This window comes from Aurantimonas sp. Leaf443 (assembly GCF_001425575.1).
GTDB lineage: Bacteria > Pseudomonadota > Alphaproteobacteria > Rhizobiales > Rhizobiaceae > Leaf443.
Genome location: NZ_LMRD01000003.1, coordinates 1 through 56,164, shown reverse-complemented (window position 1 = coordinate 56,164; position 56,164 = coordinate 1). Strand labels below are relative to the sequence as shown.

The window sequence follows — 56,164 nt, the reverse complement described above, 5'->3', positions numbered from 1 at the left end:
GTTCTGCTTGCCGATGCTCTCGAGGCGGATCATGTCGGGGGGATTCCAGGTCGGCCGGAGGAGAAAGGGGCCTCAAACCATCCCGCCCGCCGCCGCGCAAGGGGCCGCGGCGCCGGGGCGGCCGTTTTGCCGATGTGCGGGCGCCGCCGCCCTTGCCCGTGGCGGCTCGGCCCTCGTCCCCCTTTGCGCCCCGGCGCCGGATAGGGGCAAGATGCGAAGGCGAACCGGCGCCGTCGAGGCGGGACGGCAGCGGCGAACCCGGCCGGTGGCCGCGATCCCTCTCGTGCCCTCCCGACGGGGAGGCCGACGGCCCCCGACTCGCTTGACTCTCGGCCTGCGGGCTCGCAACAGTGTCATCTACGCGGGAGCGGCGTGTCAGCGGCGGGAAGCGTAACTGGCGCGAGGTCGGCGCAAGTCCGGGTCTCTAGTCTTTCTGCGAGACGAAGGACAGGAGACGGCGCCGTGCTCGCAGGACAGGATGGGAACGCGACTTTGCAGGTGAGGGACAAGACGGCGCGCGGCACGCTGCCGGCCGACGAGCAGATCGCCGAGGACGCGCGGCTCCTGTCGAGCCAGCTCTCGGCCATGCGCCAGCGCCTGTTTCCGCCCTCCGCCTTCAAGACGCTGCGCTCCTTCACCTCCGGCGAGGCGGCCAAGCTGATCGGGGTCTCCGACGGCTATCTGCGCCAGCTCTCGATCTCGGGGGAGGGGCCGCAGCCCGAGATCAACGCCGCCGGGCGCAGATCCTACACGCTCGCCGACATCAACGCCCTGCGCCGGCACCTCGCCGCCCAGCACGAGCCGGGCAGCCCCAAGGCGCGCCAATATCTCAAATGGCGCGACGAGGCGGCGGGCGAGCACCTGCAGGTCATCGCCGTCACCAATTTCAAGGGCGGCTCGGGCAAGACGACGACGGCGGCCCATCTCGGCCAGCATTTCGCGCTGAAGGGCTATCGCACGCTCGCCATCGACCTCGACCCGCAGGCCTCCTTCTCCGCGCTTCTCGGCTACCAGCCCGAGCTCGACCTCACCGGCAACGACACGCTCTACGGCGCCATCCGCTACGACGAGCGGCGCGTGCCGATGGGCTCGATCATCCGCCCGACCTATTTCGACGGGCTCGACCTCGTGCCCGGCAATCTCGAACTCCAGGAGTTCGAGCACGCCACGCCCCGGCATCTGGCGGGCGCCGAGGGCACGGAGGGCACGCCCTTCTTCGCCCGCGTGCAGGAGGCGATCGCCGAGGTCGCCGAGCGCTACGACGTCGTCGTCCTCGACTGCCCGCCGCAGCTCGGCTTCCTCACGCTCGGGGCCCTGTGCGCGGCGACCTCCGTCCTCGTCACCGTGCATCCCCAGATGCTCGACGTCGCCTCGATGAGCCAGTTCCTGTTCATGACCTCCGACCTCCTCAGTGTGGTGCGCGAGGCGGGCGCGACGCTGAATTTCGATTTCCTGCGCTATCTCGTCACCCGCTACGAGCCCCATGACGGGCCGCAGGCCCAGATCGCCGGCTTCCTGCGCGCCCAGTTCGGCACGCGCGTCCTCACCAATCCGATGCTGAAATCCACCGCCGTCTCCGATGCCGGCCTCACCAAGCAGACGCTCTACGAGGTCGGGCGCGAAAACTTTTCCCGTCTCACCTACGACCGTGCCATGGAGGCGTTGACAGCTGTCAACGACGAGATCGAGGCCCTGGTCACGCAGGCCTGGGGGCGCGCGGCATGAGGACGGACCCTCGCGCGCTCCGCCGCGCGCCGGATTTTTCGCCGAGTTTTCCCCGCATCGTCGGGCCGGGCGAGACTGATGCCCGGTCGAGACGGCAGGGGGGCAGGGCATGAGCCGGCGCAAGGACGAGTTGAAGGCCCTCCTCATGGGCGGGGCGCCGGCACCGGAGACCGGATCCGCGCGGGCGGGCGAGGACGGGGCGCCGCCGCCGCCGGAGAGCGGCGAGGGCGGCACCGCGCCCGAGGGCACGGCCGCGCCGCGCGTCGCCGCGCCTGGCGCCGCGGCCGAACGCGCGACCTCGGGCGCGGTGAAGGCGATGGGCCTCGCCCTCGGCTCGCTGCGCGGCGGGGCGGAGGAGGCGCGGGGCCTGCGCGAGACGCTGGCGCGCGGCGAGCATGTGGTGGAGATCGACCCCGCCCTTATCGAGCCCGCCTTCGTCGCCGACCGGCTGAGCCGGGCGGGCGCGGGCGACGAGCGTTTCGAGACGCTGAAGGCCTCGATCGCCGAGGGCGGGCAGGAAGTGCCCGTGCTCGTGCGGCCCCATCCCGAGGCCGAGAAGGCGAAGGCCGGGCGCTACCAGGCGGCCTACGGGCACCGGCGCATCGCGGCCTGTGCCGCGCTCGGGCGGCCCGTGCGCGCCGTGGTGCGCCGGCTTACCGACGAGGAGCTGGTGCTCGCGCAGGGCAAGGAGAATTCCGAGCGGCGCGACCTCTCCTTCATCGAACGCGCGCTGTTCTGCCGGGCGCTCCTGGAGCGCGGCTTCGAGCGGCGCACGGTGGAGGCCGCGCTCGGCGTCCACAAGACGGAGATGACGCGCCTCCTGCAGGTGGCCGAGATGATCCCGCTGCATATCGCGCAGGCCATAGGCCCGGCGCCGCGCGCCGGGCGCCCGCGCTGGATGGCGCTGGCCGAACTCCTGAAGGGCGAGGCGAACATCGCGAAGGCGCAGGACGAGATGGGGCTCTCCCGCTTCCTGAACGCGCCGAGCGACGAGCGCTTCACGCGCCTCTTCACCCGCCTCTCGCCGCGCGGCGCGGACTCGCCCCAGGGCGCGCCCCTGACGCTGCCGGACGGGGCGCGCCTCGGCACGCTGCGCCGCTCCAAGAAGAGCGCGACGATCGAGCTGACCGCGACCGACTTCGCCGATTTCGTCGCCGCCGAACTGCCCGCGCTTCACGCCGCCTTCGAGGCGGCGCGCCGGGGCGGCGGCTGACACCCATCCCGGCCGCGACCCGGCCGGACCGCAGAACCCGTGCAACGAGCCAGGAAAGGAAGGAAATCGAGGACGAAAAAAAGGCCCCCTGAACGTTCCCGCCCGGAAGCCTCTTTCTCGATGTAGCAATCCGAAAGAATCATTTCCGGCTGCCCCTGTCAAGGTGCGGACGCGTTCCGGCCACGGCCCCGCTTTGCCTCGGTTCCGGGGTACGAACCATGACCGGGAACGATTGGAGCTCGCCCTTCGGCGCGAGGCTGATCTCGGCTGCCGCGATGGTGGCGGAGAAGCGGCTGCGCGAGCGGCAGGAGGCGATGGCGCGCGGCCGCAAGGCGGGCGCCGCGAACGGCAACGACGGACGCGTCGCCGACAAGTGGCAGCTGTTGCGCGCGCTGTCGCAGGCGCGCGAGCGCTTCGCCCTGTCCGATCGCACGATCTGCGTCCTGGAGGCGCTCCTCTCCTTCCAGCCGGGCAAGGAGATCGACGGCTCGGCTCCGGCCATCGTCTTTCCCTCCAACCGCGAACTCGCGCTGCGCACCCGCGCCATGGCCCCGGCGACGCTGCGCCGGCATCTGGCCGCCCTTGTCGGCGCCGGCCTCGTCCTTCGCCGCGACAGTCCCAATGGCAAGCGCTTCCGCCGCCGCGACGAGACCGGCGGGGAAGGGGAGGCCTTCGGCTTCGACCTCTCGCCGCTGGCGCTGGCCGCCGGTGCCATCTTCGAGGCGGCCGAGGCCGAGCGGCGCGTGGCCGCGGCCGCGCGGCGCCTGCGCTCGGCGATCTCCATCCACCGCCGCGACATCCGCAAGGTCGTGGAGGCCGCCCTGGCCGAGGATCGGCGGGGCGACTGGGCGGGCTATCTCGCGCGCCTGTCGCGCGCCGTTCTGGAGCGCTGCGCCAAGGCTTCGCTCGAGCGGCTGGAAGCCCTGGAAGCGGAGCTCGTGCGCCTGCGTGCCGAGGTGGAGACGGCCTATCTCGATGCGCTCGAAGAGAAGGAAATGAGCGCCAATGACGCTCGCAGCGAGCGCCACCATCAGAATTCAAAGCCAGACCCATCCACTGAATCCAACGGCCACAGACATGGAGAAGGGGCCGAGGCCGAGCCCGACGGGGTCGAGGTCGGGCGGGTGCCGGACGCGGCGCGAGGCGGTGGCGGAGGGGACGCCCCGCGTCTGCGCCGGGCGCCCGAGACGCGGGGCGCGGGTTTCGACCTTGCCACCGTCCTCAGGCTCTGCCCGGACATCACGGCCTATGCGCTGCAGCCGATGCGGGACTGGCGCGACCTCGTCACCGTCGCCCAGCTCGTGCGCGGCTTTCTCGGCATCTCGCAGGATGCCTGGGCGCGGGCCGTCGCGGCCATGGGCGAGGCGCAGGCCGCGACCGTCGTCGCCTGCATCCTGCAGCGCGCCGAGCGCATCACCTCGCCGGGCGGCTATCTGCGCAGCCTGACGCGCAAGGCCGCCGCCGGCGCCTTCCGCGTCGAGCCGATGCTGCGGGCGCTGGAATGAGCGGTCAGGCCGCGCGGCGGCGCGCGATCTCCTCCACGGGGGCGGGCAGGGCCGAGGGCGCCGCGCTTGCCGGCGCCGCCTCGGCGGCGGTGGCGGGGCGGGTCTCCAGCTTGAAGAAGTCGGCGCGCTCGCGCAGGGCGCTCGCCTCGCGGGCGAGCTCGTCGGCGGTCGCCGACATCGAGCCGGCGGCCGCCTCGTTGGAATGGGTCACCTGGTCGAGGCGCTGGATCGACTGGTTGATCTGCTCGATGCCGACCGCCTGCTCGCGGCAGGCCGCCGAGATCTCCGAGACGAGCTCGGCGGTGCGGCGCACGTTCGGGATCAGCCCCTCCAGCCGCTCGCCCGCCTTGCGCGAGGCGTCCAGCGTCCGGACCGACAGGGTGCCGATCTCGGCGGCGGCGAGCGCGGAGCGTTCGGCGAGCTTTCGCACCTCGGAGGCCACCACCGCGAAACCCTTGCCGTGGCTGCCGGCGCGCGCCGCCTCTATGGCCGCATTCAACGCCAGGAGGTCGGTCTGGCGGGCGATCTCCTGCACGATGGTGATCTTCTCGGCGATCTCGCGCATGGCCGAGACGGACTCGGCGACCGCCTCCCCGCTCTTCTGCGCGGCGGCGCTGAGATCGCCGGCGATCGTTTCGGTCTGGGCGGCGTTGTCGGCGTTCTGGCGCACATTCGCCGTCATCTCCTCGACGGCGGCCGAGGCCTGGCCGGTGGCGGTCGCCTGCTGGCCGGAGCCTTCCGAGAGCTGCTCGGCGGTGGTGGCCGAAAGGGCGGCACCCGAGGCAACCTCGCCGGAGGAGCGCAGGAGCCCGGCAACGATGTCGGCGAGCGTCGCGCGCATGGCGCCGAGCTGGTCGAGAAGGTCGCCGATCTCGTCGCGGCGCGTATGGGCGAGGGGGCTGGAGATGTCGCCCGTGCCGATCCGCGCGACATGGGTGCCGAGGAGCTTCAGGCCGCCGCCGATGGAGCGGGCGATCGAGGCCGCCGCCAGCGTGCCGAGAAGCGTCGCGGCCAGAACGATGCCGACGAGGCCGAGCCGGGTCCTGGAGAAGACGGCGTCCGCCGTCTCCTGCATGGCGCTGCCATGGGCGGCCTCGATCGCCACCAGCCGGTCGATCGACTGCGTCATGCCCATGACGAGCGGCTGCATCTCGGTCGTCTCGATGACGGAGGCGGCCGAGAGCGTGGAGCCGTCGCGCTCCAGGAAAGAGCGGACGGCCAGGCGCATCGTCTTCCAGCCGTCGGTGACGACGGCCGCCTCGCCGGCGGCGGTGCCGGGCGTTCCGGTCAGCGTCGCGGCGAAGGCGGCCGTCAGCTTGTCGAGTTCGGCGATGCGCTTGGCGAGCTTGGCCTTGGCCGTCGGCTCGCCGCTGCGCGAGAAGGCGCTGACCTGGAAGAGGAGCTGCGACAGGCGGGCCTGGACCGTGATCGAGGCGCGCGCGAGCGCCTCGTCGCCGGTTTGCGCGGCGCTCTTCTCGGCGGCGGCGAGGACCGCGCCGATCTTCTCGGCCGAGGGGTCGAGCTCGCGGCCGAAGAAGGCGCTCTCGCTGTTGCTCTTGGCCTTGGCGGCGAGGTTGAGGGCGAAGAGCGCCTTCTGGCGCCACATGGTCAGCGCCTTTTCCATCGCCTGGATCTCGGCCTGCTGGGCGGCGTCCTGCGCCTCGGAATTGGCCTGGAAGCGCTTGAGGTCGCCCCGGATCTTCTCCACCGCCGCGTCGAGCCTCTGGCGCCCTTCCGCCTGCCCGGCCGCGCCCGTGTCGTGGATGAGCCCGTTCATGAGGACGCGCAGGCCCTGCACGTCGGAATAGAAACCGCCGGACAGGCGCGTCTGCGCATAGGGCTTTTCGACGAAGGCCGAGAGCTGCGCGTTGACCGTGCCGAGGCTGACGACGCCGTAGACGCCCGCCGCCGCCGAAAGCGCCAGGACCGCGCCGAAACCGGCGGCAAGGCGCCTCTTGATCGTCATCCGCATGGCAACACCCTCTTCGTGAGCCCCCGGACCCTAGCGGGAAGTCCTTAAGGAAGCGGGATCACGCCACACGCAGGGCGGGAATTGCGGGGAAGGGTTGACCGATCCTGAAGGCCGGTCGCCAGGGGGTCCCATGGCGCCGAGCCAAGGGGACGCCCGCGATCAGGCGGCCTGCGCCATCGCCGCGTTCCGTGCGCCTCGCAGGCCCGGCGCCGCATCGGCGGACCGGGCCGGGGCGCCCGCGTCTCCCGAACCGAGGCGGAAGCCGCCGATCTGGTGGTTCAGGTGCCGCGCCTCCGTCGAGAGCTGCTCGGAGGTCGCGGCCATCTCGTTGGCGGCGCCCGCATTGGCCTGCGTCACCTGGTCGAGCTGCTGGATGGCCTGGTTGATCTGCTCGACCCCGACCGTCTGTTCGCGGCAGGCCGAGGAGATTTCCGAGACGAGTTCGGCCGTGCGCCTTATCTCGGGGACGAGGGCCGTCAGCATGCGGCCCGCCTCCTCGGAGGCGGCGAGCGTCGAGCCCGAAAGGTCGGCGATGTCCTGCGCGGCGCGGCGGGAGCGCTCGGCGAGCTTGCGGACCTCCGCCGCCACCACCGCGAAACCCTTGCCGTGACCGCCGGCGCGGGCCGCCTCGATGGCCGCGTTCAGCGCCAGGAGATCGGTCTGGCGGGCGATCTCCTCGACCACCCGGATGCGGTCCATGATGGTGCGCATGGCCTCGACCGCGCTCGTGACGGCGAGGCCGGACTTCTCCGCGCTGGCATTGGCGAGCTGCGCCATCGTCCGGGTCTGGGCGGCGTTGTCGGCGTTCTGGCGGATATTGGCGGTCATCTCCTCCATGGCGGCCGAGGCCTGTTCGGAGGCCGCGGCCTGCTCGGAGGAGCCCGACGACAGCTGCTCGGCCGTGTCGGCCGACTGGCCCGATCCGCCGCTCACCTGATCGGCGGAGCGCTTGATGACGGCGAGCGAGGCGGAGATCGTGGTGCGCATCCTCTCCATCGAGCGCGAGAGGCTGCCGATCTCGTCGGGCCGGTGAACGCCCAGCGTCTCCTGCCGGAAATCGCCGTTCGCCAGAGTCTCCATCTGCCGCACGGTGAGGCCGAGGGGGCGCACGGCCCGGCGGTGGAACCAGATCAGACCGGCGACGAGAAGGACGAAGGAGGCCAGTCCCGCCGCGAGGCACAGCCGGTTGAAGAGGGCGCTGCGCCGGGCGGCCTCGCGCTCCTGCGCCTGCAGGAAGGCGGCGGACCGCTCCACGAAGGCGCGCACGGCCGTGTCGTGCGCGTGGAACGCGTCCTGCAGCGCCGCCGTCTCGGCGCGCCTGCGTTCCTCGCTCTGCGTCCCGAGGCCGGAGAGAAGCGCGTCGAGGCGCGACCAGAACGCGGCACCGCTGCGCCCGACATCGTCCTCGAGCGCGGTTTTCAGTTCGGCGGGAAGGGTCGAGCGGGACCAGTGGGCGAGCCGCGCGGCATAGGCGGCGCGCAGGCCCTCGAGCTTCGTCGGGTCCACGTCCAGGGGCTCGCGGTTGCCCGTCGCCTCCAGTGCCAGGGCATAGGCCTCGACGACGTAGAGCGGGGGCGGCGCCGTGTCGGCGATCACGTCCTTGCCGGCGACGATCGTCTCGTAGGCGGGACCGTTGATGCGAAGGGCCTGCAGCGCAACCGCCTGAAGTGCGATCGCGCCGGCGAAACTGACCGCGACGACCACGCCGAACGCGGCGAGAGAGTGGGATATCTTCATGATTCGTCCCTCGGAAAATCCTGTGGCCGAACCTTTAGGCTGAATTGATAAGACGAACATTCAATATGGGACGTCAGATCATACCGTTGATATTGTCGTCTCGATAAGACCTTTGCCGGGGCGCCGATGCCGGGTTGTTGTCCCCCGCCGCCTCGCGCGCTTTCAGGGTTGAATCGGACGGCAAGGGCGCGGCCGTGCCGGGCTCGGCACGCAGAGCGTTCTGCGCTCGGCTTCGGGGCGCGGGAGCTTTTCGAGCGAACACCGCCGGGGGAACCCGTCGTCAGGCCGGGACCGGCATTCTCGCTTGCGCCTCGCGGCGCGTCGGCTCCGACCGGTGGAGGAAGACGGGGAACGTGTCCCGGGGGATCGCGGCCCCGATCTGCGACAGAATGCGACCCACTTCGCCGCGGTCAACGGCGCCATGGAGAACCACATGGGTGAGCATGGCGCCCGGTCGCCCCTCAGGCCCTGGTGCGCAGCCAGGCGTCGGCGAAGTCGCGGGCCGGGACGGGGCGGCCGAAGAGATAGCCCTGGCCTTCGGCGCAGCCCATGAGGCGCAGGCGCTCGAGCTGGTCCTGCGTCTCCACGCCCTCGGCGATCACCTCCAGCCCGAAGCCGGCGGCGAGCTGCAGGATGGCCCGCACCACCGGCACGTCCGGCGCCTTCGACAGTTTCTGCACGAAGGAGCGGTCGATCTTCACGCGGGTGAGGGGAAAGTCCTCCAGCAGGCTGAGCGAGGCGTAGCCGGTGCCGAAATCGTCGAAGGCGATGCCGACCCCGGCCTGGCGCAGCTGGCGCAGGGCCGCGAGCGAGGCCTCCTCGCGCGAGAGGACGGCGTCTTCGGTGATCTCCAGCTCGAGATTGCGCGCCGGCAGGCCGAGGCGGGCCAGAAGCTCCAGCGTCGTGTCGGCGATGTCGCCCGAGCGAAGGCGCGTCAGGCAGGCATTGACGCCCATGCGGAACTCGGGGCCCGCCCGCTCCAGCCAGGTCACGGCCTGGCGGCAGGCGGCGTCGAGCACCCAGTCGCTCATGGCCACCGCGTGGGGGCCGGACAGGAGCGCGGGCAGGAAGGCGCCGGGCGGCAGAAGGCCGAGCGTCGGGTGGTTCCAGCGGATCAGCGCCTCGGCGCCCACGAGCCGGCGGTCGCGCAGGCGCAGCTGCGGCTGGTAGTGGAGGACGAATTCCTCGTTCTCCAGAGCGCGATGGAACTCGTGCACGAAGCGCTGGCGCTCGGCCACGGGGATGCGCAGCGAGGGATCGTAGAGGCGGTAGCGGTGGCGCCCGCCGGTCTTGGCCTTGCGGACCGCCAGATCCGCGCAGCGCAGGATCTCGTCGGCGGCGCCGGCGTGGAGCGGCGCCAGCGCGAGGCCGACGCTCGCCCCGATATGCACCAGGCGCTCCCCGACCGAGAAGGGCATCTCCATCGCGGCCACCACGCGCGCGGCGACGGCGGCGCCGTGCTCGGCCTCGCAGCAGCCGGGCAGGAGCACGACGAACTCGTCGGCGCCGATGCGCGCGGCGCAGTCCTGCAGGCGCACGGCCCCGAGGAGGCGGGCGGCGGCCTCGCGCAGCACCGCGTCGCCCGCCGCATGGCCGAGCGTGTCGTTGACGAGCTTGAACCCGTCGAGATCGACGAGGAGAACGCCGACCTCGCCCTGCGCCAGCGCCTCCTCGAGCAGCCGGCGCATCGCCGCGCGGTCGGCGAGCCCCGTCAGCGCGTCGCGGGACAGCGCGAGGGGCGGCTCGGCGTCCGCGCTGCAGCAATGGGAGACCTCGCGGAAGATCGCGCCGTAGAGGGGCACCCCGTCCGCCTGCCAGCGCGCGAGCGACAGTTCGACAAGCCGGCGCTCGCCGCCGCGCGTCCGCGCCTCGGTCCTGCGCCAGGCGCCGGCGAGCCGGTCCATCACGGTCGCGAAGGGCTCGTCCGCCTCGCCCTCGCGCAGGTCGGCGAGATCGAGGAAATGCAGCGCGCGGGCCTCCTTGGTGCGATGGCCGAAAAGCGCTTCGGCGCCCGCGTTCCAGAACAGGACGCGCCCGGCCTTGTCGACGATGACCACGGCGTCGGGGAGGCTCTCGGCCAGACGGCGGAAGCGGAGACGGATCTGGGACTGGATCATGACCGGGTTCGCGTGGAAGCTGGCAGCGACACGGCGCGAAGCGGTGCCCGGACGCCGCTGCGGCCCGGCATTGCAAAGCAAAACCGATTAGTCGTCAAGCTTAGTTGTTGGGTCGTCATCGTCATGATGCCGGTCGGAAAAGGTCGTCCTGATACAAACTATGATTGAAACGAATTTCCATAGTATGAATGCGACATGACAACGCGGAAGACCCGCTCGAACGCCTTCAAAACGTGCAAAGAAGTCTTTCAGTTTCATCCGAAAGTTGCGGAATAAACGACAGTCCGGCAGACGATAAGTTTGAATTACTATGATCCGGCCGGGCCGCGGCGCGCAGGAGGTCCGAGGCGGCCATGGTCGCGCCGCGCCGATCCGGGGGCGGCTCGCCCTTCGCCCTTCCGCCCGCGGGCGTGAACAACCTGTGGTGGCTGGTTGGCCGCGTCCCGTCCCGCCGGAGCGGCGGCGCCCGGCCTGTCGCGGAGGGCGGCGGCCAGGGCACGCGTCCCGCGTGCGGCGCGCCGACCGGCCGCCCGCCCCTTATCCCGCCGTCATCGTGCGGATGCGGGCGGCGAGGGTGGTCATGTCGAACGGCTTGGTGACGACCTGCATGCCCGTGTCGAGGTCGCCCTCGGCGAGCACCGAGGTCTCGGCATAGCCGGTGACGAAGAGCACCTTCAGGCCGGGGCGCAGCTCGCGGGCGGCGTCGGCGACCTGGCGCCCGTTCATGCCGTTGGGCAGGCCGACATCGGTGACGAGGAGGTCGATCGCCTCCGGGCCGCGCAGGACGCCGAGCGCCTGCGGGCCGTCCCCGGCCTCGAGCGCGGCGTAGCCCAGCTCCTCCACCACGTCCACGACCAGCATGCGCACCAGCGGCTCGTCGTCGACGACGAGGACGGTGCGGCGCGTCGGCTCGCGCGTTACGCGGGCCGGCTCGGGCGCCGCCTCGGGCGCGGCCTCGCCATGGTGGCGCGGCAGGGTGAGGTTGACGCAGGTGCCGTTGCCCGGCGCCGATTCGATGCGCACCTGCCCGCCGGACTGGCGCGCGAAACCGTAGATCATCGAGAGGCCGAGCCCCGTGCCCATGCCGATCGGCTTGGTGGTGAAGAACGGGTCGAAGGCGCGCGCCATCACGTCCGGGGTCATGCCCGTGCCGGTGTCGCAGACGCGCAGCTTCACGTAGTCGCCGGCGGGCAGGTCGCGCGCGCGCGCCTCGCGCTCGCAAAGCGAGACATTGGCGGTCTCGATGGCGATGCGCCCGCCGTCCGGCATGGCGTCGCGGGCGTTGATGCAAAGGTTCAGGAGCGCGTTCTCCAGCTGGTTCGGGTCGACCAGCGTCGGCCAGAGGCCGGGCGTGACGGCCACGGAAACGCTCACCTGCGGGCCGACGGTGCGGCGCACGAGCTCCTCCATCCCCGCGACCAGCCGGTCGACGTCGGTGGGCTTGGGCTCCAGCGTCTGGCGGCGCGAGAAGGCGAGGAGGCGGTGGGTGAGGGCGGCCGCGCGCCGCGCCGCCCCTTGCGCGCCGGCCACGTAGCGGCCGATCTCCTCGCCGCGCCCCTGCGCGATGCGTGTCTCGATCATCTCGAGGCTCCCGGAAATGCCGGCGAGGAGGTTGTTGAAGTCGTGCGCGAGGCCGCCGGTGAGCTGGCCCACGGCCTCCATCTTCTGCGACTGGCGCAGCGCCTCCTGGGCGCGGTCGAGCTCGGCGGCGCGCTCGCGCTCCTGCGTCATGTCGCGGCCGGTGGCATAGGTCATGCCGCCGGCGGGCGCCGCCGTCCAGGCGATCCAGCGCTGCGAGCCGTCCTTGTGGAGATAGCGGCTCTCGGCGCGCGCGCTGCCCGACGCGTCCGCCGCGAAGGCGCCGAGCGCCTGGCCGCGATCCTGCGGCGCCACGAAGCGCGCGAGGGGATGGCCGACGATCTCCTGCGGCGCGTAGCCGAGCAGCGCCGTCCAGGCCGGGTTCACGCGCCGCACCACGCCGTCGAAGTCGAGCACCATCATGAGGTCGGGCGCGGTCGCCCACATGCGGTCGATCTCGGCCGTGCGCGCGGCGACCTCGCCTTCCAGCGTGCCGGCGAGATCGCGCAGCCCGTCCTCGGCGCGGCGCCGGTCGGTGATGTCGTTGAAGAGGATGGCGACGCGGTTCAGCTCGGGCGCGCCGGTGCGGAAGGCGTGCACGTCGTACCAGCGGCCGAAGGGCTCGGCATGGTTCTCGAAGCGGATCGGACGGCCGCTGCGCGCCACCTCGCCATAGAGGTCGAACCAGTGGCGCTCGAGGCCGGGCGCGGCCTCGCTCACCCATCGGCCCGCCGCGCCGTAGAGCCCGGTCTGGCGCTCGAAGGCGGGGTTGATCTCGGCGAGGCGGTAGTCGACGGCGCGCCCCTGCCCGTCGAACTTCATCTCCACGATGCAGAAGCCGACGTCGATGGCGCCGAAGAGCGTGCGGTAGCGCTCCTCGCTCTCGCGCAGCGCCGCCTCGGCGCGCTTGGCGGCGGTCACATCCTGCACCAGCGCGTAGAAGCCCTCCACGGCCCCTTGCGCGGTGACGCGCGGCACGTAATCGACCGAGACGTGGCGCGCCTCGGTCGTCTCGTAGGGCATGGCCTGCTCGAAGCGCACGTGGCGTCCGGCGAGCGCGGCCTCCACATGCGGGCGCACCCCGCCATAGGCGGCCTCGCCCACGACCTCGCGCACGGTCCGCCCGAGGACGCTCGCCCGCCCGCCGGGAAACCAGTCGTCGTAGACGCGGTTGGCGAAGCGGTAGCGCTCCTGCGCGTCCAGATGGGCGACGAGCACGGGCAGGGCGTCGGTGAGGGTGCGCAGCTCGCGCTCGCGCTCCTCCGCCTCGCGCGCCAGGATCACCTGCTCGGTGACGTCGTAGCCGCCCACGAAGATGCCGGTGACCGAACCTGCGGCGTCGCGGATCGGCTCGTAGAGGAAGTCGATGAAGCGCTCGGCCTTCTCGGGCCCGATCAGGATCGGCAAAGCGCTGGCCACGAAGGGCTCGCCGCTCGCATAGACCCGGTCGAGCAGCTCGTAGAAGCCCTGGCCGTCGAGCTCGGGCAGCACTTCGCGCACCGTGCGGCCGAGATAGTCGCGCGGGCCGGCGATCTCGACATAGGCGTCGTTGACATAGTCGTAGCGGTGGTCGGGCCCGGCGAGCAGCGCCACGAAGCCGGGCATCTGCTGCAGCATGAGGCGGATGCGCCTGAGGTCGGGATCGGCGCCCTGCGCTTGCGTCTCGGGCGCCGTCATGCCCGGTCTCTTCGCGCGGGCGCGGGCGCGGCGCGCCTGGCGCGGGGGAAGAGGGGACGAGGGAGCCTGCCTGCCATGCGACCCGACGGTAAGACGCGGTTGGTAGGGCCCCTTATTCCACGCCGGCGCGGCCCTGTTCAAGCGGCGCGGGCGGTCACTTCGCGAGACGGGCGAGGATCGCGTCGGCGATGGGCAGGGCCGAGGTCGCGGCCGGGGAGGGCGCGTTGCAGACATGCAGCATGCGCTCGGTCTGCGCGAAGACGAAGTCGTGGACGAGCGTGCCGTCGCGCCGCACGGCCTGCGCGCGGATGCCGGCGGGGTGCGGCAGGAGATCGGAGAGTTCCAGCGCCGGGCAATATTTGCGGCACGCTTCGAGATAGGCGCGCTTGGACAGCGAGTTGCGCAACTCGCTCGCCGCTGAGCCGGGATAGCGGGCGAGCGTGCGCCAGAAGCCGGGAAAGGCGGCGATCTCCGCCGCGTCGCGAAGATTCACGGAGAGGCGGGCATAGCCCTCGCGAGCCAGGCCGACCACCGCGTTCGGCCCGACCGTCACCGAGCCGTCGATCATGCGGGTGAGATGGATGCCGAGAAAGGGCAGGTCGGGATCGGGCACGGGATAGATGAGATGGCGCACCACCGCGTCATGGCGCGGCGCGAGGCGGTAGTATTCGCCGCGGAAGGGCACGATGCGGTGGTCGACGGCAAGGCCCGCGAGCGCCGCGAGCCGGTCCGACTGCAGCCCGGCGCAGGCGACGAGGCGGCGCGCGCGAAGGCTCCCGCCCTCCGTCGCCACCTCGACCGCGCCCGCCGTCTCGGCGATGGCCGTGACGCGCGTGCGCAGCCGGATCTCGCCGCCGAGGCGCGCGATCTGCGCCCCCATCGCGCGGCAGACGGCGGCATAGTCGACGATGCCGGTGGAGGGCACGAGGAGGGCGGCAAGGCCGGTGACGTTCGGCTCGATCCGCAGGAGCTCGTCGCCGTCGATGCGGCGCACGGCCACGCCATTGGCGCGCGAGCGCTCCAGGAGCGCGTCCATGCGCGCGACCTCCCGGGGCGTCGTGGCGACGACGAGCTTGCCGCAGGTCTCGAAGGGAATGGCGTGCTCGGCGCAGAAGGCCTTGGTCGCCTCCGCGCCCTTGCGGCAGAGTTCGGCCTTGAGGCTGCCCGGCGGATAGTAGAGGCCGGCATGGATGACGCCGCTGTTGTGGCCGGTCTGGTGGGCGCCGAGCCGGTCCTCCTTCTCCAGGAGAACGACGCCCGAGCCCGGCCGCGCCTCCAGGAGGCGCAGGGCCGTGGCGAGGCCGACGATGCCGCCGCCGACGACGCAATGGTCATGGATCATCCGCACCGGCCTCCCGCCCGTCTTCTCCGTCCGTCATAGACCGGAACGGGCGCGCGGTCTCCACCTTGCGCGCGGCGCGAGAAGAAGCGGGCGCGAAGACCCGGATAGCCGCAGCAACAGGAAATAATTCCGCTGTTTCTGGCCTGCGATCCTTACAAACAGCTGCGGCATGTCCCACGTAGAGATCAACCCGACGACAAGTATTGCCACGAAGAGGCCGCGGGGCCCGATCGAGGATGCTTGCGATCGTCGCCCTCCTCGACATGGACAGGTCTGCCGTGAGCATCGCCCCTGGCGTGCGGTCGACCCTCGTCAATCCGCTCACCAGTCGCCAGTGCGAATGTCTCTCCCTGGCCGCGGACGGCAAGACGTCGGCCGAAATCTCCATCATTCTCGGGATCGCCTACCACACGGTGGGCAACCATTTCCGCGAGATCCAGAAGCGGCTGGACGCGCGCACGCGCGCCCATTGCGTGGCCATCGCGCTGCGGGCCGGCTGGATCTGAGCGCCCGCCGCCGCGGCGGGAAACCGGCGCGGGGTCAGCGCACCTGCTGCTTCTCCAGCTTGCGCGCCAGCGTGCGCCGGTGCATGCCGAGACGCCGCGCGGCCTCGGAGATGTTGAAGTCGGTCTGCGCCAGCACCTCGTGGATATGCTCCCATTCCAGCGTCTTGATCGAGGTCGGGCGGGCCGAGATCGGCACGCGCACGTCCCCTTCGGCCTTGGAGAAGGCGGCCTCGATGTCGTCGGTGTTGGAGGGCTTGGCGAGATAGTGGCAGGCGCCGAGCTTGATCGCCTCCACCGCCGTCGCGATGCTGGCAAAGCCTGTGAGCACCACGATGAGCATGGCGGGGTCGTGGGCGTGGAGGCGCCGCACGCAGTCGAGGCCGGAGGCGTTGGCGAGCTTGAGGTCGACGACGGCATAGGCGGGCGTCCGGGAGGCGAGCAGCGCCTCGAGGTCGGCCGGGCTCGGGGCGATCTCCACGCGATAGCCGCGCCGCTCGAAGGAGCGTTTCAGCGAGGCGGCGAAGACGGGCTCGTCGTCCACGATGACGAGGCTGCGCTCAGGCGGCATCGCTCTCCTCCTCCTCTTCCCGTTCGATCTCGAGCGCCGCCAGCGGCAGGCGCAGGGCGACGCGCGCGCCCCCTTGCGGCCGGTTGGCGACCTCCACCGTGCCGCCGAGCGTGCGCACGACGTTGAAGACGAGGAACAGGCCGAGCCCCGCCGCGTGCCGGTCCTTGGTGGACTGGTAGGGCCGCCCGACCTCCGACAGGATATGCGGCGCGAAGCCCGGCCCCTCGTCCTCGACGGTGAGGACCAGCGTCTCGCCCTCGCGCCGCGCGACGAGGGAGATCGCCTGCGGCGAGACCTCGAAAGCGTTGTCCAGGAGGTTGAAGACGCCCTGGCGCAGGGTGGATTCGGAGACGACGGGCAGGTTCTCGTCCACGCGGTTCTCGTAGGTCAGGCCCGCCTGCGGCCGGGAGGCGCGCCACTCGGCGGCCAGCCCGTCGAGAAAGGCGAACATGGTGGTGCCCGCCGCCGACTCGCCGCGCGTCTCGCCCGCCGCCATCAGGACGCCCGTGACGATCGACTTGCAGCGCGCGACCTCCGCGCGCATCAGCGCGAGCTCGCCGGCAAGCTCGGGATCGCCGGCGAGCTGGGGCATGCGCTGCCAGTCGCCGAGGATGATGGAGAGGGTGGAGAGCGGCGTGCCGAGCTCGTGCGCGGCGCCCGAGGCGAGCAGCCCGATGCGCACGATATGGTCCTCCTCGGCGGCGCGCTGGCGCAGCATCGCGAGGCGCTCGTCGCGCTCGCGCGCGTTGCGGTTGATGCGCGTGACGAAGGTGACGAGGAGCACCGAGTTCATCATGAAGCACAGGAGCATGCCGACCACGCGCGCGTCGATCGTCCCGGCGCCTCCCGGTTCGAGCAGCGGCAGCGGCCTGTGGAAGCCGGTGAGCCAGGCGAAGCAGGCGATGGCGAGCGCGACGAGGAGCGTCAGCGTCGCGGGGCCGAGAAGGACGGCCCCGAGCGTGACCTGCAGGAGGTAGAGCGGGGCGAACGGGTTCTCGGTGCCGCCGGAGAAATAGAGCTGGGCCGTGAGCGCGGCGACGTCGAGCGCCAGCGAGACGAAGAGCTCGCCCTCGTCGACGCGCACCCGGCGCGACAGGCGCAGCACGCTGAAGAGGTTGAGCGCCACGAGCCCGCCCACCACCGCCGCCATGGGCGCGAGCGGCAGCGAGGCGCCGAGGCCGAAGGCGACGAGGAGGATGCTGACGACCTGGCCCGCCACGGCGATCCAGCGCAGCTGGATGAGGAGGAGGAGGTTCTTGCGCCCCGCGCGGTCGGCCGGGGCCGGCAGGAGCGCGCCGGCGCCCGCAAGAAGCGGCGCGCGGGGAAGGGCCGCCCCGGCGCTCACCGCGCCCGCCCCTGGCGCCGCTCCTCGCGAAAGGCGTAGGCGAGGCCTCCGACCAGAAGCAGGGCGAGCCCGTACCAGGTCAGCGCGTAGACGAGATGGTGGTTGCGGAAGGAGATCACGGTCAGCCCGCCCACCGGCAGCCCGCCGGGATTGGGGGCGGGTCCGGCATCGACGAAATAGGGCGCGACGCGCTCGCCCGGCAGGGTCGCGGCGGCGATGGCGGAAATGTCGCGGGAGTACCAGCGCCCGCCCGCCGGGTCGTTGGCGCGCAGGAAGCCGCCGCCGGGCTCGGTGAGGCGCAGGAGACCCTCGACGCGCGTTGGCCCGGCGATCTCGCCGCCCGCGCGCGTGTGCCGGTCGCGGGCCTGTTCCGGCACGAAGCCGCGATTGACGATGACGAGCGTGCCGTCGGCGCGGCGCAGCGGCGTCAGCACCCAGAAGCCGGCGCCGCGCTCGGTGAGCGCTTGGACGAGCGTCTCGCGCTCGTGGAGGAAGGTGCCGGCAAGGGCGACGCGCCGGTATTCGTCGGCCGCCGCCGAGATCGCCCCCCAGGCCTGCGGGCCGGGCGCCTCGACGGGCGCGGCGGCAAGGCGCGCGTCGACGCGGGCGATGAGGTCCTCCTTCCAGGCGAGGCGCTGGACCTGCCAGGTGCCGAGCGCGAGGAGGACGCCGAGGACGAGGAGGGCGGCAAGGCCGAGCGCGGCCCGCGCGGCGCCCCCGCGCCGGCGCGGGACCTGTCGCGCCGGCGGTCCGGGCGGCGGGGCGCCGCCCGGAGGGCTCACGGCATCTGGCCCATGGCGTGGCCGGCATGTACCGCGCCGTGGCCGCCGGCGGGGGCGGCGCCCTGGCCTCCCGGACCGCTCGGGTCGGCGGGGGCCGAGAGCGCGCCCGGCGCATGGCCGTCCATGAGCATCATGTTGGTGTTGAGGTGGTACATGACCCAGAGCGAGCCGGCGATGGTGATCACCACGAGCACGACCGTGAAGATGAGGGCGAGCATGTTCCAGCCGCCCTCCGACTGCGTGTTCATGTGCAGGAAGTAGACCATGTGGACGACGATCTGCACCACGGCGAAGGCCATGACGATGAAGGCGGTGAGGCGCGCATTGCCGAGCATGTCGCCCATGACGAGGGCGAAGGGCACAGCGGTGAGGAGGGCCGCCAGGACGAAGCCGGTGACATAGCCCCTGAACGTGCCGTGGCCGGCGCCGCCATGGGCGTCGTGCGCCCCGTGCGTCCCGTGGCCTCCCTGCGCCTCGTGATGGCCGTGGACCGGACCGCTCATTGCAGCACCCCCAGAAGGTAGACGTAGGAGAAGACGCCGATCCAGATCACGTCGAGGAAGTGCCAGAACATCGACAGGCACAGGAGCCGGCGCTGGTTCTCCGGGCGAAGGCCGCCGCGCGCGACCTGCACCATCAGGACGACGAGCCAGAGGAGGCCGACCGTGACGTGCAGGCCGTGCGTGCCGACCAGCGTGAAGAAGGCCGAGAGGAAGGCCGAGCGCTGGGGGCCGGCGCCCTCCTGGATGAGATGGTGGAACTCGTAGAGCTCCAGCCCGATGAAGGCCGCGCCGAAGAGGCCCGTCACGGCGAGCCAGATCAGCGTGCCGCGCCGGTTGTTCTTGACCATCTCCAGCATGGCGAAGCCGTAGGTGATGGAGGAGAAGAGCAGCATCGCCGTGTTGAGGGCGACGAGCTTCAGGTCGAAGAGGTCGGCGGGCGTCGGCCCGGCGGCGAAGGAGCGCCCGTAGACGCCGTAGCAGGCGAAGAGGACCGCGAAGATGAGACAGTCGCTCATCAGGTAGATCCAGAAGCCGAGGAGGGTGCCCCCCTCGGGATGGGCCTCCTCCTCGGTCGCGTGGAAGCGCAGTTCCTCGTCGGTCTGGGCGGCGGTCAGATGTGCAACGCTGGCCATCGTGTCAGGCTCCCGCCGCCTTGAGGGCGCGCGTGCGCCGGCCTTCCTCGACCATCACCTCCTCGACGGGGATGTGGAAGTCGCGGTCGTAGTTGAAGGAATGGACGATCGCCGTGACCAGGATCGCGGCGAAGGAGAGCGCCGCCAGCCACCAGATGTACCAGATCATGGCGAAGCCGAAGGCGATGCTGAGACCGGCCAGGACGATGCCGGCGCCGGTGTTCCTGGGCATGTGGATCGCCTTGAACCCATCGAGCGGGCGCTTGTAGCCGCGCGCCTTCATGTCGGAATAGGCGTCGTGGTCGTGGACGAGCGGGGTGAAGGCGAAGTTGTAGGCCGGGGGCGGCGAGGACGTCGCCCATTCCAGCGTGCGCCCGTCCCACGGATCGCCCGTCACGTCCTTCAGCTGCTCGCGCCGCACGAAGGCGAAGACGATCGACAGGATGAAGGCGACGATGCCGCACAGGACGAGGAAGGCGCCAAAGGCCGCGATCACGAACCAGATCTGCAGCGAGGGATCCTCGAAATGCTGCAGGCGGCGCGTCACGCCCATGAGGCCCAGGATGTAGAGCGGGGCGAAGGCGAACCAGAAGCCCGACAGCCAGAACCAGAAGGAGACCTTGCCCCAGAACGGGTCGAGCTTGAAGCCGAAGGCCTTCGGGAACCAGTAGACCGTGCCCGCGAACATGCCGAACAGCACGCCGCCGATGATGACGTTGTGGAAATGGGCGACAAGGAAGAGCGAGTTGTGCAGCACGAAGTCGGCCGGGGGCACGGCCAGGAGCACGCCCGTCATGCCGCCGATGGTGAAGGTGACCATGAAGCCCATGGTCCACAGCATCGGCACCTCGAAGCGCACGCGCCCGCGATACATGGTGAACAGCCAGTTGAAGATCTTGGCGCCCGTCGGGATCGAGATGATCATCGTCGTGATGCCGAAGAACGAGTTCACGGAGGCGCCCGACCCCATCGTGAAGAAGTGGTGCAGCCAGACGAGATAGGAGAGGATGGTGATGACGACGGTGGCGTAGACCATCGAGGCGTAGCCGAAGAGGCGCTTGCCCGAGAAGGTCGAGACGACCTCGGAGAACACGCCGAAGGCCGGCAGGATGAGGATGTAGACCTCCGGATGGCCCCAGATCCAGATGAGGTTGACATACATCATCGGGTTGCCGCCGAGGTCGTTCGAGAAGAAGTTCGTTCCGACGTAGCGGTCGAGCGACAGGAGGGCGAGGACGGCGGTCAGCACCGGGAAGGCGGCGACGATGAGCACGTTCGTGCACAGCGAGGTCCAGGTGAAGACGGGCATCTTCATTATCGACATGCCCGGCGCGCGCATCTTCACGATGGTCACGACGAGATTGATGCCCGAGAGCAGCGTGCCGATGCCGGCGATCTGCAGCGCCCAGATATAGTAGTCGACGCCCACGCCCGGCGAGTAGGCCGGCCCCGAGAGCGGCGGGAAGGCCAGCCAGCCGGTGCGCGCGAACTCGCCCACGAAGAGCGAGATCATCACCGTCACCGCGCCCGCGGCCGTCATCCAGAAGGAGAAGTTGTTGAGGAAGGGGAAGGCGACGTCGCGCGCCCCGATCTGCAGCGGCACCACGAAGTTCATGAGGCCGGTGACGAAGGGCATGGCCACGAAGAAGATCATGATCACGCCGTGGGCGGTGAAGATCTGGTCGTAGTGGTGGGGCGGCAGGTAGCCCTCCACCTGCCCGAAGGCGATGGCCTGCTGCGTGCGCATCAGGATGGCGTCGGAGAAGCCGCGCAGGAGCATGACGAGCGCCAGCACGATGTACATGATGCCGATCTTCTTGTGATCGACGCTCGTGAACCACTCCGTCCAGAGATAGCCCCAGAGGCGGTAATAGGTGAGGGCGCCCAGAAGCGCCGCGCCGCCGATCGCCACCACCGCGAAGGTGACGAGGAGGATCGGGTCGTGGAAGGGGATCGCCTCGAGCGTCAGGCGCCCGAACACGAGCTCTTGGAGATCGGTGTTGCCGAACATGGTGTGACCTGTTCTTCGAACGATGCCGTGGGGCTCTATTGCTGGTTCAACTGGTTGGGCGCGATCGAGCCCGGTTCGGGCGGGGCGCCGGGCGCCGTTCCCCCGTGGCCCTCGTGGCCGCCGCCATGGCCGCCCGCCGGGGCGGTCGCGGGCGCGCCCGCCTGGCCGCCCGCGTCGGGCGCCATGCCCTGCGGCTGCTCGTCCGAGCGCGGCTCGCGGCCGGAGGCCGGGGCGGTGGCGGCGGGCGCCTCCTCGGCGCCGTGACCCGAGCCGTAGCCGAAGCCGTCGTGGCTGCCGGTGCGGTCGTGCACCAGGCGCTCGCGATTGGCCTCGTGACCCTCGGCCACGCCGCCCTGCGCGTCGATCGCCATCATCTCGTGCATGCACATCTTGCCGGGCTCGACGCACATGCCGAGGATCGCCTGGTAGAGGTCGGCCTCCACGCTCGCATAGTAGCGCACCGGCTCGGCCTCGCTCGGCTTCTCGACCTGAAGATAGGCGGCGCGGTCGAGCGGCGTTCCCTCGGCCTTCACCCTCTGCACCCAGGCCTCGAAGCCCGCCTCGTCCAGCCCGTGGAACTTGAAGCGCATGCGCGAGAAGCCGGGGCCGTTGTAGTGCGAGGCGAAGCCGTCGTAGACGCCCGCCTCGTTGATGACGCCGTGCAGCTTCGTCTCCATGCCGGGCATGGTGTAGATCATGCCGGCGAGCGCGGGCACGTAGAAGGCGGTCATCTGCGCGGCGGAGGTGAGCTTGAAGGCGATCGGCCGGTCGACGGGGGCGGCCAGCTCGTTCACCGTGGCGATGCCGTATTCGGGGTAGAAGAACATCCACTTCCAGTCGAGCGCGACGACCTCGACGGTGAGCGGGCGCATCTCGGCCGTCACGGGACGCCCGGCGCCGATGCGGTCGAGCGGGCGGTAGGGGTCGAGGAGATGGGTGGAGATCCAGGTGAGGGCGCCGAGCGCGATGATGATCATCAGCGGCGCCGTCCAGATCAGCACCTCGAGGCCGGTCGAGTGGTGCCAGGTCGGGTCGTACTTGGCCTTCGCGTTCGAGGCGCGGTAGCGCCAGGCGAAGAACAGGGTCGTGGCGATGACCGGCACGATGATGACGAGCATCAGGAGCGTGGAGACGACGATGAGGTCGCTCTGCTGGGCGGCGACGTCCCCCGAAGGGTTCATCACCACGAGGTTGCAGCCGCTCAGGGTCGCCAGGGGTGTCAGCGTCGCCAGGACGCTCAGGAGTTTCGGGCGCAAGACCACCATCTCATCTTCGATCGCTCTCCCGCCATGTACGGGGGCTTGCTGCAATGCGGGATTGGACGTTTTGTCCAACCCTCTCCCCTTTGACGAAAAGCACGTTCCCGCCCTATTCGGAAGGGGATGACGCGACGTCGCAGGGCTCTTCGGGGTCCGGCCCCGGCTCAGAGGGGCCCGTCGCCACCGCTGGAAGGACTTCGGGCATGGTCGCCAACACCGACACGCAGGGTCTGCCCTCCTCGCGAGGCATCGAGGAGGACGCGCGCAAGGCGGTCTCCGACGGCCATGTGCGGCCCGCCGAGATCGCCATCGGCGTGGTCATCGGCCGCGCCTCGGAGGCCTTCGACTTCTTCGTCTACGGCATCGCCTCCATCCTCGTCTTCCCCGCGCTGGTCTTTCCCTTCCTCGACCCGCTGCAGGGCACGCTGGTCTGCTTCGCCATCTTCGGCCTCGCCTTCGTGGTGCGCCCGATCGGCTCGATCCTCTTCATGGAGGTGGACCGGCGGCACGGGCGCGGCGTGAAGCTGACGATCGCGCTGTTCCTGCTCGGCGGCTCGACGGCGGCCATCGCCTTCCTGCCGGGCTACGAGACGATCGGCCACTGGTCGATCGCCGCGCTCGTCCTCTTCCGCATGGGCCAGGGCGTGGCGCTCGGCGGCGCCTGGGACGGGCTGGCCTCGCTGCTGGCGCTGAACGTGCCCGAGAAGAAGCGCGGCTGGTACGCCATGCTGCCCCAGCTGGGCGGGCCCATCGGCTTCATCGTGGCGAGCGCGCTCTTCGCCTTCTTCGTCCTCAACCTCACCCCCGAGGACTTCCTCGGCTGGGGCTGGCGCTACCCGTTCTTCGTCGCCTTCACGATCAACGTCGTGGCGCTCTTCGCGCGGCTGCGTCTCATCGCCACGGAGGAGTTCGTGCAGCTCTACGAGAGCCGCGACCTGAAGCCGGTGAAGGTGATGGAGCTCCTGCGCGAGCAGGGCTCGGCGATCCTGCTGGGCGCCTTCGTGCCGCTGGCGGGCTTCGCGCTCTTCCATCTCGTGACGATCTTCCCGCTCTCCTATGTCAACCTCTACACCGACCGCCTGCCCGGCGAGTTCCTGGTGACGCAGATCGGGGGCGCGGCCCTCTTCCTCGTCTGCACGATCCTGTCGGGCGTCGTCGCGGACCGGATCGGCCGGCGCGTCCTGCTCGGCATCGGCGCGGTGGCCATCGCCGTCTTCGCGATCGCCATTCCCTTCGTCCTGGGCAGCGGCCGCTCGGAGGGGCAGACCGCCTTCGTCTATATCGGCTTCGCGCTTCTGGGCTTCTCCCACGGCCAGGCCGCGGGCGCGACGGCCTCGAACTTCTCCAGCCAGAACCGCTATACCGGCTCGGCGCTGACCTCCGACCTCGCCTGGCTGATCGGCGCGGGCTTCGCGCCCTTCGTGGCCCTCGGCCTCACCGCCCTGTTCGGCGTCGGCGCCATCGCCTTCTACCTCCTCTCCGGCGCCGCCTGCACCCTCGCCGCCCTCGCCTACAACAAGCGCAAGGGCCTGAAGGACACCGGCGCCTCGTAAGGGGCGGGGCGCCTTCGAGCCCCTCGGTCGTCCCGGGAAAGTCGGATGACGGCGGCGTATCTTTTATGGTACGTCTCGTCTCGGCGCGAGACGGTGCCGGGCGAGGAACGGTTCGAGGGTCCGCGTCGCGCATGTTCCAAGTCGTGTTCTACGAGACGGCCAGCGGCAACCCGGTCGTTCTCGATTTCATCAGATCGTTCGAGGCCGAGGACAGACGCGTGATCGGGGCCGATCTGAGCGCCGTCCAGATCGGGTTTCCCATCGGCCCGCCCCTCTGCGACCACCTGCAGGGGCCCTTGTGGGAGGTTCGCAGTTCCCTTCCCTCGAGGCGGGAGGTGAGGCTCATCTTTTTCCAGCAGGACCACCGGCTCGTCGTCGTGCACGGGTTCGTCAAGAAGGTGCAGAAGACGCCCCGCAAGGACCTCGACCTCGCCGACCGACGCCGGCGCGAATTCCTCTAGAAGGACGATCCGATCCCATGAGTGACCCGACGCAACACCAGGGAGGCCGCAGCCTCTCGGGCCTGACGACCCTCGACGACTGGCTCGACGAGGAAGGAACCCGCGAGGACGTCGCCGTCCTCGCGGTCAAGAAGGTGATCGCCGCCCAGCTCGTCGTCCAGATGCGCGAGCAGAACATCACCAAGGCCGAGCTGGCGCGGCGCATGCACACGAGCCGCAGCCAGATCGATCGCGTACTCGATCCCTCCTCTGACGTGAATGTCGGCACGCTCTCGCGGGCCGCGGGCATCGTGGGGCGCAAGGTCCGTCTCGAACTGATCTGAGGTCATACGAGACCCACCACCACGGCGCCGGCGAAGGCGAGATTGGCGAGGACGAGGCACAGGACCGCCAGCGAGCCGAGGTCCTTGGCGTCGCGCGCGAAGAGCGACCAGTCCGGCGAGAGGCGGTCGACGATCAGCTCGATCGCCGTGTTCAGCGCCTCCGTCGCCGCCAGCGCGAGGAGGAGCACGCCCTGCAGGAGCAGCGCGCGCCCCGACGCGCCGGCAAGGGCGAGCGCGGCGAGCAGCGCAGCCGAGAACAGGATCTCGTGGCGGAAGGCGGGCTCGGCGAGAAGCCGGCGCAGGCCGGCGCCCGCATGGCCGGCGGCCGCCAGGAGATGGCCGAGCCCGCGCGTCTTGCCGGGTGCCGGACGCACGGCCGGGAGCGTCATGGGCCGGCCTTGGCGAGTTTGGCCGGAGCGGCCCCCGGCGCCGCGCGGCAGGGCGCGAAGGCGTCGAGCCCCCTGTCGTAGACGCCGGTCGAGACGTCGCCGAGGCCCAGCATCGTGTGGAAGAGATTGTCGTGCGAGAGCGGCGCGTCGCGACGGCCGGCAAGGCAGGCCGCGTCGAGGCCCGTGGCGGCGGCCATGCCGTTCGAGAGCCAGGCGATCATGGGCACGCGCGTCTGCTCCTGCGGTGCCATGAAATAGGGCATGGCGTGGAGATAGAGGCCGTTCTCGCCGAGCGACTCCCCGTGGTCGGAGACGTAGAGGAGGGCGGTGTCGAGATCGGGCCGGGCCGACAGGAGGTCGATCGCCGAGGCGAGCACGTGGTCGGTGTAGAGGATCGTGTTGTCGTAGGCGTCGACGATCGCCTGGCGCGAGCAGTCGGCGAACTCGGCCGTGCGGCAGGCGGGCGAGAAGCGCTCGAAGGCGTTCGGATAGCGGGCATGGTAGGCCGGCCCATGGCTGCCGATCTGGTGCAGCACGATCACCGTGTCGCGCGTGACGCCGGCAAGCTCCGCCTTCAGCCGGTCGATCAGGATCTCGTCGTGGCACTCCCCGTCCGCGCACCGGCGCGGGTCCGGCGTGTCCGGCAGGAAGACGTAGGGAACGCGGTCGGCCACGTGGTAGGCGCCCGAATCGTTGTCGATCCAGCGCACGTCCTGCCCGGCATGGGAGAGGACGTCGAGGAGCCCCTGCGAGGAGCGCGCCGCCTTGCTGGAATAGCCCGCCCGCGTGAGGTTGGAGAACATGCAGGGCACCGAGACGGCCGTCGACGTGCCGCAGCTCGAAACCTGCGTGAAGGAGATCGCGCCGCGCGCGGCGAGCTCGGGCGTCGTGTCGCGCCCATAGCCGTTGAGGCCGAAATTGGCACCGCGCGCGGTCTCGCCGACGACGAGGACGGTGAGGAGCGGCCGGCGCCCCTCGGCCGCCCGGCGCGGCGCGGCGTCGAGCCCGAGCGGGGCGACGACGAAGTTCCGCTCCTGCAGGCGCTGCGCGGCGTAGCGCCCGGCCGCGACCAGCGGCGCGCTCGGATTCAGGCTGTCGATGAGGTCGCGATGGGTGCGGAAGGTGGAGGAGAAGCCGGGATAGAACGCGAGGACGAGGGCGAGCGCGACGGCGAGGCTCGGGAAGACGACGAGGCTGTTCTGCCGGAACTTGGCCAGCGCGCCGCGATGGCGCACCCGGACGGCGGCGACGGCGAGCGCCGGCAGGAGGCCGAACAGGACCATGTGCAGCGCCAGGCCCGGCGTCATCAGCTGCCCCGCCTCGGCGCGCGAGGTGAGCATGACGTTGGCGATCATCTCGCGGTCGATGAGAAGGCCGTAGCTGTCGACGAAATGCGAGGCCGCCGCGCTGAGGAGGATCAGCGCGACGAGGACCGGCTTGACGAGATACTTCACCGACAGCGTCGTCAGGATGGCGAGCATGAGCAGGTAGAGGCCGAGGCCGAGGCCGGCGAGCTGCAGCTCGTGCCCGTCGAAATAGGCGAGCCCCTTGCGCCAGAAGGCGCCGTTGGTGACGAAGAGGAGATAGGCGCAGACGAGCGCGACGAGCGGCACGCTGCCGAGCGTGGGTCTTGCAGGCTTCATCCTCTGCCTCTCGTCCGGTCGCCGGCGGGCCGCCGGCATCCTCGGCCTTTAGGGCAGGGACCTGCGCGCCCGCTGTCCGCCGCTATACGGATCGGTATAGAACGGCGCGAGCCCGGTGCGCCGGCGGCCCGGCGCTGGCATAGAGCGGGGACGGGGGAGGAGACCGGCGGCGTGAAGGTTCTGCTGATCGAGGACGATGCGTCGACGGCGGCCTATGTCGCGGCGGGCCTGCGCGAGGAGGGGCACGAGGTGGACCACGTCTCCAGCGGCGCGCTCGGGCTGGAACTGGCGCTCGGGCGCACCTACGACGTGGCGGTGATCGACCGCATGCTGCCCGGCCTCGACGGGCTGTCGCTTCTCAGGGCCGCGCGCGCTTCGGGCTCGCGCGTGCCGGCGATCTTCCTCACCGCCGTCGGCGGCGTCGACGACCGCGTGGAGGGGCTGGAGGCGGGGGCCGACGACTATCTCCTGAAGCCCTTCGCCTTTTCCGAGCTGATGGCGCGGCTGAACGCGCTCGCCCGCCGCGGGGCGCCCGAGCGCCGCGAGGAGACGGTGCTGCGCGTCGGCGAACTGGAGATGAACCTCATCGCCCGCACCGTCACGCGCGCGGGCCGGCCCGTCGATCTGCAGCCGCGCGAATTCCGGCTGCTGGAATACATGATGCGCAATCGCGGCCGGGTGCTCACGCGCACCATGCTGCTCGAACGGGTCTGGGAGTTCCATTTCGACCCGCGCACCAACGTGGTGGAGACCCATGTCAGCCGGCTGCGGGCCAAGGTCGACCGGCCCTTCGACGGCGAGATGATCCGCACCGTGCGCGGCTCGGGCTATGTGATCGATGCGCCTTCCTGATCGTTTCCGCACCACGTCCTTCCGCCTCTCGGTCGGCTACGCCCTCTCCTTCGGCATTTCCGCCTTCGTCATCATGGCGGTGACCTATGTCGCGGCCAGCGCGCAGATGCAGGGCATCGTGCGCGCCTCCATCGCCGAGGACATGGCGCTCTTCACCCATGCCTTCGAGGAGGGCGGTGCGGCGGGCCTCGCCGAGGAGGTGCGCGAGCGCACGGGCAGCGCCGCCGCCGACCGCTTCTTCCTGGCGCTCGGGCCGGACGGGGCGGCGGTCGCCGGCAACCTGCCGCCGCAGGCCTGGCGGCCGGGCCACAGCGTCGCGGCCCTGCCCGCACCGCCGGCGGGGGCGGCGCCCGAGCCCGAGACCGGCGACCGGCTCTATGCCGAAGGGCGCACGCTCGGCACGCTGCGCGTCATGGCCGCGCGGCGCTCCGACATCCTCGCCGAGATCGACGACATCCTCCTCTCCGCCCTTCTCTCCGGCGGCGTGGTCACGGCGCTCCTCGCCCTTGTCGGCGGCACGCTGGTCGGGCTCGGACCGACGCGCCGGGTCGACGCGATCGCGGCGACGACGCGCGCGATCGTGGACGGGCGGCTCGACCTGCGCCTGCCGGTCTCGGGCCGGGGCGACGAGCTCGACCGGCTGGCGGCAGACATCAACGTGATGCTGGCGCGCATCGAGACGCTGGTGGCCAGCCTGCAGCAGGTCTCCGCCGACATCGCGCACGACCTGCGCACGCCCCTGTCGCATCTGCGCCAGCGCCTGGAGGGCCTGCCGCGCGCGCAAGGGCGCGCGGCGCTGGAGCGGGCGGCGGAGGAGGCGGTGGCCGGGACCGACGCCATCATCCAGACTTTCGACGCGCTCCTTCGCATCGCGCAGATCGACGCCGGCGCGCGCCGCAGCCGCTTCGCCCGGCTCGACCTCTCCGCCCTCGCCGAACGCGTGGCGGATGCCTATGGTGAGGTGGCGCGCGACGCCGGCCACCGTTTCGAGGCCTCGATCGAGCCGGGTCTCGCCGTCTTCGGCGACCGCGATCTCCTGACCCAGGCGCTCGCCAATCTCGTGGAGAACGCCATCAACCATGTGCCCCCGCCCGGCAGGATCGCGCTCGTCCTCCGAGGCGAGACGGGCGCCGCACGCCTGGAGGTGCGCGACGACGGGCCGGGCATCCCGGAGGCCGAGCGCGACAGGGTCTTCCGCCGCCTCTACCGGCTGGACCGCAGCCGCGGCACGCCCGGCCACGGGCTCGGCCTCGCCCTCGTCGCCTCCATCGCCGAGCTGCACGGGGCGAGGGTGACGGCCGCCGATGCCGGGCCCGGCCTCGTCATGACGCTCGACCTGCCGGTTCTGGCGGCGGACAGTCCCGTCGCCGCGCCGGGCGGACCGGCCCGCGCGGGCGCCGGGCGCGGGGATTACCGAAGCGTATAGCGGCCGCCATGGGGCGGAGAGACGGGCATGCGAGAGAGGTTCGACCCGCCGCAACGCCCGAAGGATCGCCCCATGACGCCCCTCTCCACCGCCCGCCCCGTCCGCACCGCCGACGGCCGCCCGCTCGCCTGGTCGCGGCTCTCCATCCTCCTGCACTGGCTCGTCGTCGTCCTGATCGTCGTCCAGTCTGTCGCCGCGGACTCCATGGAGGCGCTGTTCGACGCGACCTACGAGGGCGGCCCGCTGAGCGGCCTCGACCGCGCGCTCGGCTGGACGCATATCGTCTGCGGCAGCGCCATCCTCGCGGCCATGGCCGCGCGCCTCGCCGACCGCCTCCTGGTCGGCCGCCCGCCCCACGACGCGGGCGACCCCGCCTTGGCGGTGCGCCTCGCCCGCGTGACCCACGCGCTCCTCTACGCCCTGCTCCTGGCCATGCCCGTGCTCGGCCTCCTTGCCTGGATCACGGGAGAGGAGGCCTTCGCCGACCTCCACACCCTCCTGTGGACGCCCCTCCTCGTCCTCGTCGCGCTGCATGTCGCGGGCGCGCTCGCCCAGCAGTTCTGGTTCCGCACCGACGCCCTGCGGCGCATGGCGCGTCTGCGGCGCTGAGGGCGTCAGCTCCTGCCGCCGAGCGCGCGCAGGGCGTTGAGGACGACGGCGACGTCGATCGCCTCCTGGACGAGGGCGCCGGGCACGGGGGCGAGGAGGCCGAAGGCCGCCGCCGCCATGGCGAGCGCGGAGAGCGCCAGGCCCGCGCCCATGCTCTGCAGGGCGATGCGCCGCGTGCGCCGGGCGATGGCGAAGGCCTCGGGCACGCGGCCGAGATCCTCCACCAGGATCACGACGTCGGCGGTCTGCGAGGAGGCGTTGAGGCCCCGCGCGCCCATGGCGATGCCGACATCGGCGGCGGCGAGCGCCGGGGCGTCGTTGATGCCGTCGCCGACCATGGCGACGGGCCCGCTCGCCCGGCCGCGATGGATGGCGGCGAGCTTCTCGGCCGGCGTCAGGCCGGCGCCGATCTCGTCGAGGCCGAGCGGCCCGCGCAGCGGCTCGGCGGCGGCGGCCTCGTCGCCCGTCAGGAGCGCGATGCGCCCGATCCCGAAGGCGCGCAGCGCGGCCGTCACCGCGCCCGCCTCCGGCCGCGGCCTGTCGCCGAGCCGCACGAGGCCGGCGAAGGCCCCGTCCACCGCCACCGCCACGGTGATGTCGCGCTCCGCCCGCGTCTCGCGCGCCGGGCGGGGCCGGGCGAGGGCCGCGAAGACGAAGGGCACGGAGCCGGCGAGGACGGTCCGCCCGGCGACGCGGCCCTCGAGGCCCTCGCCCGGCGTCTCGCGCACCTTTGAGGGCGTGGAGAGCGCGAGGCCGCGCTCGGCGGCGACCGCCACGATCGCCTTGGCGACGACATGCGTCGAGCCCTGTTCCAGCGAGGCGAGGAGCGTCAGGATCTCGTCCCCGCTATGGGGCGCCCGCGCCTCGATGCCCGTGAGGCTCGCCCCGCCGCGCGTCAGCGTGCCGGTCTTGTCGAAGAAGACGGTGCGCACCTCGGCCAGCCGCTCCAGCGTGGCGCCGCCGCGCACCAGGATGTTGCGCCGCGCCGCGCGCGCGATGCCGGAGACGAAGGCGACGGGGGCGGCGAGGATGAGCGGGCAGGGCGTCGCCACGACGAGGACGGCGAGCGCGCGCTGCGCCTCGCCCGAGGCGAGCCAGGCGCCGCCCGCCACCGCCAGCGTGCCCGGCAGGAGCCAGAGCGAGAAGCGGTCGGCGGCGCGCAGGAACGGCGCCCGGGCGGCCTGCGCCTCGCCCACCATGGCGACGATGCCGGCATAGGTGCTGTCGTCGGCGCGCGCCCGCGCCTCCATCTCCACCATCGCCCCGACATTGAGCGAGCCGCTGCGCACGGGCGCGCCGGCGGGCCGCAGGACGGGCAGGGGCTCGCCGGTGACGGTGGACTCGTCGAGCCGGGCGGGCGCGCGGACGATGCCGTCGACGGGGATGACCGCCCCCGCGGGCACGAGCAGCCGGTCGCCGACGCGCACCTCGCCCACCGGCACGACCGAGACGCCCCCTGCCGTGATGCGCTGGGCGCTCGTCGGCGCGCGGTCGACGAGAAGGCGCAGGTCGCGCCGCGCCGTGCGCTCGGCGAAATCCTCCAGCACCTGGCCGCCGCTGTACATCAGCGCCACGACGGCGCCGGCGAGCGGCTCGCCGAGAAGGACGGAGGCGAGCATCGCGGCGAGCGCGATGGCGTCCACCCCGAGCCGGCCGCCCTTCAGCGCCCGCACGATGTCGCGCGCGACGAGCGCGGCGGGCGGCACGACGGTGGCGGTGAGGACGAGGCGCGCGGGCTCGTCCCGGCCGAGCGCGAAGAGGAGCAGCCCGGCGCCGAGCCCGGCCAGCGCGACGGCGAGCACCGCGCGCGGATCGCCGAGCCGGGCCAGCGGCGAGGGCGGGGCGGCGGGCGTCGCCGGGGCGATGGCGGCGGGCGCCGCGCGCAAGGGGCCGGCCTCGCGGTCCTGAACTGTCATGGGCGAGCGGCCTTCCATCGACGGGATCGGCCCGATCCTGCGCATGCGGCCGACGCGCCGGCATTGATCGCGGTCAAGGCCGCGCCGGGGCGCGCGTGGCAGGGATGGGCCGGGCCTGTCCGGGCCGGGCTCACCTTGAGGATGCGCGCCATGGTTCAGGATCTCGCCATCGGGACCGTCCTCATCGCCGCGACGGTCTGCCTGCACACGCTCGGCCTGATGGCGGTCACCGACCTCACCGCGCGGCTGATGCCGCTCTGGCGGGCCCATGCGCGCGTCGGGCCGGTGCTGGCGATGATGTCGGTCGTCCTCGGGATCTTCGCGATCCTCTCGGTCGAGATCTGGTTCTGGGCCGGGGCCTATCTCCTCCTCGGCGTGGTGCCGGGCGGCGAGGCGGCGCTCTACTTCTCCACCACGACCTTCGCGACCGTCGGCTTCGGCGACGTGGTGCCGCATGCGCAGTGGCGGCTTCTGGCCGCGCTCGAGGGGATCGACGGGTTCCTCCTCATCGGCTGGTCCACCGCCTATCTCGTCTCCGCCGGCACGCGGATCGGCCCGTTCCGCATCGGCGAGCATTTCTAGGCCGGCTCGCTCGGCGGCGCGGCGGAGGGCGAGCGGCGGTGAGGCGGCGAGCGTCGCGCCGTCAGGTCGCGATGGCCGGGCGCGCCTCGACCCCGGTCGGTCCGCAAGGGCGTCAGTCACGGGCGTCGAGGCAGGCGGCGATGGCCGCCGCCGCCGCGCGAAAGCCGTATCGGAACCGAGGCGGCGCCCGCCCGCCCATGGCCCGCCGTATCCCCCGAACGGTGCCCTGCCGGTTCTGCAAGGCTGCCTTGCCTTCCAGCCGGGCGGGCCGGACCTAGTTCCCGCCCCTCGAAGACAAGGAGCAGGACGATGGACAGAACCGCACTCGTGGTGGGCGCAAGCGGGATCGTGGGCGGCGCGACCGCCGCCCTTCTCCACAAGGAGGGCTGGACGGTGCACGGCCTGTCGCGGCGGCCGCGCGAGCAGGCGGGCGTCGTGCCCGTGGCGGCGGACCTTCAGGACGCGGGCGCCACCGCCGCCGCGCTCTTGGGGCTGAAGCCGGAGGCGGTCTTCGTCACGACCTGGCTGCGTCAGGCGAGCGAGGCGGAGAACATCCGCGTCAACGCGGCCATGGTGCGCAATCTCCTGGACGGGCTGCGCGCCGCCGGCTCGGTGCGCCACGTGGCGCTGGTGACCGGGCTCAAGCACTATCTCGGTCCCTTCGAGGCCTATGGAAAGGGCACCCTGCCGCAGACGCCCTTCCGCGAGACGCAAGGGCGGCTCGACGTCGAGAACTTCTACTACGCGCAGGAGGACGAGCTCTTCGCCGCCGCCGCGCGCGACGGCTTCGCCTGGAGCGTCCACCGGCCGCACACGGTGATCGGCAAGGCGGTGGGCAACGCCATGAACATGGGCACGACGCTCGCCGTCTATGCGAGCCTGTGCCGCGAGACCGGCCGGCCCTTCCGCTTCCCCGGCTCGGCCGTGCAGTGGAACGGGCTGACCGACATGACCGACGCGCGCCAGCTCGCCCATCATCTCCTGTGGGCCGCCACGACGCCGGCCGCCGCCGACACGGCCTTCAACGTGGTGAACGGCGACGTCTTCCGCTGGAGCTGGATGTGGGGCCGGATCGCCGGCTGGTTCGGCCTCGAGCCCGCGCCCTTCGACGGCACGCTGCGCCCGCTGGAGGATCAGATGCGGGACGATGCGCCGGTCTGGCGGCAGATCGCCGAGCGCGCGGGCCTTGCCGAGCCCGACCTGTCGCGCCTCGCCTCGCCCTGGCACACCGATGCCGATCTCGGGCGCCCGATCGAGGTCGTCACCGACATGAGCCGCAGCCGCGGCCTCGGCTTCACGCGCTACCAGGCGACGGACGAGGCCTTCTTCGACCTCTTCGAGACGCTGCGCGCCGACCGGCTGATCCCGTGAGGCGAGGGCGCCGAACCGGATGCGAGGGACGCCGTTTGCCGAAGGGGCGTTGCGCCCTTTCGCATGGGGACCATCGTCACCCCCTTCTCCGAATACGGTGGCCGAAGGTCGAGCGAGGATTGCGGGCAGGCGGTGCGCGGGTCTGCGCGGCCGCCCCTCAGGAGGCGGCGGTGCCGTCGACGATGAGGACCGGGCGTCCCTGCGAGCAGGTCTCGACGCGGGCTTCCACCCGGTAGACGGCGCGCAGCATGGCGGGGGTGATGACGGCCTCGCTCGGGCCCCCCGCGACCATGCGCCCGTCGGCGATGACGATCGTGTGCTGGCAGTAGCGCAGGGCGTGGTTGAGGTCGTGCAGCGCGATCAAGACGGCCATGTCCGCCTCCTCCGCCCGGCGCCGCATGAAGGCGAGGACCTCGATCTGGCGGTAGAGGTCGAGCGCCGAGGTCGGCTCGTCCATCAGGAGGACGCGCGGCCGGCGCACCAGGGCCTGCGCGATGGAGACGAGCTGGCGCTGGCCGCCGGAGAGCTCGCCGAGGCTGCGGAAGGCGAGCGCCTCGATCTGGAGCGCCCTGAGGATCGCGTCGATCTCCGCCAGTTCGCCCGCCGCCACGCGCCAGCCCGACCCCTGCTTGGCGGCCAGGAGCACCGACTCGTAGACGCTGAGGACGGCGTTGGCGCCCGTGTCCTGCGGCATGTAGCGCACCGCGCCCTCGGCCCCGCCCGTCAGCTCCACCGTGCCCGGCCCCTTCGCCAGGCCCGCGACGCGCTTGAACAGGGTGGACTTGCCGGCCGCGTTCGGGCCGATGACGGCGGTCAGCGTGCCGCCGGGCAGGCGCCCGGTCGAGACGTCCCGAAGGATGGTCGTGCGGCCGTAGCACGCGCCGACGCCCGACAGCGCGAGGGCTACCATGCGCGCCTCCGGCTGGTGAAGATGAGCACGAAGAAGAAGGGCACGCCGACGAGCGCGGTGATGACGCCGATCGGCAGGATCGCGCCGGGCAGGAGCGTCTTGGAGACGACCGAGGTCACCGAGAGGAGGAGCGCGCCGCACAGGAGCGAGGCCGGCAGGAAGAAGCGCTGGTCCTCGCCCACGAGCATGCGCGCGATATGGGGGCCGACGAGGCCGACGAAGCCGATCGTGCCGACGAAGGAGACGGGAATGGCGGCCAGGAGGCTCACCGTCAGCATGGTCTGCAGGCGCAGGCGCGAGACGTTCACGCCGAAGCTCGCCGCCTTGTCCTCGCCGAGGCGCAGCGCCGTCAGCGCCCAGGCCTGGCGCGCGAAGAGCGGCACGGCGAGGACGAGCACGACGGCCGTGATCGCCACTTTCGGCCAGGTGGCCTTGGTGAGGCTTCCCATGGTCCAGAACACGACGGCGGCCAGCGCCTGCTCGGAGGCGAGATATTCCAGCAGCGAGAGGAGCGCGTTGAAGGTGAAGACGAGGGCGATGCCCAGGAGCACGATCGTCTCCACCGTGACGCCGCGCATGGTGGAGGCGAAATGGATGAAGAGGGCCGCCACCATCGCCATCAGGAAGGCGTTGATCGGCACCATGTATTGCAGCGCCACCGGGAACAGCGCCGTGCCGCCGACGAGCGCCAGCGCCGCGCCGAAGGAGGCGGCGGCGGAGATGCCGAGCGTGAAGGGACTGGCCAGGGGATTGGCGAGGATCGTCTGCATCTGCGCGCCCGCCAGCGACAGCGAGGCGCCGACCGTCACGGCCATCAGCGCGATGGGCATGCGGATGTCCCAGACGACGACGCGCATCTGGTCGCCGACGCTCGCGCCGTCGAACAGCGTGCGCAGGATCTCGGCCACCGTATAGTTCGCGGGACCCAGCGCCATGTCCACGCAGACGCTGGCGAAGAGCGCGACGAGAAGGGCGGCCAGAAGCACGAGGCGCCGCAGCGTCAGCGCGCGGTAGCGCTCGCGCCCGGCCGCCGGGGCCTGACCTGCCTTCGGGGCCGCCGGGCCGGCGGCCAGCGCGCTCATCGGGCGTCCGTCAGCGAGACGAAGTAGCCGGGCTTGTAGGGCAGCGGCAGGAAGCGCTCGTGCAGCTCGCGGAAGGTCGCCTCGGGATCGAGATCGGCGAAGAGGTCCGGATGCAGCCACTTGGCGATCTCCTGGATCGCCACGAACTGGTAGGGGTTGTTGTAGAACTGGTGCCAGATCGCGTGAACCTCGCCGGTCTTCACCGCCTTGATGCCGGTGAAGGCGGGACGCTTGGTGAGGGCCTCCAGCTTGCGGCGCGCCTCGGCCTCGTTCGCCCCGTAGCCGACGCCGACCCAGTCGCCGCCCGGCACGTAGCCCTCCCAGTTGCCGCCGGTGACGATCACCTGATCGGGATCGGAGGCGATGATCTGCTCGGGATTCACGCTGCCGAACGTGCCGGGGATCATGGCCTTGGCCATGTTCGTGCCGCCGGCGATCTCCACCATCCGGCCGAAATTCTCGTCGCCGAAGGACATGCAGCAATCGTCGGAATAGCCGCCGGCGCGCTCCATGAAGACGAGCGGGCGGGGCGGGTTCTTCGCCGCCAGCACGTCGGTGACGGCGGCGATGCTCTTCTGCCGGAAGGCGATGAACTCCTCGGCCTTCCGCTCCTTGCCGAAGAGCGTGCCGATGATGCGCATCGAGGGCTCGGTGTTGAGCATCGGCTTCTCGCGGAAGTCGACATAGACGAGCGGGATGCCGACCTTCTGCAGCGTCTCGATATAGCCCGCCTCCTCGGTGGCGGTCTTGGCGTCGATGTTCATGACGATGACGTCGGGCTTCAGCGACACGGCCTGCTCGACGTCGAAGGAGCCGTCCTTCATGCCGCCGAAGGTCGGCAGGTCGGCGATGGCGGGGTAGAGCGCGCGATAGGCCTCGTAGCTCTCGGGATCGGCCTTGGGCAGGTCGTCGCGCCAGCCCACGATGCGCGAGAAGGGCGCCTCGCGGTCGAGGGCGGCCACGAAGTAGATCTGCCGCCCCTCGCCCAGGATCACGCGCCGCACCGGCGTCTCGACCTCGACCTTTCGCCCGGCGACGTCGGTGATCTCGGTCTTTTCGGCGAGGGCGGCGCCCGTCGAGAGGACAAGCAGTGCAAGCGCGGCCGCGGCCGCCCGGCGAAGGACCGTCATGGTCGAACCCCTGATGTGGAAGGTGCCGGCCTTCTACGGATAGGTGAGCTTGACAGTCAACTTCTATCTTTTAGAAGCGCTCGAAGCTGGAATCGGGGACGCGGGATGGACGAGGCGCGAGAGGGCAGCAATTACGGCCTGCGCGAGGAGATCGAGGCCTTCTGGTCGGAGCGCGCGGCGAGTTTCGACGACTCGGTCGGCCACGAGATCTTCTCCGAGCAGGAGCGCGCGGCCTGGCACGCGCTGCTGCGCCGGCATCTGGGCCCCGGAGAGGGGCGCCGGGCGCTCGATCTGGCGAGCGGCACGGGCGTCGTCTCCCACCTTCTGGACGATCTCGGCTTCGCCGTCACCGGGCTCGACGTCTCGCCCGCCATGCTGGAGCGCGCCCGCGCCAAGGCGCGCGCGCGCGGGCGCAACATCGCCTTCCGCCTCGCCGACGCCGAGCGCACGATGGAGGACCAGGGCAGCTTCGACGTGGTCGTGACGCGCCATCTCGTCTGGACGCTGGTGGACCCGGCCGCCGCCTTCGCCGAATGGCGGCGCGTCCTCAAGCCCGGCGGCACGCTGCTCGTGGTCGACGGCGACTTCGTGACCGTCTCCGCGCCCGAGCGGCTCCTCGCCCGCCTCGAGGCCTTCGCCGCCCGCCGCGGCCTTGCCGGCGCGCAGGCGCCCGCCCTCGCGCCCGACCTCGCCGCCCGCCACCGCGCCATCCTCTCGCGCGTGCATTTCCGCGACGGCGCCAGAGCCCCGGCCGTCGCCGCGCTCCTCCGGACCGCCGGCTTCCGCGACATCGCCATCGACCGCCGCCTCGCGCCCATCCACCGCGCGCAGGCGCGCGCCATGCCCCTCTTCAAGGGCCTCGCCCGCCGGCTCCAGCACCGCTACGCCATCCGCGCGCGGCGGCCGGACTAGGCTCGCTCCGTCTGGTTTCGCCCGGTTCCCCCGGGCTGCGCCGCACCCGAAAGCCACGCCGGCAGTCTCGCTTGACAGCAGGGCGCATTGTCCCATCCTATAGGCAGATTGCGTATGGGCTACAGGTCTTGAGAGCCGACGAGATCGAGATCTTGGTGGACGGGTCGCTGAGCGAGGATCCGATCTTCACCCTCACGATCCGCACCCCCGCCGGATCGCTGGACGTCATGACGCGCGTCGAGATTTCGGGACGATCGCTCGCCCTGTTCGGCCTGCATATCGGCGGCGATCCCGCGAGGACATGGGGCGCGGCCGCGCTCGCCGGCCTTGCGAGGGCCGTGATGGAGAAGCTGGATGTCGACGAGATCCTCGTTGTTGGCGCAGTTCGGACCACGGGTGCGAATCCTGGACGACAGCCCCGTCCCCGAAGGCTCCGCAGAACGTCTGCGCCTCGCCCGTCGCCCGGGGACGACGCTTGAAACCCCGGCGGCCGCGCGCGTCCTGGTGCGAAGGCATCTGCCGCTGAAGGTAGCCCACGCGGTGATGACGGACCTTTTCGACCGGGGGGAAGCCTATGTCGAGCTGCCCCGGGTCGAAAGCTTCGACCGGCTGAGGACGGAGCTCGAAGCATTCGGCATCGACGCCGTCCGGCATGGGCCGGCGGCCATCTCGCCGCGGCTCGTGCGCGAGGCGCTCGGCCTGTCGCAGATGCAGTTCGCCTTGCGCTTCGGCCTCGAAGAGGCGAGCCTGCGCAACTGGGAACAGGGAAAATCCCGGCCGAACGCGGCGGCCCGGACGCTCCTGTGGACGATCCACCGCCATCCCGAGGCCGTGGCGGCGTCGATCGACATGGACGAGGCGTCGGCGCGCGGGACGGCGCCGGTCGGGTAGGACGGGGCCCGCCTACCGCCCGTCCGCCCGCCGTCCGTCGGCGCCGAAGACGTGGAGCGCGCTCGCCGGGGCGCAGATGCTCACGCGCTCGCCGAGCGAGAGGCCGGTGCGGCCGGCGAGGCGGAAGATGAGGTCGGTGCTGCCGCCCTCCACGAGCCCGTGCACGTAGCTTTCCGCGCCCACGAGCTCGATCGCCGTCACGACGACCTCGGCCACCAGCCCGTCCGCCCCCGTGCCGGGCACGAGGGCTTCCGGGCGCAGGCCGATGGTGAAGGCGCCCTCCGGCACGGCGGCGGCCGAGCCGAGGCGCGCCCCGCCGGACAGGCGGGCGACGCCGTCCCGCCGCTCGCCGGGCAGGAGATTCATGCCGGGCGAGCCGATGAAGGCGGCCACGAAGAGGCTGGCGGGCGTCTCGTAGAGGTCGATCGGCGCCCCGACCTGCTCCACGAGGCCGGCATTGAGCACGACCAGCCGGTCGGCGAGCGTCATCGCCTCCATCTGGTCGTGGGTGACGTAGACGCTCGTCGTCTTCAGCGCGCGCTGCAGGCGGCGGATCTCGATGCGCATCTGCACGCGCAGTTTGGCGTCGAGATTGGAGAGCGGCTCGTCGAAGAGGAAGGCCTTGGGCTCGCGCACGATGGCCCGGCCCATGGCCACGCGCTGGCGCTGGCCGCCCGAGAGCTGGCCGGGCTTGCGGTCGAGAAAGGCGCCGATCTCGAGCGAGCGCGCCGCCTCCGCCACCCGGCGCTCGATCTCCGGCGCCTTCATGCCGCGGTTCTTCAGCCCGTAGGAGAGGTTCTGGCGCACGCTCATATGCGGGTAGAGCGCGTAGTTCTGGAAGACCATGGCGATGTCGCGGTCGGCCGGCTCCAGGTCGTTGACCACGCGCCCGTCGATGGCCACCGTGCCCGACGTGATGGCCTCCAGCCCCGCGATCATGCGCAGGAGCGTCGATTTTCCGCAGCCCGAGGGGCCGACGAGGACGAGGAGCTCGCCGTCGGCGATGTCCAGAGAGACGCCGCGCACGGCCTCCGTCTCGCCATAGCGCTTGCGCACGTCGTTCAGGGTGATGGTGGCCATGTCTTACTTCTCGGATTCCACGAGGCCCTTGACGAACCAGCGCTGCATCAGGACCACGACGAGGACCGGCGGCAGGATGGCGAAGATCGCCGTCACCATCACGAGGTTCCAGGGCGTCTCGGCGTCGGCGAAGGAGACCATCTTGCGCAGCGCGATGACGATCGTGTTCATCGAATTGTCGTTGGTGATGAGCAGCGGCCAGAGATACTGCGTCCATCCGTAGATGAAGAGGATGACGAACAGGGCCGCGATGTTGGTCTTCGACAGGGGGATGAGGATGTCCTTCAGGAAGCGCATCGGCCCCGCCGCGTCGATGCGCGCGGCCTCCACGAGTTCGGGCGGGATGGTCATGAAGAACTGGCGGAACAGGAAGGTGGCCGTCGCCGAGGCCATCAGCGGCAGCGTGAGCCCGGTATAGGTGTCGATGAGGCCGAGATCGACCATCACCTTGTAGGTCGGCAGGATGCGCACCTCGACGGGCAGCATCAGCGTGAGGAAGATGATCCAGAAGGCCACCATCCGCCCGGGAAAGCGGAAATAGACGATGGCGAAGGCCGAGAGGATGGAGATGGCGATCTTGCCGACCGCGATCGCCACCGCCACCACGCCGGTGTTGAACAGGAGCCGCGCGATGGAGACGCCGCCGATCTGCGAGGCGCCGTCGAAGAGCGCCGAGCCGTAGTTCTCGGCGAACCGGTCGCCGGGCGTCAGCGGGAGCGGCGGCGAGAGGATGGTCTGGATCGTCTGCGTGGAGGCGACGAACGTGTAGTAGATCGGGAAGGCGACGATCGCGATGCCCAGGATCAGCACGAGATGGGCGAAGGCGGTGGCGAAGGGACGATGCTCGACCATCAGCTGTAATGCACCCGGCGCTCGACGAAACGGAACTGGATCGCGGTGAGGAGGATGACGATCCCCATCAGGATCACCGACTGCGCCGCCGAGGCGCCGAGGTCGAGATTGACGAAGCCGTCGTTGAACACCTTGTAGACCAGCGTCTCCGTGGCCTTGGCCGGGCCGCCGCCGGTCACCGCGTGGATGATGCCGAACGTGTCGAAGAAGGCGTAGACGCAGTTGACGACGAGGAGGAAGAAGCTCGTCGGCGCGATCAGCGGGAAGACGATCGTCCAGAAGCGCTTGGGGCCGCGCGCCCCGTCGATCGCCGCCGCCTCGATCAGCGAGCGGGGCACGGACTGGAGCGCGGCCACGAAGAAGAGGAAGTTGTAGCTGATCTGCTTCCAGGCCGCCGCCACCACGACCAGAACCATGGCCTGGTCGCCGTTCAGGAGCGGGTCCCAGTTGTAGCCGGTCGCGCGCAGCATGTAGGCGAAGGTGCCCATGGTCGGCGAGAACATGAAGAGCCACAGGAGGCCTGCCACGGCAGGGGCCACCGCATAGGGCCAGATCAGCAGCGTGCGGTAGAGGCCCTTGCCGCGCGTGACGCTTTCGGCCGCCGAGGCCAGGAAGAGCGACAGGCCCATGGCGAGCGCGGCCGTCGCCAGGCTGAAGACGAGGGTGACGCGCAGCGAATGAAGGTAGCCCGGGTCCGAGAGGATCGCCCGGAAATTGGCGAGGCCGACGAACTCGGTGGACAGCCCGAACGCGTCCTCGCGCAGCACCGACTGGTACAAAGCCTGCCCGCTCGGCCAGTAGAAGAAGACGAGCGTGATGGCGATCTGCGGCGTCAGCAGCAGATAGGGCAGGACCCTGTTGGGAAAGGCGACGCGCGGCGCGGCCATGCGGGGATCGTGTCCCTGGAAGGTCGGGGGGACGGCGCGGCAGACCGGGCCGGGGCAGGGAGGACGGCCGGAGCGGGGACCGGCGGGCAGCGCCCGCCGGCCGAGGCCGAGGCGGGCGCCCTAGCGGGCGGCGCCGGCGATGGCCGCGTCCGCGCGTTCCTTGGCCTTGGTCAGCGCGGTCCTGGCGTCCTGGCTGCCGTTCAGCATGGCCTCGAACTCCTCGTTCTCGATGTCGCGCACCTGCGGCAGGTTCACGAGGCGCACGCCCTTGGAGTTCTGCGTCGGCGCCTTGCCCATCATCTGGGTGATGGGCGTCTCGCGGCCGGGATTCTTCTCGTAGAAGCCGCTCTTCTTGGTGGCCTCGTAGGCCTCCATCGTCACCGGCAGATAGCCCGACTTCTGATGCAGGCGGGCCTGGATCTCGGGGCTCGACAGGAAGTTGAAGAACTGCGCGATGCCCTTGTACTCGGCGTCCGACTTGCCGCCGAAGACCCAGAGGCTGGCGCCGCCGGGAATGGTGTTCTGCGGCGCGCCCTCGCCCTTCGGGTCGTAGGGCAGCTGGCCGATGCCGTAGTTCATGCCAGACTTCACGACGTCGCCGAGCCCGCCCGAGGATTCGGTGAGGATGGCGCATTCGCCGGAGAGGAAGAGCTGCTTGGCCTCGGCCGTGCGCCCGCCGTAGCGGAAGACGCCGTCCTTGGCGAGATCGGCGATGGCCTGGAAATGCTCGACATAGATCGGCGCGTCGATGGCGAGCTCGACCTCTGTGGAGGCCAGGCCGTTCTCGTTCGAACCGTAGGGCACGTTGTTCCAGGCGGCGAAGTTCTCGAGATGGATCCAGGTCAGCCAAGTCGAGGTGTAGCCGCAGGGCGCCGCGCCGCTGGCCTTGATCTTGCGCGCCGCCTCGAACACTTCGGGCCAGGTCTTGGGCGGGTTGTCCGCGTCGAGGCCCGCCTTCTGGAAGGCGTCCTTGTTGTAGTAGAGGATCGGCGAGGAGGAATTGTAGGGGAAGGACAGCATCGTGCCGTCCGGCTTGGAATAGTAGTTGACGATGCCCGGCAGGTACTTCGTCTTGTCGAACGTGTAGCCGCCCTGTTCCAGCACCTCGGCCACGGGCTTGATGGCGCCCTCGGCGCCCATCATCACGCCGGTGCCCACGTCGAAGACCTGGATGATCGCCGGCGTCTGCTTGGCGCGGAAGGCGGCGATGCCGGCATTCAGCGTCTCGGGATAGGTGCCCTTGTAGACCGGCTTGATCGCGTAGTCGCTCTGGCTGGCGTTGAACTCCTTGGCGAGCTCCTCCACCACCTCGTTGTTCGCGCCGTTCATCGCGTGCCACCATTGCAGCTCGGTGGCGGCCTCGGCCCCTTGGGCCAGAAGCGTGGAGACGGCAAGCGTCGTCACGAGGGTGCGAAGCGTCATGGATGTCCTCCCGAAGGCATGGAACGGGGCGCGGGCGCCGATGAGGGCCGCACCTAGTCGAGTGCCATTGCAGCATTACGACGGTCTGGGGCCGTCTTCTCCCGCCCGCAATGAGACATTCGCGGCGCCATGCGTCAACCCTTCGCCAAGCGCGACTTACGGTTATGCGCCGCTATCCACCGCCCCGCTCGCCGCGTGCGCCGGCGGCAGGGCATAGACCTCCATCGGCTCGCCGAGACCGCGCAGGGGATAGGCGCCCAGCGCCTCCATCTCGCCCTCCAGCCCCGCCATCTCGACGAAGGCGCGCGACAGGAGGACCGGGCGCTTCACCGTCTTGGTCAGCGTCTCCAGCCGCGAGGCGATGTTGACGGCGGGGCCGATCACGGTGAAGTCGAGCCGCTTGCGCGAGCCGATATTGCCGTACATCACGTCGCCCACATGCACGCCGATGCCGTAGCCGAGCTCGGGCTGGCCGCGTTCGGCATGGGCGGCGTTGAGCGCGGCCATCGCCGCCCTCGCCTCGTCCACCGCCTTCAGGAGGTCGGCGAGCGCGCTCGCCCGGTCGAGCGGGAAGATCGCCAGGAGCCCGTCGCCGACGAATTTCAGGATCTCGCCGCCATGGCGCTCGATCGGCTCGGACATGGCGTCGAAATAGCCGTTGAGGAGGTCGATGACGTCGTCGCGCGGCCAGAGCTCGGACAGGGTGGTGAAGTCGCGCAGGTCGCAGATGAGGATCGCCGCCTGCACCGTGGAGCCGCTGCCGCGCGTGATGGCGCCGGCAAGGATCTGCGCGCTCGCATGGGGGCCGACATAGGTGTCGAGGAGCGTGCGCGCGAAGCGGTTCTTCAGCCGGATCTCGCTGACGAGGGCGAGCGCGGGCATGAGGTCGGCGAGGGTCGCGACGTCCTCGTCGGTGAAGCCGCCCGCCCGGTCGGTGGCGAAGGAGGCGACGTGCCGGCGCCCCTGCGTGTGCTCGAGCGGCCAGGCCGCATAGTCGGTGATGCCCTGCCCGGCGAGCTCGGCATAGACGGGATAGACCGCGTCCTGCGGCGCGGCGTCGGCGAAGCGGTAGCGGATCGCCCGCCCGTCGGCATGGATCTGCTTGATCGGGCTGTTGAGATATTCCTCCTGGTCGAACATGGCGTGGTCGAAGGTCTCGACCTGCGCCTCGGCAAGCCCGGGCCGCCACAGGAGCCGCGCGCCCAGCCATTGCGGGTGATGGATGCGGAAGCTCACCGAGGCGCGCGCGATCGGCAGCCCGGCCTCGACGAGCCGCGCGCAAAGGTCCGCGAGGATGTTGTCGATGAAGCGCTCGCCGGCGGTCTCCAGCATCAGCCAGTCCAGCACCGCGCTGCGCCGCCGCGGCCAGACCCCGCCGGCATCGGGCGCCTGCGCGACGGAAACGGCCGCGGCGCGCGGCGGAGAGGGCGGATCGGCGCGAGGACGGGGGCTCTGGCTCATGGCCGGAATATAGGGCCCCGCCGCGTCGAAGGCACGCAGGGCGCCACGGCGCCGTTCGATGCGGACAGGGAGGCGCCCCGCGGGGGACTTGGGGCGTCGTGATAAGCGCTCCTGACCCTTCTCGCCACGGTGGCACCCTGTATGATCGGCAGGCGTGAATCGGACGATGCTCGCAACCCAGAGAGGGCAGGAGACGCGGGACGAAAGGGCCGGGTCGGGAGGCCAAAAAGGAAAAGGCGACCTCTTTCGAGGCCGCCTTCCTTGATCCTGGTCCTGGAGGGGTGTGCGGCAAAGCGCAGTGACCGTTTCCCCAGGCGCACTCGACTTAATTACGGGAAATGGCGGATTCATGCAAGCGACATTTGGAGAAAATATTTCTCTTCTCGAAGAACTCAAAAAATCTCTAAGCATTCCACGGTTTCAAACGTATAGAACGCTTGCGAAAAACGACGACATGCGGGCGGTTGAACTCTACCAGTGGAACGCGAAGCTTGGTCAGTCCCTGTATATCTATCTCCAGGGCTGGGAGATTCGCCTACGGAGCAAGTTGAACGGCTTCCTCGTGTGGAAGTACATTGCGAACTGGCCCTATGACGAACGAGCGCCTCGACAGATGAACGCCAGCGACCGCAGGAGGTTGCAGGAGGCCAGGCAGCGTCAGGAGATGCAGCGATCCGTGCAGGCTGCACCGACATCCGCGATCGTCGCGGACCTTTCGGCCGGATTCTGGGTCTCGCAATTGTCCGGCAGCTATCGCATCCCCTATGTCTGGCGTCACAACCTTCCGCGCGTGTTTCCGCACGACAGGGTTCTGGACGCCAAGGATGCCTGGGCGATCTGCAACGATCTGCTCATCCTGCGCAACCGCGTGGCGCATCACGAGCCGATCCTGCAGCTGCCGCTGGATCGACGCATGCGCGATCTCAAGCGCGTCGTCGCCGCCATGTGTCCGGCGACCCAAGCCTATTGCGAGGCGTCCTGCTCCTTCGACGCGGTCTGGCGGGCAAGGCCCTGACGGCCGGCTGGCCCGGCACGGGCGCGCCGGCACCGGGGCCCTGCGTGCCGTCGGCGCCCCGGTGCCGGTCTCTTCTCAGAGGGCGGCGACGACGATGATCTCGACGCGGTAGTCGGGGGTGGCGAGCGCGATCTGGCCGCCGGTGGCGCGGGCGGGCGGGTTGGCGGGGTCGACCCAGGCGTCCCAGACGGCGTTCATGGCGGCGAAGTCGGCGATGTCGGCGAGCCAGATCGTGGCGGAGAGGATCCTGGCCTTGCTCGTGCCGGCCTCGGCGAGGAGGCGGTCGATCTCGGCGAGGATCGTCCTGGTCTGCGCGCTAACGTCCTCGCCGGGCTCGCCGACCTGACCGGCCAGATAGACCGTGTTCCCGTGGACGACGGCCTGCGACATGCGCTTGCCGGGCTCGATGCGGCGGATGGTCATGGCGGTTCCTGCGATTGGGGTCGATGACGATGCTCTCGCGCCGCGCGGGGCGCGGGCGGGAAGGGGCTTAGCAGGCCGGGCGCGCCGCCGGAAGCGGCCGCGCCTCGAGCCTCAGGCGACGGGGCTCTTCAACGGGTCGCCCCGCAGATGGGCGCGCAGGTTGGCGACGACGAGGGCGGCCATGGCCGCGCGCGTCTTGTGCGTGGCGCTGCCGTGATGGGGCGTCAGCACCACTGTGTCGAGCGCGCGCAGGGCCTCCGGCACGTCCGGCTCCCGCGCGAAGACGTCGAGCGCGGCGCCTCCGAGGCGACCGGCGGCGAGGAGCTCGATCATCGCCTCCTCGTCGACGAGCGAGCCGCGCGCCACGTTCACGAGCCGGCCCTTCTCCCCGAGCGCCTCCATCACCGCGCGGGAGACGATGCCTTGCGTCTCGGCCGAGCCCGGCGCGACGACGACGAGCCAGTCGACCGCGCGGGCCATGGTCTCGAGGTCGGCGTAATAGGGATAGGGCTCGTGCTCCTGCCGGTTGCGGCCGTGATAGACGACCTCCATGCGGAAGGCCTGCAGGCGCCGGGCGATCTCCTTGCCGATGCGCCCGAGACCGAGAATGCCGGCGCGCCGCCCGGTCAGTTCGTCGGTCAGCGGGAAGTGACCCTCGCTCGCCCAGCGGCCCTCGCGCACGTAGCGGTCGGCCTGCGGCACGCGGTGGCAGAGCGCCAGCATGAGCGCGAGCGTCATCTCCGCCACGCAGTCGTTGAGGACGTCCGGCGTGTTCGTCACCCGCACGCCCGCCGCCCGCGCGGCCGTCACGTCCACCGCGTCGTAGCCGACGCCGAGCGAGGCGACGAGCTCGAGCTTGGGCAGCGCCGCGATGATCTCGGCCGAACAGCCGTGCGAGCCGCCCGTCGCGACATAGCGCACCCGGTCGGCGAGGGCGGAGAGAAGCGCGGCCTTGTCCTCGGCCTCGAAATAGCGGTGGACCGTGAAGTCCTCGTCCAGCGCCTGCGCCATGGCGGGCGGTGCCGGCGCGATCATCAGGAGGTCGGGCTTGTGCATCGCGGAAAGGGATCCTTCGGTCTCGAGGACCCGGCGGGCGCCGTCGCGGGTCCGTCCGATCCGCCGGCCAGGTCCCGCGACGACCTGCGCCGGGCGTCTCGGCCCAACCTATGGCAGCCGGGCGCGCGGGCGAGGGCGAGGCGCCGGGCGCAGCCGCGCTCCGTCGGTCGCCCGCCCCGCGCCGTCAGACGAAATAGGCGACACCCTCGTAGTGATAGGTCGGAAACGTGTTTTCCACATGCGCCTTCTCGTCCGCGCTCGCGGTGTAGAAATGCGTGCCCGTGTCCGGGCGGTAGAAGCGGTAGACCGCGTGATGCTCGCCGTTGGCGCCGGCGTCAGAAAAGGCCTCGAAGGCCGGGCCCTCGTACTGGAAGTCCGGCAGGGTCCGCTGCACGTAGTCGCGCTCGGCCGCGCTCGCCGTGTAGAAATGCGCGTTCGTGTCTGCATTGTAGAAGCGGAACACGTCGACGTCCGTCAGAGCCTGATCCGGCAGCGCGAAGGCGGGGCCCTCGTATTGGTACTGCGGCAGGGCGGCCTTCACCGCATCGCGCTCGGCGATGCTCGCCGTGTAGAAATGAACGCCGTTGTCCTGGTTGAAGAAGCGATACACGGCATTGGCGGCCGGATTGTCCGGCACGCCGTACAAGGACTGCACGGCCTGGATGTCGGCGACGGAAGGCGTGGTCACGTTCGTCTGGTAGGGATACATGATCGAGGTTCGGTCATCGGAATGGCCGAGGCCGATCGCGTGGCCGATCTCGTGGACGGCGGTGGCGTAGAAATTGGGCGAGGTGGCGGTGGCGGAGCTGGGGCGCCAGGCCTCGTCCCGGTCGAACTCGATCTCGGCCTCCACGAGGGTGGTAGAGGCGTAGCGCCAGGTCGCGGTGGCCAGCGTGTTGCCGCGCAGGTCGATGTTGGACCAGCCGAGCCGGATGTTGCTCTCCAGCGTGTCGGCGATCTCCACGAAATCGATGGCGGCCAGCTTCTCCCAGACCGAGAAGGCCGCGCGCGTCGCGTCGCGGAAGGCGGTCGCGGTGATGGGGCTGGCGAAGGTCACGAGGTCGCCCGGCAGGGTCGCGAAGCTCCACGTGATCGTGGTCACGATCTTGTCGCTCGTCCATTTCGCACCGGTCAGGGGTGTCGGAGTCATCGTCGAACCGTCTCTCGATCGTTGCGGCCGGAAGGAGCGGTGCGCTCATCCGATCGTCCGTAAGTCGTTATCATGCAACGCGAAAGTTAACGTATCCTCCCCAATGCGGACGACTCTGGATTGTAGAAGCCCGGCAGCACATGCGACGGGAACCGACGCGGGCGCCGGGAGTTTTCGCAGCGCAGCATCGCGCGCGGCCCGGTCGGACCGGCGGCCCGTCCGCGGGCCGCGCGCCGTGCGGCGCCCCGCGATGCGAAACGCCGCAAAGGACCCAGCCCATGCGCCTGCCCCTCATCGCGCCCGAGGATCTCGGCCCCGAGCAGAAGACCCTCTACGACGACATGCGCCGCGGCATCGCCGGCAGTTTCAGCGACTTCAAGGTCGAGGCCGAGAACGGCGCGCTGATGGGGCCGTGGAACCCCTGGCTGCACGAGCCGCGCATCGGCAAGGCGATCTGGGACCTGACGCTCGCCATGACCGCAGAGGCGAGCCTTCGCGACGAGGTGCGCCAGATCGCCATCCTCGTCGTCGGCGCGCGGTTCAACGCGGCCTACGAGCTCTACGCCCATGTCGCCGTCGCCGAGCGCGAGACGATGCCGCTGGAGCGCCTCGCCACCCTCGTCGCCCGCATCAAGCCCGCCGACCTGCCGCGCGAGGAGAGCGTCGCCTACGACGTCGCCTTCGCCCTCGTCGAGGGCGGCACGCTGCCCGAACCGCTCTACCGGCTGGCGGTGGAGACCTTCGGCCAGCACGGCACCAACGAGCTGATCTATCTCGTCGGCCTCTACTGCCTCGTCTCCACGACGCTGAACGGCTTCAACGTGCCGGTGCCCGAACGTGAGTGAGGCCCGGACCGCACCGGCGCGCCGCGCTCCGCCCGAGCCCGCCCGCCCGAACGGCACGCCCTTCGGCTGCGTGGCGCTGCTGCTGCAGGGCGGCGGGGCGCTCGGCGCCTATCAGGCGGGCGTCTACGAGGCGCTGGCCGAGCACGGGATCGAGCCGAACTGGGTCGCGGGCATCTCGATCGGGGCGATCAACTGCGCCCTCGTCGCCGGCAATGCGCCGCAGACGCGCGTGGAGAAGCTGCGCGCCTTCTGGGAGGGGGTGACGACGGGGCCGGGCGACTGGGCCGACCACCTGCCGCAGGTGGCCGCCGACCGGCAGCTGCGCGGCTTCATCAACCAGGTCTCGGCGCTGCAGGTGCTGGCCGGCGGCGTGCCCGGTTTCTTCGCGCCGCGCCTGCCGCCGCCGCCCTTCCAGTCCATGGGCACGCCCGCGGCCACGAGCTGGTACGACACGCGCCCCTTGCGCGCGACGCTGGAACGGCTCGTCGACTTCGACCGCATCAATGCCCGGGCCATGCGCTTCAGCGTCGGCGCGGTGAACGTGACGAGCGGGAACTTCGCCTATTTCGACAATGCCACCCACACGATCCGGGCCGAGCACGTGATGGCCTCGGGCGCGCTGCCGCCGGGCTTTGCCGCCGTGGAGATCGACGGCGAGCACTATTGGGACGGCGGCATGGTCTCCAACACGCCGCTCGACTGGGTGCTGTCGGCGGGCTCGACCCTCGACACGCTGGTCTTCCAGGTGGACCTGTGGAGCGCGCAAGGGGCGCTGCCGCGCGATCTGGCGAGCGTGGCGGTGCGCATGAAGGAGATCCAGTTCTCCAGCCGCACGCGCGCGGCGACCGACGCCTTCACCGCGCGACGGGAGCTGCGCGCCGCCTTCCAGGCGCTGCATGCCCAGCTGCCCGATGCGCTCAAGGAGACGAGGGAGGCGCGGCTCCTGGCGGCCGAATCCGACCCCGCCGTCACCAGCATCGTGCAGCTGATCTATCGCTCGCCCACCTACGAGGGCCAGTCCAAGGACTACGAGTTCTCCCGCCAGACGATGGAGGACCATTGGCGCACCGGCTACGAGAACGCGCGCCGCACCCTCTCCCATCGCGAGGTGCTGACCCCGCCCGCCGATCCGCCGGGGATCGCGGTCTACGACTTCATCAACGAGGGCCGGGCGCACCGCGCCGCCCTGCGCACAGCCGGAAAGGATGCGTCATGAGCCTCAAGGACAAGGTCGCCGTCGTCACGGGCGCGGCGAGCGGCATCGGCAAGGAGATCGCCCGCGAGTTCCTCGCCGCCGGCGCCAGCGTCGCCATCGCCGACCTCAACGCGCAGGCCGCCGCGGCGACGGCGGCCGAGTTCGACCCCACGGGCGCGCGCGCCATGGGCGTCGCGATGGACGTGACGGACGAGGCGGGCGTGGAGGCCGGCATCGAGGCGGTGGCGCAGAAGTTCGGCGCCATCGACGTCCTCGTCTCCAATGCGGGCATCCAGATCGTCGCGCCCGTCCACGAGATGGCCTTCGGCGACTGGAAGAAGCTCCTCGCCATCCATCTCGACGGCGCCTTCCTCACCACGCGGGCCTGCCTGAAGCGCATGTATGCGCAGGGGCGCGGCGGCAGCGTGATCTACATGGGCTCGGTCCATTCCAAGGAGGCCTCCAGGCTGAAGGCGCCCTATGTCACCGCCAAGCACGGGCTGGTGGGCCTCGCCAAGGTCGTGGCCAAGGAGGGCGCGGCCCACGGCGTGCGCGCCAACGTCATCTGCCCGGGCTTCGTGCGCACCCCGCTGGTGGAGAAGCAGATTCCCGAACAGGCCAGGGAGCTCGGCATCAGCGAGGAGGACGTCGTCCGGACGGTGATGCTGAAGGACACGGTGGACGGCGAGTTCACCACCATCGCCGACGTCGCCCAGACAGCGGTCTTCCTCGCCGCCTTCCCCACCAATGCGCTGACCGGCCAGTCGATCGTCGTCAGCCACGGCTGGTTCATGCAATAGGCGCGGGCGAGGGGCGCGCGTCCGGGCGCCGCGGGGGGCTCCCGGCGGCGCCGCCGCCTTCAGCGCCGCGCTCTCGGCGCGGATGCGCGGGACGAGGAGCGCCAGCCGGTCGAAATCGGCGAACCGGCCGGAAAAGCTGCGATGGGCGACCTCGGCCGCCTCGCGCTGGGTGATGACATGGGGCGGCACGGCGCTCTTCACCGACAGGAGCCGCACTTGCGTTTCGGGCGTCATCGGCGGTTCCAGGCAGGGGCTCGGACGGATGAGGATGGCGCCGGCGGGCGGGCCGGGAATGCGGCGCGGTGACGCCCTCAGCGGCCGGGCGCGCGGGCGCCGGCCTGGCGCAGGGCTTCCAGGACGGAGTTCGGCCGGTAGGGCTTGGCGAGGAAGGTCGCCCCGTTCGGCAGGCGCGCGGCCGTCACGTTCACCTGGCCGGAGGCGACGATGATGGTGACGGGGGGCCAGCGGTCGAAGACGGCGGCGGCGAGCTTGAGCCCGTCCATGGAGCCGGGCATGTCGATGTCGGTGAAGAGGACGCGGATGTCGGGGCGGGTCTCGAGGAGCGCGATGGCCTCGTCGGCATTGGCCGCCCCGTAGGCGACGTATCCGGCCTCCTCGATGAGGTCGATCGTGTCCCACAGGATCATCGGCTCGTCCTCTACGACGAGGACGGCGAAAGCCTGTGACGGCGGGGCATGGGACATGGCCAGACACTCATGGCCCGTCTCGGCGTTCCGTGGGGAGCGAGCCGGCCAACTCGTAGGATAAGCCCGCAGGCGCGTAATCGATCCGTGCGCGCCCGTCGAAATAGTCCGGCACCACACGTTCCACGAGCCGCGAGCCGAAGCCGCGGCGCGAGGGCGCCCGCACCGGCGGCCCGCCGCTCTCGCGCCAGGAAAAGGCGAAATCCCCGTCGGGCGCGTGCGTCCAGGAGAGGGCGACGCGGCCCGACGCCGTCGAGAGGGCGCCGTATTTGGTGGCGTTGGTCGCCAGTTCGTGGATGGCGAGCGACAGGCCGAGCGCCTGGCTGGCGCCCAGATCGACCTTCGGCCCGCAGACCGCGAAGCGCTCGTCCACGTCGCGATAGGGCGCGATCGCCGCCGCCACGACCTCGGCGACCGGGGAGGCCGACCAGTCGGTGGCGGTGAGGATGTCCTGCGCGCGCGCCAGCGCCTGGATGCGCGCCGAGGCCATGGCCGCCGCCTCGTCCATGTCGGCGGCATGGCGCAGGCTCTGGGCCACCACGGCCTGTACCATGGAGAGCGTGTTCTTCATGCGGTGCGAGAGTTCGCGCTTGAGAAGCCGCTGGCGCCGGTCGGCCTGGCGCAGGCCCTCCATCGAGGCCTCCACCCGGTCGAAGCCGATCTCCAGCCGGCGCCGCGCGCGCTCGGTCTCGGCCTCGGCGCGGATGCGCCAGAGATTGTCGATGGCGCGCGAGGCGATCTCCTCCACCAGCGCGATGTCCGGCGCGTTCCAGGGCGTCGGCACGCGGTGATTGATGTAGAGGCTGGCGCGGAAGACGCCGTCGCGCACGAGCGGCACGGAGAGGACGGCGCCGATGTCGAGCCCGGCCCAGGTGGCGGCGTTCTCGCCGTCGAGCGCCGCGTCCTCCAGGACGAGGGTGCGCCCGGCGCGCTGCTGCGCGATGTTGGCGCCGCCGAAGGAGAGGATGGGCACCGTGCCGGTGATGGGCGCCACGCCGTCGGCGTAGCAGGCGGGGAAGGAGATCGACGCGCCGTCGTCCGACACCTCGCCGAAGCCGACGCGGCAGGCGCCGAAATGGCGGCCGAGCCCTTCGGCGGCGATGTCCATCAGTTCGGCCTCGTCGCCGCAGGCGCGCAGGCGGTCGGCCAGCGAGAGGCGCAGGGCCTGCCGCGTCTCGGCGAGGCGCCGCCCGGTCGTCTCGATCCCCTGCGTGAAGACCCCGGCCACCGCCCCGTCCTCGCCGCGCACGGGCACGCAGGTCACGTCCCAGAGCGTGCGCACCGTGTCCGCGCCGCGCTGCAGGGGCACGCAGAGATCGCTCATCGTGCCGCCGCGCCCGCTGCGCAGAACCTCGGCCACCAGCGGCGCGAAGGCCGCCCAGCTCTCGCCCCACACGAGCGGCGCGGGCTCGCCGAGCGCCGCCGGATGGCGCTCTTCCATGAAGGGGATGGCGGCGTCGTTGTAGAAGAGGCGCAGGTCCGGCCCCCACAGGACGCTGCCGCAGGCGGGCGAATCGAGCACCGCCGAGAGGATGGTGCGCAAGGGGGAGGGCCAGTCCCCGGCGGCGCCGAGCGGCGTGCTGGAGAAATCGGCCGCGCGGATCAGCCGCCCGACCTCGCCGCCGTCCGGCGGACCATCGCTTCCCGCGCGCAACCGCGGCGCGAACCTGGCCTTGTCCCTCGTCACGCCGCCCGCCCCGTCCTTGGTCCGCCCCGGCGCGCAGGATAGGATCAAACCCGGCCCGCCGTCACCTGCAGTGACGATTTATCGCTCTGCGCACAAGGGGGAGGACGCGGGCGCTGCCGGCCTCGCGCAGGCCGGCCAGCAACCTTGCCGCGCGCCCGAGGACGACGATGCCGAGGGATGCCGGCGCCGTCGATGCGGCGGAACTACTTGCGCTTCCAGCGCTGCCAGAGCTTCTGTTCCTTGAGGCCGGCGCGCCGTTCGAGATAGCGCAGGCCGGCGGGCGTCAGCGGGCGGCTCGGCGCGGCGTCCACCGCGTCGGGCGCGGCGGCGCGAGACGGGGCGGCGGGCGTCGGCGCGGCGCTCTCGCGCGCCGGGCCGGGCCGGGGAGCCTGCGGCGCCTCGGCGCGGGGCTTGGACTTGGAGCCGGGCGGGCGGCCGCGCCGGCGGCGGGGCGTTTCCTCGGGGGCGGGTTCGGCGCTTTCGGCCTGCGGCTCGGCCGGCTCCTCGCGGGCCATCAGGATGCGCCCCTTGGCGGCGGGCTCGCCTTCCGCCTCGGCGGCGGCGGCCCTGGCGCGGCGGCGGGGCGCGGCCGGCTCGGGCGCGGCCTCCTCGACCTCGCCCGCCTTGACCAGCGTGCGGATCTCCTCGCCGAGCGCGCCGGACCAGATGGAGGGTGGCTCGCCCACGCCCGCGCGGGTGCGGCGCTTGTGCTCGACGACGAAGGGCTTCAGGGGGCGTTTCATGAACTCGCGGCCAATGGAGGGGCGACGCCGAACCGGCTTCGCCAAGTCTGATCTCGTTTCGTCGGGATCGATCTGTAGCATCGGGCGATGAACAGAAATGATTCATGTCCGGCGCCCGCGTCTCTAATCTCCACCATACTGGCGAGGGAAGCAAGAACCATCGAAGGTCGTCCGGCGTTTCTTCGGCGCGGCCGGGTCCCGGGCGGTCGAAGGCGTGCAGAAGGGCGCAGGCCCCGGCCGTCCGCGCGCCGTCCCGCCGCGCGCGGCGCGGGTGGCCGCGATTGGGTATCGCGCGCAGGCTGTCCCAGGTTTTCAAGCAGAACGACAAGTATTAAGCCAATGGCATAAGATCAGTTATGGAACATCCGGGCGAGGCGAGCAGAAGACGCGGGCCCGCGACGGTGAGAATGGCGGCGAGCACCGCCTCCATGGCCCGGTCGCTCGCCCCTTGATGGGCGATGCCGGTGCGAGCGTCCGCGCCGGCTCGTCCGTTCCCTCGAACGTCACGCCGCCCCGGACCGAGGACGCCGGCTCGCACGGTGCGGCGCGGTCCGACGTCCCGTTTCGCCGCGCGTTTCGGGCGCCGCCGGGGCGATCCGCCTGACGGACGGATCTGCGCGCAGCGCGAGATAGAGGAACGCGACCGGCAAACTAAGGTTGCAAATCCGTAATGATGCAATCATAGGTAAGTCATCGTTCGCCGCCCGCCCGGGCGGCCATGGGGTCGGGTCGCATGGTTTTCTCTTCCGCCGTTTCCGTCAGGCTTCTCGCCCCGGCGCTCGCCGCCAGCCTCGCGCTTTCGGGCTGCGTCACCGGGTCCGGCCCCGGCGGGCGGCAGAGCGCGATGGACCGGGCGATCGGCCAGTGCGTGGCGAGCGTGGCGCTCTCGGCGGGCCTCGGCGCGCTCATCGGGGCGGCGGCGGACGGGCGCGGCGGCGCCGGGCGCGGGGCGCTGATCGGGGCGGGCGTCGGCGTCGGGGCCTGCGCCGTCCTCGTGCAGGTGGCCGCCGCCGAGGACCGCGCCGCGATCCGCGCCGCCGAGCTGCGCGCGCTGGAATCGGGCGTCTCGCGCACCGAGACGTTCCGCGCCCGCTCGGGCAAGGCCGTCGCCGTGCGCACCGAGGTGCGGCCCGCCGCCGTCCCCAAGCGCCTCGCCGCCAAGACCGCCCCCCGCCCGACGCCGCGCGCCGGCGCCGTTCCCGCAACGCCCGCGCCGGCGCCCGCCGAGGTCGCCGGCGTCACCGGCGGCTACACGACCTGCCGCCAGGTCGACCAGAGCGTGACGGTGGACGGGCAGACCGCCGGCGGCGCCTCGCAGGTCTCCTGCCGCACGCCGGGCGGCGACTGGGAACTGGTCGCGGTCTGAGCGGCATCGGGCGCGGCCGGGCATTGGGGGAGAGTGGCGTGACGAAGACGAGTGCGGCCGTGGAGGCCTACTGCGGGCGGGACTTCGACCCCGAGGGTCCGCTCGCCGCCGATCTCATGGCGGCGCTGGAGAGCGAGGCGCGCTCGGTGCATATCCGCCTCAGCGAACCGCTCGGCCCCGTGCCCGCCGACATCACGCCCGCCATGAGCGGCTGGTACGCGCGCCACGTCGCGGCCCCGCGCAGCGAGGCGCTGGACGCGGTCTCCGCCATCCTCGGCGCCCATGACGAGACCAGCCGCGCGCGCGGGGTCTTCCTGGAGCGCGAGCTCTCGCAGGAGGAGGAGGCGCGCATCCGCCTCAAGCGCGAGGCGGTGGAGGCGAGCCGCAACGCCCATCCGAGCGACCACGAGCGCTACGAGGCCGCCCGCGCCGATTTCGAGACCACGCGCTACGCCTATGACGACCTACGCGCCCGCCACGGGCGCGAGGCCCGGCTCACGCCCTGGTGGTACCTGCCGCTTCTCCTCTTCGTCGGCGTCTTCGACGCGATGATCAATTTCGAGAGCTTCTCGGCCATCAGCTATTTCACGCCCGCCATCGCGCTCGGCGTCACCATGGTCGTTGCCTTCGCCTTCGCCCTCTCCTCCCATTGCCACGGCACGGTGCTGCGCCAGTACGAGTCGCGCTTCGGCGTGCACCGGCGCGACGCGGACCGCGCGGCGGCCTGGCAGATCTTCTCGCTCGGCACGCTCGCCCTCCTCATCGCGCTCGCCCTCGTCTGGTACGCGCGATCGAGCTTCCTCGCCGACGTGATGGCGACGAGCGTGATGATGGGCGGCGAGGCGCCGAGCGCCTTCACTGTTGATTTCCACTGAGAGCTGACCCAGGATTTCCATCAAGAACTGACCCGGCTTTGACGATGTTGGGCTGGTCAGGCCTTGGTCAAGTTCCGAGTT

At 71.1% G+C, this 56,164-nt stretch carries 50 protein-coding genes and 1 pseudogene (1 of these 51 cut by a window edge); 21 read left to right on the top strand and 30 right to left on the bottom strand.

What is annotated here, in order from left to right; genetic code table 11:
• Positions 1–33: the 5' portion of an ABC-F family ATP-binding cassette domain-containing protein gene (locus ASG48_RS04485; RefSeq protein WP_055845942.1), read on the bottom strand. Its footprint begins 1,590 nt before the window's first position; only the first 33 of its 1,623 coding nucleotides appear in the window; the start codon lies at positions 31–33; its stop codon lies off the left edge, out of view.
• Positions 34–498: 465 nt separating this feature from the next.
• On the opposite strand from ASG48_RS04485, the gene repA reads away from it, so the two are divergent.
• From repA to repC, 3 genes are all read left to right on the top strand, one after another.
• Entirely contained in the window at positions 499–1,725 is a 1,227-nt protein-coding gene (gene repA / locus ASG48_RS04480; protein ID WP_280137999.1) for a plasmid partitioning protein RepA, read from the top strand.
• Between the two features lie 109 nt (positions 1,726–1,834).
• Entirely contained in the window at positions 1,835–2,938 is a 1,104-nt protein-coding gene (gene repB, locus ASG48_RS04475; RefSeq protein ID WP_055845937.1) for a plasmid partitioning protein RepB, read from the top strand.
• A gap of 218 nt (positions 2,939–3,156) precedes the next feature.
• Positions 3,157–4,443, top strand: coding sequence for a plasmid replication protein RepC (repC, locus tag ASG48_RS04470; protein ID WP_055845934.1), 1,287 nt, complete (start codon positions 3,157–3,159; stop codon positions 4,441–4,443).
• A 4-nt stretch (positions 4,444–4,447) separates the two neighbouring features.
• On the opposite strand, the gene ASG48_RS04465 is transcribed toward repC, so the two are convergent.
• The 5 genes from ASG48_RS04465 to lhgO all read right to left on the bottom strand — a co-directional run bounded on the left by ASG48_RS04465 (position 4,448) and on the right by lhgO (position 14,866).
• Entirely contained in the window at positions 4,448–6,409 is a 1,962-nt protein-coding gene (locus ASG48_RS04465) for a methyl-accepting chemotaxis protein (RefSeq protein WP_162243901.1), read from the bottom strand.
• A 165-nt stretch (positions 6,410–6,574) separates the two neighbouring features.
• Positions 6,575–8,152 carry a methyl-accepting chemotaxis protein gene (locus ASG48_RS04460; RefSeq protein ID WP_055845929.1) on the bottom strand — a complete coding sequence of 526 codons (1,578 nt, stop codon included), beginning with the start codon at positions 8,150–8,152 and terminating at the stop codon, positions 6,575–6,577.
• 461 nt (positions 8,153–8,613) lie between these two features.
• Positions 8,614–10,269, bottom strand: a complete 1,656-nt coding sequence (locus ASG48_RS04455; RefSeq protein WP_055845926.1) for a GGDEF domain-containing phosphodiesterase — start codon at positions 10,267–10,269, stop codon at positions 8,614–8,616.
• 537 nt (positions 10,270–10,806) lie between these two features.
• Entirely contained in the window at positions 10,807–13,524 is a 2,718-nt protein-coding gene (locus ASG48_RS04450; protein WP_200939565.1) for a PAS domain-containing protein, read from the bottom strand.
• 154 nt (positions 13,525–13,678) lie between these two features.
• The gene (gene lhgO / locus ASG48_RS04445) at positions 13,679–14,866 is read right to left on the bottom strand and encodes an L-2-hydroxyglutarate oxidase (protein ID WP_055845923.1); all 1,188 of its coding nucleotides are present in this window, start codon (positions 14,864–14,866) and stop codon (positions 13,679–13,681) included.
• Positions 14,867–15,144: 278 nt separating this feature from the next.
• Between lhgO and ASG48_RS04440 the strand changes: the two genes are divergently transcribed.
• Positions 15,145–15,372 carry a helix-turn-helix transcriptional regulator gene (locus ASG48_RS04440; protein ID WP_162243900.1) on the top strand — a complete coding sequence of 76 codons (228 nt, stop codon included), beginning with the start codon at positions 15,145–15,147 and terminating at the stop codon, positions 15,370–15,372.
• Between the two features lie 34 nt (positions 15,373–15,406).
• On the opposite strand, the gene ASG48_RS04435 is transcribed toward ASG48_RS04440, so the two are convergent.
• The 7 genes and pseudogenes from ASG48_RS04435 to cyoA all read right to left on the bottom strand — a co-directional run bounded on the left by ASG48_RS04435 (position 15,407) and on the right by cyoA (position 22,478).
• Positions 15,407–15,940, bottom strand: a complete 534-nt coding sequence (locus ASG48_RS04435) for a response regulator transcription factor (protein WP_055845918.1) — start codon at positions 15,938–15,940, stop codon at positions 15,407–15,409.
• The gene (locus ASG48_RS04430) at positions 15,930–17,285 is read right to left on the bottom strand and encodes an ATP-binding protein (protein ID WP_055845915.1); all 1,356 of its coding nucleotides are present in this window, start codon (positions 17,283–17,285) and stop codon (positions 15,930–15,932) included. Before ASG48_RS04430 ends, ASG48_RS04435 begins: the two co-directional genes overlap by 11 nt.
• Entirely contained in the window at positions 17,282–18,067 is a 786-nt protein-coding gene (locus ASG48_RS04425) for an SURF1 family protein (RefSeq protein WP_055845913.1), read from the bottom strand. The genes ASG48_RS04430 and ASG48_RS04425 overlap by 4 nt, the downstream gene beginning before the upstream one ends.
• 128 nt (positions 18,068–18,195) lie before the next feature.
• Positions 18,196–18,570, bottom strand: a pseudogene (gene cyoD / locus ASG48_RS04420) (cytochrome o ubiquinol oxidase subunit IV); the annotation flags it as partial.
• Positions 18,567–19,202, bottom strand: coding sequence for a cytochrome o ubiquinol oxidase subunit III (gene cyoC, locus ASG48_RS04415; protein ID WP_082529238.1), 636 nt, complete (start codon positions 19,200–19,202; stop codon positions 18,567–18,569). The gene cyoC and the pseudogene cyoD, both read right to left, overlap by 4 nt.
• A 4-nt stretch (positions 19,203–19,206) precedes the next feature.
• The gene (cyoB, locus tag ASG48_RS04410; RefSeq protein WP_055845910.1) at positions 19,207–21,213 is read right to left on the bottom strand and encodes a cytochrome o ubiquinol oxidase subunit I; all 2,007 of its coding nucleotides are present in this window, start codon (positions 21,211–21,213) and stop codon (positions 19,207–19,209) included.
• A gap of 35 nt (positions 21,214–21,248) precedes the next feature.
• A complete protein-coding gene (gene cyoA, locus ASG48_RS04405) occupies positions 21,249–22,478 on the bottom strand; it encodes a ubiquinol oxidase subunit II (RefSeq protein WP_055845907.1) in 1,230 nt (409 codons plus the stop codon).
• Positions 22,479–22,675: 197 nt separating this feature from the next.
• On the opposite strand from cyoA, the gene ASG48_RS04400 reads away from it, so the two are divergent.
• From ASG48_RS04400 to ASG48_RS04390, 3 genes are all read left to right on the top strand, one after another.
• Entirely contained in the window at positions 22,676–24,025 is a 1,350-nt protein-coding gene (locus ASG48_RS04400; RefSeq protein ID WP_055845905.1) for an MFS transporter, read from the top strand.
• A gap of 131 nt (positions 24,026–24,156) precedes the next feature.
• Entirely contained in the window at positions 24,157–24,486 is a 330-nt protein-coding gene (locus ASG48_RS04395) for a type II toxin-antitoxin system RelE/ParE family toxin (RefSeq protein WP_055845902.1), read from the top strand.
• Between the two features lie 17 nt (positions 24,487–24,503).
• Positions 24,504–24,809, top strand: coding sequence for an XRE family transcriptional regulator (locus ASG48_RS04390; protein ID WP_055845899.1), 306 nt, complete (start codon positions 24,504–24,506; stop codon positions 24,807–24,809).
• 2 nt (positions 24,810–24,811) lie between these two features.
• On the opposite strand, the gene ASG48_RS04385 is transcribed toward ASG48_RS04390, so the two are convergent.
• A complete protein-coding gene (locus ASG48_RS04385; RefSeq protein ID WP_082529237.1) occupies positions 24,812–25,198 on the bottom strand; it encodes a diacylglycerol kinase in 387 nt (128 codons plus the stop codon).
• Positions 25,195–26,841 carry a phosphoethanolamine--lipid A transferase gene (locus ASG48_RS04380; protein ID WP_055845897.1) on the bottom strand — a complete coding sequence of 549 codons (1,647 nt, stop codon included), beginning with the start codon at positions 26,839–26,841 and terminating at the stop codon, positions 25,195–25,197. The genes ASG48_RS04385 and ASG48_RS04380 overlap by 4 nt, the downstream gene beginning before the upstream one ends.
• A 171-nt stretch (positions 26,842–27,012) precedes the next feature.
• On the opposite strand from ASG48_RS04380, the gene ASG48_RS04375 reads away from it, so the two are divergent.
• From ASG48_RS04375 to ASG48_RS04365, 3 genes are all read left to right on the top strand, one after another.
• Positions 27,013–27,693 (top strand): response regulator transcription factor, encoded by a 681-nt coding sequence (locus ASG48_RS04375; protein ID WP_055845894.1) that lies wholly within the window; start codon positions 27,013–27,015, stop codon positions 27,691–27,693.
• On the top strand, positions 27,680–29,119 hold the full coding sequence (locus tag ASG48_RS04370) for a HAMP domain-containing sensor histidine kinase (protein WP_082529236.1): 1,440 nt from the start codon (positions 27,680–27,682) through the stop codon (positions 29,117–29,119). The genes ASG48_RS04375 and ASG48_RS04370 overlap by 14 nt, the downstream gene beginning before the upstream one ends.
• A gap of 72 nt (positions 29,120–29,191) precedes the next feature.
• Positions 29,192–29,728 (top strand): cytochrome b/b6 domain-containing protein, encoded by a 537-nt coding sequence (locus tag ASG48_RS04365; RefSeq protein WP_055845891.1) that lies wholly within the window; start codon positions 29,192–29,194, stop codon positions 29,726–29,728.
• Between the two features lie 5 nt (positions 29,729–29,733).
• Here ASG48_RS04365 and ASG48_RS04360 read toward each other — a convergent pair whose 3' ends face one another.
• On the bottom strand, positions 29,734–31,644 hold the full coding sequence (locus ASG48_RS04360; protein ID WP_082529242.1) for a heavy metal translocating P-type ATPase: 1,911 nt from the start codon (positions 31,642–31,644) through the stop codon (positions 29,734–29,736).
• 150 nt (positions 31,645–31,794) lie between these two features.
• On the opposite strand from ASG48_RS04360, the gene ASG48_RS04355 reads away from it, so the two are divergent.
• Positions 31,795–32,226, top strand: a complete 432-nt coding sequence (locus tag ASG48_RS04355) for a potassium channel family protein (RefSeq protein ID WP_055845961.1) — start codon at positions 31,795–31,797, stop codon at positions 32,224–32,226.
• Between the two features lie 309 nt (positions 32,227–32,535).
• A complete protein-coding gene (locus tag ASG48_RS04350; protein WP_055845888.1) occupies positions 32,536–33,597 on the top strand; it encodes an SDR family oxidoreductase in 1,062 nt (353 codons plus the stop codon).
• A 157-nt stretch (positions 33,598–33,754) separates the two neighbouring features.
• Here the strand turns inward: ASG48_RS04350 and ASG48_RS04345 are convergent, their stop codons facing one another.
• The 3 genes from ASG48_RS04345 to ASG48_RS04335 are packed head-to-tail and all read right to left on the bottom strand — an operon-like array spanning position 33,755 to position 36,719.
• Positions 33,755–34,507 carry an ABC transporter ATP-binding protein gene (locus tag ASG48_RS04345; RefSeq protein WP_055845886.1) on the bottom strand — a complete coding sequence of 251 codons (753 nt, stop codon included), beginning with the start codon at positions 34,505–34,507 and terminating at the stop codon, positions 33,755–33,757.
• Positions 34,501–35,589: an iron ABC transporter permease gene (locus ASG48_RS04340; RefSeq protein WP_055845883.1), complete on the bottom strand. Its 1,089-nt coding sequence runs from the start codon at positions 35,587–35,589 to the stop codon at positions 34,501–34,503. Before ASG48_RS04340 ends, ASG48_RS04345 begins: the two co-directional genes overlap by 7 nt.
• Positions 35,586–36,719 (bottom strand): ABC transporter substrate-binding protein, encoded by a 1,134-nt coding sequence (locus tag ASG48_RS04335; RefSeq protein ID WP_055845882.1) that lies wholly within the window; start codon positions 36,717–36,719, stop codon positions 35,586–35,588. Before ASG48_RS04335 ends, ASG48_RS04340 begins: the two co-directional genes overlap by 4 nt.
• Before the next feature lie 105 nt (positions 36,720–36,824).
• Here ASG48_RS04335 and ASG48_RS04330 point away from each other — a divergent pair, with 105 nt between their 5' ends.
• The 3 genes from ASG48_RS04330 (at position 36,825) to ASG48_RS04320 (ending at position 38,522) form a co-directional block, all read left to right on the top strand.
• Positions 36,825–37,631, top strand: a complete 807-nt coding sequence (locus tag ASG48_RS04330) for a class I SAM-dependent methyltransferase (protein ID WP_055845879.1) — start codon at positions 36,825–36,827, stop codon at positions 37,629–37,631.
• A 128-nt stretch (positions 37,632–37,759) separates the two neighbouring features.
• Entirely contained in the window at positions 37,760–38,110 is a 351-nt protein-coding gene (locus ASG48_RS04325; protein WP_055845876.1) for a hypothetical protein, read from the top strand.
• Positions 38,111–38,174: 64 nt separating this feature from the next.
• The gene (locus tag ASG48_RS04320) at positions 38,175–38,522 is read left to right on the top strand and encodes a helix-turn-helix domain-containing protein (protein ID WP_055845873.1); all 348 of its coding nucleotides are present in this window, start codon (positions 38,175–38,177) and stop codon (positions 38,520–38,522) included.
• Positions 38,523–38,534: 12 nt separating this feature from the next.
• Here the strand turns inward: ASG48_RS04320 and ASG48_RS04315 are convergent, their stop codons facing one another.
• The 5 genes from ASG48_RS04315 to ASG48_RS04295 all read right to left on the bottom strand — a co-directional run bounded on the left by ASG48_RS04315 (position 38,535) and on the right by ASG48_RS04295 (position 44,095).
• A complete protein-coding gene (locus ASG48_RS04315; protein WP_055845871.1) occupies positions 38,535–39,602 on the bottom strand; it encodes a sn-glycerol-3-phosphate import ATP-binding protein UgpC in 1,068 nt (355 codons plus the stop codon).
• A 3-nt stretch (positions 39,603–39,605) separates the two neighbouring features.
• Positions 39,606–40,454, bottom strand: coding sequence for a sn-glycerol-3-phosphate ABC transporter permease UgpE (gene ugpE / locus ASG48_RS04310; RefSeq protein WP_055845868.1), 849 nt, complete (start codon positions 40,452–40,454; stop codon positions 39,606–39,608).
• Positions 40,454–41,341, bottom strand: coding sequence for a sn-glycerol-3-phosphate ABC transporter permease UgpA (ugpA, locus tag ASG48_RS04305; RefSeq protein ID WP_055845866.1), 888 nt, complete (start codon positions 41,339–41,341; stop codon positions 40,454–40,456). The genes ugpE and ugpA overlap by 1 nt, the downstream gene beginning before the upstream one ends.
• 120 nt (positions 41,342–41,461) lie before the next feature.
• Entirely contained in the window at positions 41,462–42,763 is a 1,302-nt protein-coding gene (ugpB, locus tag ASG48_RS04300) for a sn-glycerol-3-phosphate ABC transporter substrate-binding protein UgpB (protein WP_055845863.1), read from the bottom strand.
• Between the two features lie 162 nt (positions 42,764–42,925).
• Positions 42,926–44,095: an adenylate/guanylate cyclase domain-containing protein gene (locus ASG48_RS04295; protein WP_244486759.1), complete on the bottom strand. Its 1,170-nt coding sequence runs from the start codon at positions 44,093–44,095 to the stop codon at positions 42,926–42,928.
• 478 nt (positions 44,096–44,573) lie between these two features.
• On the opposite strand from ASG48_RS04295, the gene ASG48_RS04290 reads away from it, so the two are divergent.
• A complete protein-coding gene (locus ASG48_RS04290; RefSeq protein ID WP_156381451.1) occupies positions 44,574–45,239 on the top strand; it encodes a hypothetical protein in 666 nt (221 codons plus the stop codon).
• 75 nt (positions 45,240–45,314) lie between these two features.
• Here the strand turns inward: ASG48_RS04290 and ASG48_RS04285 are convergent, their stop codons facing one another.
• From ASG48_RS04285 to ASG48_RS04275, 3 genes are all read right to left on the bottom strand, one after another.
• Positions 45,315–45,662, bottom strand: coding sequence for a RidA family protein (locus tag ASG48_RS04285; RefSeq protein ID WP_055845856.1), 348 nt, complete (start codon positions 45,660–45,662; stop codon positions 45,315–45,317).
• Positions 45,663–45,773: 111 nt separating this feature from the next.
• Positions 45,774–46,718: a 2-hydroxyacid dehydrogenase gene (locus ASG48_RS04280; RefSeq protein ID WP_055845854.1), complete on the bottom strand. Its 945-nt coding sequence runs from the start codon at positions 46,716–46,718 to the stop codon at positions 45,774–45,776.
• Between the two features lie 184 nt (positions 46,719–46,902).
• Positions 46,903–47,868 (bottom strand): matrixin family metalloprotease, encoded by a 966-nt coding sequence (locus ASG48_RS04275; protein WP_055845852.1) that lies wholly within the window; start codon positions 47,866–47,868, stop codon positions 46,903–46,905.
• A 278-nt stretch (positions 47,869–48,146) separates the two neighbouring features.
• Between ASG48_RS04275 and ASG48_RS04270 the strand changes: the two genes are divergently transcribed.
• The 3 genes from ASG48_RS04270 (at position 48,147) to ASG48_RS04260 (ending at position 50,708) form a co-directional block, all read left to right on the top strand.
• On the top strand, positions 48,147–48,713 hold the full coding sequence (locus ASG48_RS04270; RefSeq protein WP_055845848.1) for a hypothetical protein: 567 nt from the start codon (positions 48,147–48,149) through the stop codon (positions 48,711–48,713).
• Positions 48,714–48,783: 70 nt separating this feature from the next.
• A complete protein-coding gene (locus ASG48_RS04265; protein ID WP_055845846.1) occupies positions 48,784–49,929 on the top strand; it encodes a patatin-like phospholipase family protein in 1,146 nt (381 codons plus the stop codon).
• Entirely contained in the window at positions 49,926–50,708 is a 783-nt protein-coding gene (locus ASG48_RS04260; RefSeq protein WP_055845843.1) for a 3-hydroxybutyrate dehydrogenase, read from the top strand. The genes ASG48_RS04265 and ASG48_RS04260 overlap by 4 nt, the downstream gene beginning before the upstream one ends.
• A gap of 311 nt (positions 50,709–51,019) precedes the next feature.
• Here the strand turns inward: ASG48_RS04260 and ASG48_RS04255 are convergent, their stop codons facing one another.
• From ASG48_RS04255 to ASG48_RS04245, 3 genes are all read right to left on the bottom strand, one after another.
• Positions 51,020–51,412, bottom strand: coding sequence for a response regulator (locus ASG48_RS04255; protein ID WP_055845840.1), 393 nt, complete (start codon positions 51,410–51,412; stop codon positions 51,020–51,022).
• Between the two features lie 10 nt (positions 51,413–51,422).
• Positions 51,423–53,099 (bottom strand): HWE histidine kinase domain-containing protein, encoded by a 1,677-nt coding sequence (locus ASG48_RS04250; protein ID WP_156381450.1) that lies wholly within the window; start codon positions 53,097–53,099, stop codon positions 51,423–51,425.
• A 203-nt stretch (positions 53,100–53,302) separates the two neighbouring features.
• Entirely contained in the window at positions 53,303–53,842 is a 540-nt protein-coding gene (locus tag ASG48_RS04245; protein ID WP_156381449.1) for a hypothetical protein, read from the bottom strand.
• 733 nt (positions 53,843–54,575) lie between these two features.
• Here ASG48_RS04245 and ASG48_RS04240 point away from each other — a divergent pair.
• Positions 54,576–55,208, top strand: coding sequence for a hypothetical protein (locus ASG48_RS04240; protein ID WP_055845832.1), 633 nt, complete (start codon positions 54,576–54,578; stop codon positions 55,206–55,208).
• A 38-nt stretch (positions 55,209–55,246) separates the two neighbouring features.
• Positions 55,247–56,083, top strand: a complete 837-nt coding sequence (locus tag ASG48_RS04235; RefSeq protein WP_156381448.1) for a hypothetical protein — start codon at positions 55,247–55,249, stop codon at positions 56,081–56,083.
• The last annotated feature ends 81 nt before the right edge of the window (positions 56,084–56,164 follow it).

Bases quoted from the DNA above. Each gene is read 5' to 3' on its own strand.
- ugpB (WP_055845863.1), bottom strand. From the start codon at position 42,763: ATGACGCTTCGCACCCTCGTGACGACGCTTGCCGTCTCCACGCTTCTG.
- ASG48_RS04365 (WP_055845891.1), top strand. From the start codon at position 29,192: ATGACGCCCCTCTCCACCGCCCGCCCCGTCCGCACCGCCGACGGCCGC.
- ASG48_RS04395 (WP_055845902.1), top strand. From the start codon at position 24,157: ATGTTCCAAGTCGTGTTCTACGAGACGGCCAGCGGCAACCCGGTCGTT.
- ASG48_RS04255 (WP_055845840.1), bottom strand. From the start codon at position 51,412: ATGTCCCATGCCCCGCCGTCACAGGCTTTCGCCGTCCTCGTCGTAGAG.
- ASG48_RS04400 (WP_055845905.1), top strand. From the start codon at position 22,676: ATGGTCGCCAACACCGACACGCAGGGTCTGCCCTCCTCGCGAGGCATC.
- ASG48_RS04335 (WP_055845882.1), bottom strand. From the start codon at position 36,719: ATGACGGTCCTTCGCCGGGCGGCCGCGGCCGCGCTTGCACTGCTTGTC.
- cyoC (WP_082529238.1), bottom strand. From the start codon at position 19,202: ATGGCCAGCGTTGCACATCTGACCGCCGCCCAGACCGACGAGGAACTG.
- ugpE (WP_055845868.1), bottom strand. From the start codon at position 40,454: ATGGTCGAGCATCGTCCCTTCGCCACCGCCTTCGCCCATCTCGTGCTG.
- ASG48_RS04360 (WP_082529242.1), bottom strand. From the start codon at position 31,644: ATGACAGTTCAGGACCGCGAGGCCGGCCCCTTGCGCGCGGCGCCCGCC.
- ASG48_RS04285 (WP_055845856.1), bottom strand. From the start codon at position 45,662: ATGACCATCCGCCGCATCGAGCCCGGCAAGCGCATGTCGCAGGCCGTC.
- ASG48_RS04460 (WP_055845929.1), bottom strand. From the start codon at position 8,152: ATGAAGATATCCCACTCTCTCGCCGCGTTCGGCGTGGTCGTCGCGGTC.
- ASG48_RS04390 (WP_055845899.1), top strand. From the start codon at position 24,504: ATGAGTGACCCGACGCAACACCAGGGAGGCCGCAGCCTCTCGGGCCTG.
- cyoB (WP_055845910.1), bottom strand. From the start codon at position 21,213: ATGTTCGGCAACACCGATCTCCAAGAGCTCGTGTTCGGGCGCCTGACG.
- ASG48_RS04275 (WP_055845852.1), bottom strand. From the start codon at position 47,868: ATGACTCCGACACCCCTGACCGGTGCGAAATGGACGAGCGACAAGATC.
- repC (WP_055845934.1), top strand. From the start codon at position 3,157: ATGACCGGGAACGATTGGAGCTCGCCCTTCGGCGCGAGGCTGATCTCG.
- ASG48_RS04315 (WP_055845871.1), bottom strand. From the start codon at position 39,602: ATGGCCACCATCACCCTGAACGACGTGCGCAAGCGCTATGGCGAGACG.
- ASG48_RS04330 (WP_055845879.1), top strand. From the start codon at position 36,825: ATGGACGAGGCGCGAGAGGGCAGCAATTACGGCCTGCGCGAGGAGATC.
- ASG48_RS04385 (WP_082529237.1), bottom strand. From the start codon at position 25,198: ATGACGCTCCCGGCCGTGCGTCCGGCACCCGGCAAGACGCGCGGGCTC.
- ASG48_RS04370 (WP_082529236.1), top strand. From the start codon at position 27,680: ATGCGCCTTCCTGATCGTTTCCGCACCACGTCCTTCCGCCTCTCGGTC.
- ASG48_RS04350 (WP_055845888.1), top strand. From the start codon at position 32,536: ATGGACAGAACCGCACTCGTGGTGGGCGCAAGCGGGATCGTGGGCGGC.
- ASG48_RS04435 (WP_055845918.1), bottom strand. From the start codon at position 15,940: ATGCCGCCTGAGCGCAGCCTCGTCATCGTGGACGACGAGCCCGTCTTC.
- ASG48_RS04245 (WP_156381449.1), bottom strand. From the start codon at position 53,842: ATGAAACGCCCCCTGAAGCCCTTCGTCGTCGAGCACAAGCGCCGCACC.
- ASG48_RS04345 (WP_055845886.1), bottom strand. From the start codon at position 34,507: ATGGTAGCCCTCGCGCTGTCGGGCGTCGGCGCGTGCTACGGCCGCACG.
- ASG48_RS04320 (WP_055845873.1), top strand. From the start codon at position 38,175: ATGACGGACCTTTTCGACCGGGGGGAAGCCTATGTCGAGCTGCCCCGG.
- ugpA (WP_055845866.1), bottom strand. From the start codon at position 41,341: ATGGCCGCGCCGCGCGTCGCCTTTCCCAACAGGGTCCTGCCCTATCTG.
- ASG48_RS04340 (WP_055845883.1), bottom strand. From the start codon at position 35,589: ATGAGCGCGCTGGCCGCCGGCCCGGCGGCCCCGAAGGCAGGTCAGGCC.
- ASG48_RS04465 (WP_162243901.1), bottom strand. From the start codon at position 6,409: ATGACGATCAAGAGGCGCCTTGCCGCCGGTTTCGGCGCGGTCCTGGCG.
- ASG48_RS04260 (WP_055845843.1), top strand. From the start codon at position 49,926: ATGAGCCTCAAGGACAAGGTCGCCGTCGTCACGGGCGCGGCGAGCGGC.
- lhgO (WP_055845923.1), bottom strand. From the start codon at position 14,866: ATGATCCATGACCATTGCGTCGTCGGCGGCGGCATCGTCGGCCTCGCC.
- ASG48_RS04450 (WP_200939565.1), bottom strand. From the start codon at position 13,524: ATGACGGCGCCCGAGACGCAAGCGCAGGGCGCCGATCCCGACCTCAGG.
- ASG48_RS04240 (WP_055845832.1), top strand. From the start codon at position 54,576: ATGGTTTTCTCTTCCGCCGTTTCCGTCAGGCTTCTCGCCCCGGCGCTC.
- ASG48_RS04380 (WP_055845897.1), bottom strand. From the start codon at position 26,841: ATGAAGCCTGCAAGACCCACGCTCGGCAGCGTGCCGCTCGTCGCGCTC.
- ASG48_RS04455 (WP_055845926.1), bottom strand. From the start codon at position 10,269: ATGATCCAGTCCCAGATCCGTCTCCGCTTCCGCCGTCTGGCCGAGAGC.
- ASG48_RS04295 (WP_244486759.1), bottom strand. From the start codon at position 44,095: ATGCTGGAGACCGCCGGCGAGCGCTTCATCGACAACATCCTCGCGGAC.
- ASG48_RS04270 (WP_055845848.1), top strand. From the start codon at position 48,147: ATGCGCCTGCCCCTCATCGCGCCCGAGGATCTCGGCCCCGAGCAGAAG.
- repB (WP_055845937.1), top strand. From the start codon at position 1,835: ATGAGCCGGCGCAAGGACGAGTTGAAGGCCCTCCTCATGGGCGGGGCG.
- cyoA (WP_055845907.1), bottom strand. From the start codon at position 22,478: ATGGTGGTCTTGCGCCCGAAACTCCTGAGCGTCCTGGCGACGCTGACA.
- ASG48_RS04355 (WP_055845961.1), top strand. From the start codon at position 31,795: ATGGTTCAGGATCTCGCCATCGGGACCGTCCTCATCGCCGCGACGGTC.
- ASG48_RS04280 (WP_055845854.1), bottom strand. From the start codon at position 46,718: ATGCACAAGCCCGACCTCCTGATGATCGCGCCGGCACCGCCCGCCATG.
- ASG48_RS04290 (WP_156381451.1), top strand. From the start codon at position 44,574: ATGCAAGCGACATTTGGAGAAAATATTTCTCTTCTCGAAGAACTCAAA.